Raw genomic sequence first — 43,166 nt, 5'->3', positions numbered from 1 at the left:
CGTGCCCCAGCTCACCGACGAGATCAAGGCCCGCAAGGGCTGAAACCCCTGACCCCTGGTCGTCGTCCCGGTCCGGGGCCGTGCGGTGGTGACACCACCCCACGGCCCCGGACCTTTTCCGATCACCATTGACGCCGGATCGGCGGCCTTATAGCTTCACTATCCGGATTGTTGATTCCGTGACGCGAAAACTTCCTTGGTGTGGAGAGTGTGCGATGGGTCAGCAGGAGCAGGTGGCGACGAGCCTCGCCGGGACGGTCGTTGCGGAGATCGACGTCTCCCTTGCCGCGGTCGATGCCGAACTCGCCCGCCGCTACCCGGGGGACCCTGGGACCCGCCAGCCGGTCCACACCGTCTACGTCCCCGGCGACACGTTCACCTCCCGCACCATCCGTTCCTGGGGGGACCGGGCGCTGAAGGCGCTCGACGAGCACGCGCCCGACGCGGCGTCGTTCGCCGCCGTCCTCGGTATTCCGGACCAACTCGCCGCACCGGTCCACGACCGGGTCCGCGCCAAACTGGAGCGCGAACCCGTCGAGGACCTGCGCATCGACTTCGAGGACGGCTACGGCTCCCGCCCCGACGCCGAGGAGGACGAGGCCGCGGCCCGAGCCGCGCGGCTGGTCGCGGAGGCGTACGCGAACGGCACGGCCGCCCCGTACATGGGCATCCGCATGAAGTGCATGGAAGCCGCCGTACGCGACCGGGGCATCCGCACCACGGACATCTTCCTCACCGGCCTGATACGGGCGGGCGGCCTCCCCGACGGGCTGGTCCTCACCCTCCCCAAGGTGACCTACCCCGAGCAGGTCACCGCCTTCGCGCGGCTCCTCGAAGCGTTCGAGCGGACACACGGACTGCCGGCCGGGCGGCTCGGCTTCGAGATCCAGATCGAGACCAGCCAGTCCATCCTCGCCGCCGACGGCACCGCGGCCGTCGCCCGCATGATCGACGCGGCGCGGGGCCGGGCCACCGGACTGCACTACGGCACCTTCGACTACAGCGCCTGCCTCGGCGTCAGCGCCGCGTACCAGGCGAGCGACCATCCGGCCGCCGACCACGCCAAGGCCGTCATGCAGGTCGCCGCCGCCGGTACCGGCGTACGGGTCTGCGACGGATCCACCAACGTACTGCCCGTCGGCCCCACCCAGCGGGTCCACGCGGCATGGCGGCTCCACCACGGCCTTACCCGCCGCGCGCTGACCCGCGCCTATTACCAGGGCTGGGACATGCACCCGGGGCAACTGCCGACCCGGTACGCGGCCGTGTACACCTTCTACCGCGAGGGCCTGGAGCAGGCCGCCGCGCGGCTCGCCGCGTACGCCGCCAGGACCAGCGGCGACGTCATGGACGAACCCGCCACCGCCAAGGCGCTCGGCGGATACCTCCTGCGCGGCATCGACTGCGGCGCTCTGGACACCGCCGAGGTCGCCCGGCTGACCGGGCTGACACGCGCGGACCTGTACGCGTTCGCCGGGCCGGGCCGGGCCGGGCTCACCGTGGCCGCGCCGTGACGACGACGCCCGGACTCTCCGCGCGGCTCAGGCGGGCGGCAGCTCGCCCGAGCCGCGCGGGACGAGCCTGGTGGGCAGTTCCACGCGTGCGGGGGAGTGGTCCGCGCCGTCGAGGCGCCGGAAGAGGTGTTCGGCGGCGGTGCGGCCGACGGCGGCGGCGTCCTGCGAGACGACGGTGATGCCGAGCAGATCGGCCAGCTCGATGTCGTCGAAGCCGACCAGAGCGGTCGGGCGTTCCCGTTCCGCGAGGACGCGTACCGCCGTCACTGTCACGCGGTTGTTGCCCGTGAACAGCGCGGTGACGGGTTCGGGGCCGGACAGCATCCTCTCGACGGCGGCCCGGACCCGCCCCGGTTCGGTGGACCCGAGGGACACCCAGGAGTCGTCGACCGCCGTCCCGGCGTCCGCCATGGCCGCGTGATAGCCGCGCAGTCGTTCCCCGGCTGTATGGATGCGCGCCTGGTCGCCGATGAAACCGATCCGGCGGTGGCCGTGTGCGATGAGATGGGCGACGCCTTCCCGGGCCCCGCCGAAGCTGTCGGACAGGACCGTGTCGGCGTCGATGCGGCCGGCCGGCCGGTCCACGAAGACGGTGGCGACGCCCGCCTTCATCTCCGGTTCCAGATAGCGGTGGTCGTTCCCGGCCGGGATCACGATCAGACCGTCCACCCGGCGCGCGCACAGCGCGAGCACCAATTCCCGCTCGCGCTCCGGGTCCTCGGCGCTCGACCCATTGATGAGCAGGGCGCCGTGGGCTCGGGCGACCTCCTCGACCGCACGGCTCAGTGGCCCGTAGAACGGGTCGGCGAGGTCTTCGAGGACCAGGCCGATGGAGGCGGTACGGCCTTTGCGCAGCACACGCGCGCTGTCGTTGCGGCGGAAACCGAGCGCCTCGATGGCCGTCCGGACCCGGCGTTCGGTGTCCGGCGTCACCCCGGACTCGCTGTTGACCACGCGGGAGACCGTCTTCAGCCCGACCCCGGCGCGCGCGGCCACATCCTTCATGGTCGGCCGGTTGCCGTAACGGGGCTCGTTGTCGTGACGGGGCTCGGGGTGACGGGCGGCCTCGGCCACGGTGCGCTGTCCTGTCGTCGGGTACCGGCGGTCCGGCAGGGGCCCCGTGAGCGGCGCTGCGGGACCGAATGCTGCGCGCCGAGCATACGGCTCTGGACAACGTTGTCAACCGCATGGAGACTGTATCGACCGTTCGCCGGGCCGGACCGGATCCGATCGAAGGCCACAGGCCCGCCCCTCCCGAGCACACGGAGCCGCACCCGTGCAATCCGACCTCGTCGCCGCGCTGGACATCGGCGGCACCAAGATCGCCGCCGCGCTGGTGGACGGCGGCGGCGGGCTCCTCGTGCGGGCGCAGCGGCCGACGCCCGCCCGGGAGGGTGGCGAGGCGGTCATGCGCGCGGTGACGGAGGTCCTGGCCGAGCTGTCCGGTGCGCCGATGTGGGGGCGGGTGACGGCTGTCGGCATCGGCAGCGCGGGTCCGGTGGACGCCTCGGCCGGCACGGTGAGCCCCGTCAACATCCCCGGCTGGCGTGACTTCCCGTTGGTGGAGCGCGTCGGCAGGGCGGTCGGCGCACTGCCGGTCGAACTGGTCGGCGACGGGGTCGCGATGACGGCGGGGGAACACTGGCTGGGCGCGGCGCGCGATCATGACAACGCCCTGGGCATGGTGGTGTCCACCGGTGTCGGAGGGGGACTCGTCCTCGGTGGAGAACTCCACCCCGGCCCCACGGGCAACGCCGGGCACATCGGTCACGTCAGCGTGGATCTGGACGGCGCCCCGTGCCCCTGCGGCTCGTACGGCTGCGTCGAGCGCATCGCCAGCGGGCCGAACATCGCTCGCCGGGCGGTGGAGACGGGCTGGCGGCCCGGGCCGGACGGCGATGTCTCGGCCGCGGCCGTGGCCGCCGCCGCACGTGCCGGGGACCGGATCGCCCTGGCCTCGTTCGAACGGGCCGCGCAGGCGCTGGCGGCCGGGATCGCCGCCACCGCGGTGCTGGTCGAGATCGACATCGCGGTGATCGGCGGGGGAGTGGCGGGAGCGGGCGACATCCTCTTCGTTCCACTGCGCCGGGCCCTCGACCGGTACGCCACGCTCTCCTTCGTACGGCGGCTCACGGTGGTTCCCGCCGTGATGGGCGCCGACGCGGGGCTGGTCGGTGCGGCGGCCGTGGCGGCGCGGCGGGGTTAGCTCGTTCTTTATCTTCCGACCTCGAACCCTCCCGCCGTCCCGCGCGCCGGCAGAGACGGCGAGCATGTAGTCGGCCGCCGAGGTGAGCAGTAGGTTCTCCGGCAACGAAGGTGCCCCCTGCCCGCAGCGTCAGAGACCAGCCCTGTCCCCGCGCGAACGTGACAGACCCACCGCCGAACCCGTGCAATCGGTGGTCGGGCCCGGCCTCGACAGCTCGGCACAGCAGCCTGTGCACCGCCTCCGCCACCGCGGCGGACCGTGCCAGGTCCCCGGACAGGCCACGGCAGCCGGCCAACGACGGCCGCACGCCCTCGGCCACCAACTGGAGCGGTTCACCCGTTCGTTGAACGCCGCGAACAGGCTGTCACCCGCCGAGGGACCGGAGTCCCTCGGCAACGTGACCTCAGCCATCGTTGCTGCTGCTCGCGACCGGCGGAGACGTCCCAGCCCAAGATGGTCGGCTCCCACGGGCCGAACACGGCGCCGGAGCGGTTCGGAAGGTCCGGGGACTGCGGGACTACCGAAGGAGCCTTCAGGCAACTGCAGGGTGGCACGCGCGACCTCCGTGAAGGGGACGCTTACGCAGCGTCGTAGCTGGCGCCCAGCGGGCCCGGCCGCGTGGTGCCGGTCGAGTTCTTCGTCGAGGGCGGCCACGACCGCGGCTGCCAAAGGCAACGCGGTAACCCAGGCCGTCGAGCGCGCCCACGACGGGGTGGCCCGACCGGCCAGGGGTTTTCCTACCGGTGTGCTTGCTCGTGCGTGTGTCCGAGAGCTCGGTGACCTCCGGCACGTCGCGCTGATGCGCGTCATCCTCCGGGTGTGTGCTCCGCCGTCCGCTGGGTGGTGGGGTGCGGGTCTCACATGGTTGCGATGCCCGGGTCGCTCACGCCGGCTTGACCGTTCTCGACGTGCCCGGCCAGGCGCCGCAGGTATCCGGCGTTGCCCTCGACGACAACCGTCAGGTCGTACCAGCGCTTGGTGGCGCGCAGGTCGATGCCCTGCTCGACGGTGGCGCCGGCGCGGACCGTGTAGATTCGGCGCTCGCCGCCGTACGCGTTGGTCACGGTGAGGTGTGCGTCGACGGACGACGGGTTGGTCAGGGTGAGCTTCAGGTTGCCGGCGTCGTGGCGTGCCGTCACCTCCGGCTCGGCCGCTTTGTTGTTGCCCTTGAAGGTGCGCAGGAAACTATTCGGGCCGTGGACCGTAAGGTCGTAACTGCCGCCCGAGTAGACCGAGTTCCAGCTGTCGGAAACGGGCTTTCCGGCTGCCGCCGTGTACGTCCACGGGCCGTCGGTGCGCTTCTGCGAGCGCACCTGGAAGGCGGCACCCGCCTGACCCCCTGCGCTGAACGTCAGCTTGTACTTGCCGGTCGTGAGGTCTGCGGCCCCGTCGACGTAGGGAGCGTAGGCCAGCGGGCGGCTCGGCCGCGCCCCGGCCTCCTGCCGGGGCAGGGTGCCCTGGGAGGGTGGCCTCGGTACGTAGCTGTTGTGGCGGTCGCGGTCCGGCGGGGCGTAGCCCGCGGTGTCCGGCAGGTCAGGCAGGTCCGTGATCTCGAGGGAGAAGTCGAAGGCGGATGTGAGGTCACCGCAGATGGCGCGCCGCCATGGTGAGATGTTGGTCTCCTGCACTCCGAACCGGGCCTCCATGAAGCGCAGGATCGAGGTGTGGTCGAAGGTCTCGGAGCAGACGTATCCGCCGGTGGACCACGGCGAGACAACGATCATCGGGACGCGCTGTCCGAGGCCGTAGGGGCCTGCGGCGTATCCGATACTGCCCCTGTAGTGGTCGAGTGCGGTGTCGACGGTGGACAGGCCTTGGGCGGCGGAGGCCGGCGGGTAGGGCGGCACGACGTGGTCGAAGTAGCCGTCGTTCTCGTCGTATGTGATGAACAAGGCGGTCCTGCTCCATACCTCGGGATTTGAGGTGAGCGCGTCAAGAACGTGCGAGATGTACCAAGCGCCGTAGTTCGCGGGCCAGTTGGGGTGTTCGGAGAACGCTTCGGGGGCGGCGATCCAGGAGATCTGCGGCAGCCTGGCGGCCTTGACGTCGGCTTTGAGGATGTCGAAGTATCCGTCTCCTGCCTTGGCGTTCGTGCCGGTGCGGGCTTTTTCGTACAGGGGGTCTCCGGGCTTGGCGTTGCGGTAGTTGTTGAAGTACAACAGGGAGTTGTCGCCGTAGTTGCCGCGGTATGCGTCGTTGATCCAGCCCCAGCCGCCGGCCGCGTCGAGGCCGTCGCCGATGTCCTGGTACACCTTCCAGGAGATGCCCGCCTTCTCGAGGCGTTCAGCGTATGTCGTCCAGCCGTAGCCTGCTTCCTGGTTTCCGAGGACCGGGCCGCCGCCGGTGCCGTCGTTGCCGACGTGTCCGGAGAGCATGTAGTAGCGGTTCGGGTCGGTCGCACCGATGAATGAGCAGTGGTAGTCGTCGCAGATGGTGAACTTGTCGGCGAGGGCGTAGTGGAACGGGATGTCGTCCCGTGTCAGGTACGCCATGGTGCCGACGCCTTTGGCGGGGATCCAGTTGTCGTACTTGCCGTTGTTGAACGCGTTGTGGCCGCCGGCCCAGTCGTGGTCGAGGCCCGCGATGAACTGCATGCCCAGGTCGTCGGCGTCCGGGTGGTAGGGCAGGGTTTCCTTGCCGCCGCTTGCCTGGTGCCACACCGGTTTGCCGCTGGGCAGTGTCACCGGGCGGGGGTCTCCGAAGCCCCGGACGCCCTTCATCGACCCGAAGTAATGATCGAAGGAACGGTTCTCCTGCATGAGGACGACGATGTGTTCGATGTCCTGGACGGTTCCGGTGCGGCGCGCCGCGGGGATGGCTGCGGCGCGGTCGATGGAGCCGGACAGGGCGGCGAACCCTGTGGTGGCTCCCGCGATGTGAAGGAAGCGGCGCCGATTGATTTCGGTCATGGCTGTGGGGGTCCTCCTGTTGCTTCGGTGATGTCCGTCCACGAAGAGGGCCAGACGGAGTATTCAAGAGGACCCGGGCTTGAGGAAAGTGGGCTGAGGTGACGGTCGCGCAAAATGTGGGCGGCCGGTGTGCGAGCCGTCGGCGCGTCGCCGCACGTCGCGCCGACAGCCGCCGCTGGCTGTCGTCCAGGTACTCCCGGGCCTTCTGCAGGCGCTCCCGACGTCTCTGCCTAAGGTTGCGGGCGCCTTCGGCGGTCTACTGCCGGATCCTGGACGGGTATGCCGCTATCAGCGGAGGCACGGTCACCGTGGCTCGCTCACCGCCTCGACGCCGCCCACTCCATTCGCCACCGCACACACTCACTCGCCAACTGAAGCGTTCGGCGTCGACATCGAAGGCCTCAGCAACCTCTATCCGTCAGACCGTGGTGATTTTCTGTCACTTTCACTCCATTGTGCTGACAGGGCCAAATCGCCGGGATAGTGAACGCACGCCCTTCGAACTGCTCGCCGTCCGATGTCGATGCAGTCAGGCCGGGCTCTGTGTACACCACCCTCACCAGGAGTAACCATGAGTCGACTCGTCAGACGGTGGACGCGTAACACCTCCAAGGCAGTAGCCGTCGTCACCGCGACTGCCTGTCTCATCCTCGGTGTGCAGGCCGCACCGGCTTCCGCGCAACCGTTCTGCGGACAGGAAGTCGGCGGTGACATCCTGGCCAAGTACATTGACCTGGGCGATACGTCGTCACCCCTTGGCTGTCCCGTCACTGGTGAACTCTCGAACCCTGATGGTGTCGGCAAGCGTCAGCAGTTCGTGGGCGGCACCATCTACTGGCACCCTGTAACCAGGGCTCACCCCGTCTGGGGCACCATCGGCGACAAGTGGGGGCAGCTCGGATGGGAAGCTGGTGTCCTCGGCTATCCGCTCAGCGATGAACTCACCAACCCCGATAACGTCGGCAAGCGTCAGCAGTTCCAGGGCGGCACCATCTACTGGCACCCGACGCTCTCGAATGGCGCGCACGCGGTACGCAAGTCGATCGGCGGGCTGTGGGGAGAGCTCGACTGGGAAGCTGGCGCCTTCGGCTATCCGACGAGCGACGAACAGTGGGACTCCGAGCTGCAGCAGACCTACCAGACGTTCTCCGGGAAACCTGGGGCGAAAATCTGGTACACCACCGACTCCGCTGCCGACGTGGAGGGGTGCCCGGAGCATGGCTACTGCGCGGGATACCGAGCGGACACTTCTGCAAACTGGGTTAGCAGGGTGGGCGTCGTACTGAATCAGGAGACTGGGGTACTGACCATCTCGGCTTTCCCGACGGAAACTGGGTACGACGACGCAGACACGAACTATGACGAGTTGTGGCGGCAGATCTGGGACACCGTCCCCTACCCGTCGTCACGCCTCACCGCGGACCAAGGTTCATCCGTGTACGAGCAGATGGCTTGCCACGCCCGCTACTCGTACAACATCTTCGGCCACTATCTCGGCGGCGTGAGCTGGGACTTCGAGTCAGACCGCCCGAACCTCTCCTGGGACGAGGCGATGAACCCGGTGGCCGTCGCTATCCACGGATGCAACTGGGACTAGTGCCGTGACCGGCAAGGTTTGCCCGGAAGGAGCGGCGTCCGGTGCGTGCGATCGCAAGGCGGCCGAATGCCCTCGTAGCGGGCTACGTGGGCTTTCGGCCAACGCCGCGAGCGTGCGTGCCGGGCGGTGCGACGGGGCAAACGTTGCCTGATGCGGCACTTAGCTGGCGCTCACCGCTGCCCGTGGGGCCCGGGCCACTTTGGCGATGCTGTTGGTTAATTCGGGCCTGTGCGTGACGTCGGCCTTCAAGACCCGGTTGTGGTCTTGAAGGCCGACGTTGTCGTATGGGGACGGTGCGGATGTCGACGCAGCCGAAGGGGTCTGGGGAGATCCCGGCGGAGACGGTGCGGGTGGCGCGGGCCGCGTTCCCGAAGGGGAGCCTGGCGATCCGGGTGCGGGACGAGCTGGGGCCGTTGTTCAGCGACGAGCAGTTCGCTGGTCTGTTTCCGGCGCGGGGGGGGGGGGGGAAGCCTGCCTGGTCACCGCCTCCGGCCTGCTCGCCTACGACGCCCCGCGCCGGGTGGGAGCCAGGGCTGCTGCGGGCACTGGACCGGGCCGCGTCGCGGGGCTCCTACGCTGCCTAGCGGTCAAGAGGAGCACTGCCTGGTCGGGTGCGGTGCAGGGCTAGGTGCAATACCGGTAACTTAGTACTCCAGTCTGACTTGGCGATCTTGTCGTGGACCCGGCTGGGAACGGGTACGGCCACCGCGTGATCACCGGGTTGTGCGGACTTGAAGATCGTGCGGTGGCCGCAGGCCAGAGCCGAGAAGCGGGGCTCCGGGCCGCGGTACGCGTGGTGGCCGCGTCCCGCGATGCCGGCGGTCTCGGAGATGGCCGGGCAGGACATCTACCGGCTGCGGCACTGGCACAAGGCGAAGCTGGACGAGCCGGGTGACATTCCACGCGTGGCGGTGGAGGCCCCAATGGGGCATGAGCTTCCGGGTGTGGAGGGTGTGTACAGCGAGGTAACGGTCGCGATGGAGGAGAGAATCGGGGAGTACCTTCAGCGCGTATGGGAGAAAGAAGTAGTGGGCGCGGGGTTGTGGACGCCTCCTTTTTCCATGCCGCTCCCAGATGACCTGCACGATACTGCTCCGCCCCTGTTCAGCGGCCTACCAGTTCTGGAGTATCAATGATCGTCTGGATCAACGGTGCGTTCGGCGCGGGGAAGACGAGCGCCGCGCGCGAGCTGGTCGATCTGATCCCGAACAGCACCTTCTACGACCCCGGGCTGATCGGCGCGGGGTTGCGGTACCTGTTGCCCCAGAAGAGGCTCGCGGAGGTGACGGACCTCCAGGACCTGCCGATGTGGCGGCGGTTGGTCGTGGACACCGCCGCGGCTCTGCTGGCCGAGGTGTCCGGCGTGCTGGTGGTGCCGATGACACTGTTGCGGCAGGAATACCGCGACGAGATCTTCGGCGGGCTCGCCTCCCGGCGCATACCGGTGCGCCATGTGCTGCTCTCGCCAGAGGAAACGATCCTGCGTAAACGCATCGCCGACCGGGTGGAGTACGCCGACGACCCCGAGCACAGCGAACGGGTCCAGCAATGGGCCTACGAACACATCGGCCCCTACCGGGCGGCGCTCGACTGGCTCACCCGTGACGCCCACACGATCGACACCAGCGCACTCACCCCCTACGAGACGGCCGAGCGCATAGCCGAGGCGGTGCGCACCGGAGCGGCCACCGCCTGCGAGATCGTGCAGACCCCCGCCCCGACCGGGGAGACCGTCGCGGCCGGGGTGCTGCTCTTCGACGAGCACGACCGCGTCCTGCTCGTCGATCCGACGTACAAGCCGGGTTGGGAGTTCCCCGGCGGAGTGGTCGAGGCGGGCGAGGCACCGGCACAGGCCGGGATCCGCGAGGTGGCCGAGGAGATAGGGATCCACCTCGACCGGGTGCCCAAGCTCCTGGTCATCGACTGGGAGGCGCCCCACCCGCCCGGTTACGGAGGTCTCAGGATGCTCTTCGACGGCGGACTGCTGCCAGGCGCGGACGTGCAGCGGTTGCTGCTGCCGGACTCGGAGCTGCGCGGCTGGCGGTTCGTCACCGAGGAGGAGGCCGCCACCCTGCTTCCTCCCACCCGTTACGAGCGGCTGCGCTGGGCATTGCGCGCCCGGGAACGGCAGACCGTGCTCAACCTGGAGGCCGGGATCCCGGTCGGCTGAGGCGGACGGTTCCGCGCCGGCCCGCTTCGGTGCCGATGACGGCGGGTCGCCGGGTCGGGTGCGGCATCAGGGTGAGCGGCCCCGCCGGGCAGGCGCCGCGAGAGCCCGTACGGCCGACAGCACGCGCGGCGCGTACGGCACGGCAGTACGACCGCCCGCGGCCAGGTACCACGAAGGCGCGCACGGCCGACGCCGTCGGGGGCGGGCAGGGCCGGGGCGTGGAAAGGCCCGCACTGCTCGCCCCCTGAGCCCTGATCGAGGCCGTATCGCCCCGCGAGCCCTGGTACGAGCCCGGATCGCCCCGCGAGCCCGGGACTCGCGGGGCACCCCTCCCGATGTAGCGTCAGACCTGCTTGGACTCGGCGTAGTTGCGCAGGAACAAAGCCTCGGCGACCGACAGACGCTCCAGTTCCTCGGGCGACACGCTCTCGTTCACGGCGTGGATCTGTGCCTCCGGCTCGCTCAGGCCGATCAGCAGGATCTCGGCCTCCGGGTAGAGCGCGGCCAGGGTGTTGCAGAGCGGGATCGAGCCGCCCATCCCGGACGTCTGCATCGTCTCTCCGGGGTACGCGGCCTCCATCGCCCGTGCCATCGACGTGTACGCGGGGCTGGAGGTGTCCGCGCGGAACGGCTGGCCCTGGCCGACCTGTTCCACCGACACCCTGGCTCCCCACGGCGAGTGCGCCACGAGGTGCGCTGTCAGCAGCTCCGTCGCCGCGGCGGCGTCCTGGCCCGGCGGTACCCGCAGGCTGATCTGGGCCCGTGCGCTCGCCTGGAGCGAGGGGGTGGCGCCGACCACCGGCGGGCAGTCGATACCGATGACGGTCACGGCGGGGCGGGCCCAGATCCGGTCGGCCACCGTACCCGTGCCGATCAGCCCGACGCCGTCGAGGACCTTCGCGTCCTTACGGAACTCGGCCTCCGGGTACTGGAGTCCGTCCCACCCGGTGTCCGAGGTGAGGCCGTCGACGGTGGTGCTGCCGTCCTCGGCGCGCAGAGACGCCAGCAGCTGGATCATCGCGGCCAGCGCGTCCGGGGCGGCGCCGCCGAACTGCCCGGAGTGCAGGTTCCCTTCGAGGGTGTCGAGGGTGACCCGCAGCATCGTCATGCCGCGCAGCGTGGCGGTGACCGTCGGCAGGCCGACGCGGAAGTTGCCGGTGTCGCCGATGACGATCGTGTCGGCCGCGAGCAGTTCGGGGTGCGCCTCGGCGTACCGCTCCAGACCGCCGGTGCCCTGCTCCTCGGAGCCCTCCGCGATCACCTTGACCGAGACCGGGACGCCGCCGTCGGCCTTCAGGGCGCGCAGCGCCAGGAGGTGCATGATGAAGCCGCCCTTGCAGTCGGCCGCGCCCCGGCCGTACCAGCGGCCGTCCCGCTCGGTCAGCTCGAACGGCGGGGAGAGCCAGGCGGACTCGTCGAGCGGCGGCTGCACGTCGTAGTGCGCATAGAGCAGTACGGTCGGGGCACCGGCCGGCCCCGGAAGGAAGCCGTACACCGACTGTGTTCCGTCGGGGGTGTCGAGCAGGGCGACGTCCTGGAAGCCCTCGGCGCGGAGTGCGTCGGCGACCCAGTTCGCGGCGGCCTCGCACTCGCTCCTCGGGAACTGCGCGGGATCCGCCACCGACTGGAAGGCCACCAGCTCGGCCAGCTCCGCCTTGGCACGGGGCATCAGCGAGGCGATGGTCTCGGAGATCGGATGGGCGGTCATGGGCACGCTCCTCGTGGGTGCGACGTTATGGGTTATGGATCCGGGTGCGCGCACCGATGGTGCGGCGCGCGTGCAGGGTGAACGTACGGCCGATCCTCCCACAGGGGGTGTCCGGCCGGGCGCGCCGTAGGATGCCGTGAGCAGCATGGGCCATTGGTGGGATCGGGAGCAGAAGCACATCGTGAGCAGCGAGAACGCAGACGCCGTGCATGAGCGCGAAGAGTCGACCGTGTGGGACGTCGTCGTGGTCGGTGGTGGGCCGGCCGGAGCATCCGCGGCGTACGCTGCGGCGGTCGCGGGCCGACGGGTACTGCTCCTCGAAAGGGCCGAGCTGCCGCGCTACAAGACGTGCGGCGGCGGGATCATCGGGTTCTCGCGGGACGCGCTGCCGCCCGGATTCGAGTTGCCGCTGCGGGACCGGGTCCACGCGGTGACGTTCTCGCTCAACGGCAGGCTGGCGCGCACCCGCCGCTCCAAACGGATGCTCTTCGGCCTCGTCAACCGTCCCGAGTTCGACGCGGGGTTGGTCGAGGAGGCGCAGAAGGCGGGTGCCGAACTCCGTACCGGTGTCACCGTGACGAGGGTCGAGCAGCACGGTGCCGCGGTGCCGGACCGGCGGACGGTCGCCGTGGTGCTGGCCGGCGGCGAGACCGTTCTGGCCCGCGCGGTCGTCGGCGCCGACGGCAGCGCCGGACGGATAGGCGCCCACGTCGGGGTGAAGCTGGACCAGGTGGACCTCGGTCTGGAGGCGGAGATCCCGGTTCCGCGGACTGTCGCGGAGGACTGGGCGGGGCGGGTGCTGATCGACTGGGGCCCCATGCCCGGCAGTTACGGCTGGGTGTTCCCCAAGGGCGACACCCTCACCGTCGGTGTCATCTCGGCACGCGGCGACGGCGCGGGCACCAAGCGATACCTGGAGGACTTCATCGCCCGGCTGGGGCTCGCCGGGTTCGAGCCGGAGATCTCCTCCGGGCATCTGACGCGCTGTCGCAGCGACGACTCGCCGCTGTCACGCGGGCGGGTGCTGGTGTGCGGCGACGCGGCGGGGCTGCTGGAACCGTGGACCCGTGAGGGCATCTCCTTCGCGCTGCGGTCGGGGCGCCTCGCCGGTGAGTGGGCGGTGAGGATCGCGGAGTCGCACGACGCGGTGGACGCCCGGCGCCAGGCGCTCAACTATGCCTTCGCCATCAAGGCCGGACTCGGCGTCGAGATGAGCGTCGGCCGCCGCATGCTGAAGCTGTTCGAGCGGCGCCCGGGTGTGCTGCACGCGGTGCTCACGGGGTTCCGCCCGGCCTGGAACGCGTTCGCCGGGGTGACGCGGGGGACGACGTCGCTGGCCGAACTGGTCCGGACCCATCCGTTGGCACAGCGGGCGCTGTCGATGATGGACCGGTAGGACCGGTAGGACCGGTAGGACCGGTAGGACCGGTAGGACCGGTAGGACCGGTAGGACCGGTAGGACCGGTAGGACCGGTAGGACCGGTAGGGCCGATCGGACCGAGCGGCACGCCACGGATCGGTCCCGAGCCGGTGGCTGGCGCGGTGTTTGCGACGGGGTTCCGGGCAAGGCCGTTCGCAATTTGTGCAGTTGTGGCATGAACTCGGGACAGGGTCGCCGGGACAACGTGTGCAAGACGGCCGCCCGGGACGTGTGGGCGCCGCCGGGGCGTCGTAGAACGTGCGGATCATGGGAGACTCGCCCCCATGAACGGAAAGGTGACCACCGCCCGGACGAAGCTGGAGAGGGGCCGCAGTGCGCTCGGGCCCGCGCTGGAACTGGTCCACACCGGACGCGCGCCCACCCGCGCCGTCCTCACCTCCGAACTCGGGGTCACCCGGGCGACGGCCGGTGCGGTCGCCTCTGAGCTGGAGGCGCTCGGCCTGATCCAGGTCGATTCCCGGCCCGGCTCCGCCGCCGGTTCCCAAGGCCGCCCCTCGCACCGGCTGTCCGTACGGGAGTCGGGCCCCATCGCGGTAGCCGCGCAGGTGCACGCGGACGGGTACCGGGTCGCGCTCGTCGGGCTCGGCGGGCGGATCGTCGCCACCGCACCCGGATGCGTCACCGTCACGGCCGATCCGGCGCAGATCATCGGAGCGGTCGTCGACGACTGCGCCCGCCTGCTGCGGGACAGCGGACGGCGCTGTATCGGCGCGGGAATCGCGGTGCCGTCCGCGGTCGCCGAACCCGAGGGGACCGCGCTCAACCCCCTGCACATCGCCTGGCCCGCGGGTGCCCCTGTGCGCGAGATCTTCGCCGCCCACGTGGCGGCGGCGGGCATCCCAGGACCCGCGTTCGCCGGGAACGACGTGAACCTTGCCGCGCTCGCCGAACACCGACACGGCGCAGGCTGCGGCGCCCGGCACCTGCTCTGCGTGGCCACCGGACACCGCGGGGTGGGCGGTGCGCTGGTTCTCGACGGCCGTCTGCACACCGGGAGTTCGGGGCTCGCGCTGGAGGTCGGGCACCTCACGGTGAACCCCGACGGACGCCCGTGCCACTGCGGAGGCCGTGGCTGCCTGGACGTAGAGACCGACCCGCTGGCCTTCCTGCTCGCGGCCCGCCGCGAACCGGGTCCGGAGGAGTCGTTGCTCAAGCAGGCCGGGGATCTGCTGCGCACGGAGTACGACGACCCGGCGGTGCGGGGTGCCGCCGAGGAGCTGATCGACCGGCTCGGCCTCGGGCTCGCCGGGCTGGTCAACATCCTCGACCCGGACCGCATCATCCTCGGCGGACTGCACCGCGCCCTGCTCGACGCGGACCCCGAGCGGCTGCGCGCCGTGGTGGCCGACCGCAGTCTGTGGGGGCGCAGCGGCAGTGTGCCGATCCTGCCGTGCACGCTCGACCACAACAGCCTGGTGGGCGCGGCCGAGCTGGCCTGGCAGCCGGTGCTCGACGACCCGCTGGCCGCTCTCGCCTGAGACACGGCGCCGCAGACCGCGCCTGCCGAGGCGTCCGACCGGGGCGGTGGTGCTCATGGCCGGCCCGGCCGTCGGGGCGGGGCGCGGGTGTCCGCGCCGCCGTGAACCGCCGGGCCGGGCTCCGGTGGTCCCCGGCCGTCGGCCGGCTCCGTCGTCGGCCTGTCGACCGCGGCGCGGGCGGTGCTCGGGTGCATGCCCGTGCCCTCGGCCACGAGCCGGCGGCACGGCCGCCGTCGCGCCCGTTCCCGCTACCCGACCACCACCGACCGGGCGACGGACGGGGCCCGGCCCGCCGGGTACGCGGCGGCGTCCGGCTCGAACGGTCCGTCCGTGGTCGCCCCGTACACGGGGTGGGACGGCCGCACGGCGAACCGAGCGGGCGCCGGGAGCGTGAACCAGACGACCTTCCCGGTCGCGCCCCTCGGGCGGGCTCCCCAGCTCTCGCTGACGGCCGCGATCAGCGCGAGACCACGCCCCGACGTGCTGGACGCACCGGCCTCCCGCACCGTCGGCAGCCGCGGGTCGTGGTCGTGGACGGACACCGTCAGCCGTTCGAGCAGCAACTCGATCTCGACGGTGCACGACTTGTCCGGCTGGGCGTGCCGGTGGACGTTGGTCAGCAGTTCGGTGACGCCGAGTGCCGCATGGTCGATCAAGGGATCGAGATGCCAGTAGCGGAGCTGCGCCGAAATGATTCTGCGGACCTGACCGATCCGCGACGGCAGGGCTTGGAGCTCCACCGTGCAGTGCCTGCTTGGCTCGCTGATCACGGCTGCGACTCCCCGAAATAGGTCCGGAAGAAGACGGAGGAACGGATCCGGCAGGCGGCCTGCCGGGTCCCTGCCCGGCGGAGAGGTCACAGTGTCACCGCCGGTGAACCATGAGTGACGTGTGACCAATGTCGCCCAGGGGACGCGGCCCCGCAACTCGCGAGGTGCCGGCGGTGCAATCCGCTCAGGTCATCCGGCCGCCCGCGCTGCGCAGCGTCTCCAGGAACCTGCGGGCCGGGCCCGTCCGGTCCGGCCCGTGGCCGCGCTGTCCCATCGTCAGCCGGTAGCGCGTCCCGTTGAGGCGCGCCACGGTCGCACCGGCCCCGGCGAACCACGGCCTGCCCGCGCTCACCGCCCGCACCGGGGCGCTGTCGATCTCCCGTCCGTAGCTGGTCAGCAGGGCCACCCTGCCGTCCTTGACGACCACCTGCCCGGCCCTGGTGAGCGACCGGGCCCACCGTTCGATCCGAACCCCCGTCGCACTGAACTCCGTTTCCTGCATGGCTGTTTCGCCCCCTTCGTAATGTTCTGATGGGCAGTCTGCACAAGCCGGGACCGTCGCGCCAGGTCGCGTCCCGGCGCATGGGCGCGCCCGTACCGCGCGCCGGGGCCAAGCCAAGGCTATGGCCCATCAAAGGAAACGTTTGTGCAGGTGAGGGGAATATCGTGGGCGGCGTGGAGTTCCGGTGACACGAGGAGGAGCGCGCCCATGAGCACGGTTCAGCAGGGACACGACGACCCGGTCACGTCGACCGTCGACGTCGACCGTTCCGACCCCGGATACCGGGCCTGGCTCAAGGAAGCCGTCCGCAAGGTCCAGGCGGACGCCAACCGCTCCGCCGACACCCACCTGCTGCGCTTCCCGCTGCCCGAGGCATGGGGCATCGACCTCTACCTCAAGGACGAGTCGACGCACCCCACCGGCAGCCTCAAGCACCGGCTGGCGCGCTCGCTCTTCCTCTACGGGCTCTGCAACGGCTGGATCCGGCCGGGCAAGCCGGTGATCGAGGCGTCCAGCGGCTCCACGGCCGTCTCGGAGGCGTACTTCGCCAAGCTGATCGGCGTTCCGTTCATCGCCGTCATGCCCCGCACCACCAGCCCCGAGAAGTGCCGACTGATCGAATTCCACGGAGGCCGGTGCCACTTCGTCGACGACTCCCGCACGATGTACGAGGAATCCGCCGCGCTCGCCGCCGACACCGGCGGCCACTACATGGACCAGTTCACCTACGCCGAACGGGCCACCGACTGGCGCGGCAACAACAACATCGCCGAGTCCGTCTACCAGCAGCTCAGACTGGAGCGCTACCCGGAGCCGGCATGGATCGTCGCCACGGCAGGGACGGGCGGCACCTCGGCGACCATCGCGCGCTATGTGCACTACATGCAGTACGACACCCGGATCTGCGTGCCCGACCCGGAGAACTCCTGTTTCTTCGACGGCTGGACCCGGAACGACCCGCTGGCCACCAGCGACTGCGGTTCCCGCATCGAGGGCATCGGCCGGCCCCGGATGGAGCCGAGCTTCCTCCCCGGGGCGATCGACCGGATGATGAAGGTGCCGGACGCGGCCAGCGTCGCCGCCGTCCGCGCCCTGGAGAAGGCCATCGGCCGCAAGGCGGGCGGCTCCACCGGCACCGGCCTGTGGAGCGCGTTCAAACTGGTCGCCGAGATGGTGGAGCGGGGCAGCACGGGCAGTGTCGTCACGCTGATCTGCGACCCCGGCGACCGCTACCTCGACAAGTACTACTCCGACGACTGGGTCGCCGGGCAGGGCCTGGACATCGCCCCGTACGCGAAGACCATCGACGCCTTCCTGGGCGGAGAGGGCTGGTCGGGGTAGCAGGGGCGGCCGGGGCGTGGATCCCCTCCCGGACACGGCCCGGCGCCGGGCCCGTCCCGCGGCGGGCCCGCGGACCGGCTCACGCCCGGGGACCGGCCAGCCGCCCGTCGAGCGTGCGCACCGCGTCCCGGAACGCCCGGCCCAACCCGGAGCGGCCCAGCCGCAGGACGAACCGGAAGGGCCCGGGACCGTCCGCGGCGAACGTCCACCGCACCCGCGTGCCGGCCCCGTCCGGCGTGAGCAGCCACTCCTCCACCAGGGCCCGGACTCCGGGGGCGCCCGCCTCGTCGACCCGGTAGGCGTACCGCTCGCCGGGATCCGCCGCCAGGATCGTCTCGCGCAGCACCGCGCCGCCCTTGAGCCGGACCTCCCGCCCCGTCCCCGTGCCCGTGGGCCGGGCCGCCGTGACCGAGGTGAACCAGTGAGGCCAGTCCGCCACCTCGTCGGCGAGGGCGCGGTAGACCCTCTCGGGAGGCGCGGACATCCCGGCGGCGAACACCAGGCGCACGGGAGCGGAATCGACGAAGTCGATCCCCACGGAACGCAGTCGGCGGGACACGGGCGCACCTCCGTGCGGTCGGCGGCGGCGTACGGGACCGCGCACACGATAGCTGATGCTCCGTCAGATGTCTTCGCCTGCAACGCCATCAGCCCCGGGGCGTCGCGGGGCCGAGTGCGCGGCGGCGGCGATATTACGGGCCATGCCGCCGAACACCACCGCGTGGAACGGCCACACGCTCCACCAGTAGGCATGGCCGAGCAGCCCGCGCGGGTGGAACAGTGCGCGCTGCCGGTAGACCGTGCGCCCGCGCCCGTCACGCACCACCGACAGTTCGAGCCACGCCGGACCGGGCAGCCGCATCTCCGCGCGCAGCCGCAGCAGCTCACCGGGGACGATCTCCTCCACACGCCAGAAGTCCAGCGAGTCGCCCACCCGCAGCCGCTGCCGGTCCCGCCGCCCGCGCCGCAGCCCGACACCCCCGAAGATCCGGTCGAGCCACCCCCGCAAGGCCCAGGCGAGCGGGAACGAGTACCAGCCGTTCTCGCCGCCGACGCCCTCGATCACCCGCCACAGCGCCTCCGGCGCTGCCGACACCGTCAGCTCCCGTTCGTCGAGGTAGAGCGTGCCGCCCGACCAGTCCGGGTCCGTGGGCAGGGGATCACTGGGCGCGCCGGGGACCGAGGCGGAGGACCAACGGGTGTCCACCCGTGCCTCCTTGACCCGCTGGAGTGCCAGCCGCAGCGCCTGGTCGAAGCCGAGGGCACCGCCCGGCGGATCGGGCACGTACCGGGCGATGTCGTGCTCGCGGCAGACCACCTCGTGCCGCAGCGACTCCGCCAGCGGCCGGGCGATCGAGGGCGGCACCGGGGTCACCAGCCCGATCCACAGGCCGGAGAGCCCTGGGGTGAGCACCGGGACCGACAGGATCAACCGGCGCGGCAGCCCGGCGACCTCCGCGTACCGGCGCATCATGTCCCGGTACGTCATGACGTCCGGGCCACCGATGTCGAAAGCGCGGTTCACCTCGGCGGGCAGCCCGGCGCAGCCGACGAGATACCGGATCACGTCCCGCACCGCGATCGGCTGGATCGACGTGCGCACCCAGCTCGGGGTGACCATCACCGGCAGCCGCTCCGTGAGGTGGCGCAGGATCTCGAAGGAGGCCGAGCCCGACCCGATGACGACCGCGGCCCGCAGCACGGCCGTCGGCACCCCGGAACCGAGCAGTACCCGCCCCACCTCGGCCCGCGACCGCAGATGCGGGGACAGCTCCCGCTCGGGCACCCCGTATGGGGTGAGCGCGCCGAGGTACACGATCCGCCCGACCCCCGCGGCCCGCGCCTGCTCGCCGAAGATCCGGGCCGCCTCGCGGTCCCGCTCCTCGAAGCCCGCCCCGGAGCCGAGCGCGTGCACCAGGTAGTACGCCACGTCCACGTCCCGCATCGCGGCCCGCAGGGACCCGGCGTCCCGGACGTCGGCCGCCACCACCTCGACCCGGTCCGCCCACGGATGGTCGCGCAGCCTCCGGGGATCCCGTGCCGTCGCACGCACGCGGTGACCGGCGTCGAGCAATGCCGGCACCAGGCGCCCGCCGATGTACCCGGTGGCCCCCGTCACCAGACAGCGCAGCCGTGTATCGTCCGAGGATTCGTTCACCCCCCGAGTCTTCCACCGGACCGGCGCACGGGGACCGGTGAACGGCTCCGAACGGCGGCACGGGCCACCCGTACCGGCCATCCGCGCCGCCGCCGTCCGGGGCCCGGCCGGGTCGGCGCCCACGCGTCGCACGCGAACCCGGCCCTCGTCCGCGGGGCCGCGAGCCGACCCGGGACCTCGGGCGTCGTCCAGGACCTCAGACGTCGTCCGGGGCCGGCTCGGCCACCAGGAGGCCCGGCAGGTGCTCCTCGATCTCCTCGCGGGCCGCCGCCGACAGCCCCGCGTCCGTCACGAAGGTGTCCACCTGATCCAGTCCGGCGAACGAACTCAGGCCCACCGTGCCCCACTTGGTGTGGTCCGCGACCACCACCACACGCCGCGCGGACTGGACGAAACGGCGGTTGGTCTCGGCCTCCGCCAGATTCGGTGTCGACAGACCGGCCTCCACCGAGATCCCGTGCACCCCGAGGAACAGCACGTCGAAGTGGAGCGAGGCGATCGCCTGGTCGGCGACCGGACCGACCAGCGAGTCGGACGGGGTCCGCACCCCGCCCGTGAGCACCACCGTGGCGGCTTTGGAGCGCGCCCCGCCCGCCGCGTTCGCACGCTGCGCGGAGTGGAACACGTCGGCGACGCGCACCGAGTTGGTCACCACCGTCAGATCCGGTACGTCCACCAGCCGCCGGGCCAGCGCGTACGTCGTCGTGCCGCCGGAGAGCGCGACGGCACTGCCGGGCACCACCATCGCCGCCGCCACCCGCGCGATGTCCTCCTTGGCGGTCGGCTCCAGGGCGGACTTGGCCTCGAAACCGGGTTCGTGGGTGCTGGGCTCGACCACCGGGACGGCGCCGCCGTGCACCTTCTCGATCACACCCCGGCGGGCCAGCGCGTCCAGATCCCGGCGCACGGTCATGTCGGAGACGTTCAGTCTGCGGGTCAGCTCGTTCACCCGGACCCCGCCCCGCCTGCGCACCTCGTCGAGGATCAGGGCACGCCGCTGCTCCGCGAGCAGGTTCTGATTCTCGCTCAACGCCGGTCCTTTCCTTCCCGCCGACCGCCAGCCCTCCGGAACGGGATCATCCTGCCACGCGGTGTCGTCGGCCGACGCAGTGGGGAGATTCCGATGAGAGCGGCGTGGGCCCCGCCGGTCCGCGACAATCCTGGTGACTGTCCATCAGGCCCCCCACGAGCAAGAGAGCGAGTCACCTCAGTGCCACCTGCCACCCAGGCCCCGTCGCCGGGGCCAGCGCTGGAGCTGCTGGTCCACGGCGTGGGCGGCGCCACCCCCCAGGAGATGCTCGACGACCCCCGCGTGGTCCGGATCACCGGCGACGCGACCGCCGCCGTCTACCGGCGCCCCGGGGACACGGACGCCGAGCAGCACCCGGAGCGGTACCGCGACCGGCCCATCGAAGAGGCCTACTGCTGGTCCAACCTCACCTCCGGCAACGGCTCCCGGGCGCTGTGGCTGCTGCTGCTCCCGTTCATGGTCGTCAACCTCGCCCACTGGATGCGCCCCACGGCCCGGGCCCGCACCCGCGCGGTGCGCCTGTACGGCGTCCTCGTCCGACTCGTCGCGCTCAGCCTCACGATCCTGCTGACCGCGGCGGCGTGCGAGGTCGCGCTGGACCTGACGGCCTGGCAGTGCGCGGGCGTCCCGGACTGCTCGGACCGGCGGTCCTGGCTCGGCTTCCTGTCGTCGGCGCGGGGCGGCTGGTGGTCCCAGCCGGGGCGGCGGCTGGCCGTCGCGGCGCTGGTGCCCACGGCCCTGGTGGCACTGCTGTGGCTCCTGTCCAACCGGACGTGGAGCGCGTACGAGTCGCAGCGCCCGCTCACCGCCTTCGGACCGGACGACCCCGACCCGGGCACCGGAGACGGGCCCGGCGCCCCCGGGGTCTCGGCCGAGGGCCGCCCGGCCCTCGGCAGGCCCGGCTTCTGGTACGGCCGCCGGCTGGTCGCCCGGCTGCGCGCCGCCCACACCGCCGCCGGGTTCCTCACCGTCGCGGCGTTCGTCGCGGGCGCCGCCGCCCGCCACGACCGCGCCGCCCCCAGCCCCGTTCCCGTCGTCTTCGGCCGCTTCGTCGAGGCGGCCCTCGTGGCGGGCGCGCTGGTCGTGCTCTGGGTCGTCTGCCGCCGCGGGCGCAGCGAACGGCGCCTGGACAACCGGCTCGACCGCGCCCTCGTCACCTCCCTCCCGGGCGCCGCACTGGCCCTGCTCGTCCTCGCCGGCGGGTACGCCGCCTGGTCGCGCCCCGGCTGGGTCTCCACGGGCGCCCTGCCCGGGCACCTCGCCTTCGGCGTCCTCACGCTCGCCCAGGTGGTGCTCGTGCTCCTGCTCGCCGGGGTGGCCCTCGGTCTCCACCGCAGGACACCCGAACCCCGCACCGTCCTGCTCGGACTGGGCGGACCGGTGGTGGCCATGCTCGCCTGCGCGCTCGGCGGCGTCATGACCGGAGGGGTCGCCCAGCGCGTCGCCGACTGGCTCGACGGCCCCGGCACACCGGGCACGGCCGGTGCCGTCATCCAGGGACCGCCGGTGCTGCTGAGCTGGCAGGCCGCGGTCATCCCGGTGCTGCTGGCGCTTCTCGTCGTCCCCGGCCTCCTGCTCCTCGTCCGTACCTGGCTCACCGCCCGCGCGCTGGAGCCCGGGATCGAGAGGGAGTACGGCCAGGAGCGGCCGGACCCCGCCCGGACGCGGCAGATCGCCCGGATCCGGGCCGCGGCGGCCCTCACCGACTCCGCCCCCGCGATCGCCGGGCCGATCGCGGGGGCCACGCTGCTGCTGGGCGCGGTGGCGGTCTGGGGCGCCTGGGCGAGCGGCGAGGTTCCCGGGGTCGCGCTGAAGGGGAACGGCGCGTTCGCCGAGGCCGTGGCCGAGGCGGCCCAGTCCACCGGATCCTGGCTGATCGGGTTCGGCTTCATACTGTTCGTCACCTCGGGGCGACGCGCCTACCGCGACGCCTCCGCGCGGCGCACGATCGGCATCCTTTGGGACGTCGGCACGTTCTGGCCGCGCGCCGCCCACCCCTTCGCGCCGCCCTGCTACGCCGAGCGAGCCGTCCCCGACCTGGTGTCGCGGATGTCCGGCTGGACCGGGCTCACCGGTGGCCGACTCGTCATCTCCGGCCATTCCCAGGGCAGCGTCCTCGCCGCGTCGGCGGTGTGGCAGCTGCCCGCGGCGACCCGGGGCCGGGTCGCCCTGCTCACCTACGGTTCGCCGATCGAGCGCCTGTACGGGCGCTGGTTCCCGGCCTACTTCGGCGCCGTACCGCTGCACGCCCTGCACCGCACCGTGAACTGCTGGCGCAATCTCTGGCGGGCCACCGACCCGATCGGCGGCCGGGTCGGGCTCGACGAGGCGCCGGGACCCGCGGTGGACCGGGGGCCGCTGAAGGACCCCCTGGTCTACGGACGCACGCCCGAACACCCGCTGCCCGAGCCCGTGCTGGGGCACTTCGACTACCAGGCCGACCCGGTCTTCGCCGAGGAGCGGACCGCGCTGCTCGACCGCCTCGGCCCCCTCCTGCCCCGTCAGGCGGCGGCGGACGCGTCACCGAAGTCGCCGCGTTCTCAAGGGAGTTCCGGAAGGTCCTCCGGGTAGAGCAGGCTGAGGTCGTCCGTGCTCGGCGCGGAGAGCTGGGCGACCCGGCCCGCGTGCCGCTCCACCATCGACTCGAACGTCCCGCGCGCGGTGCGGCCGTTGCCGAAGGCCGGGCCCTTGGGCAGTTCGGTGAAGTACTTCAGCAGTGCCTCACCGGTGCCGGGGGCCAGGCTGTACTCGTGCTCGTCGGCCTGCTGCTCGACGATCCGGAGCAGTTCGGAGGGCTCGTAGTCGCCGAAGGTGATGGTGCGTGAGAAGCGGGACGCCACGCCCGGGTTGATGGTCAGGAACCGTTCCATCTCGTGGGTGTACCCGGCGACGATCACGACCACCGCGTCCCGGTGGTCCTCCATCAGCTTCACGAGCGTGTCGATCGCCTCGCGGCCGAAGTCGCGGCCGGAGTCCTCGGGCGACAGGGCGTACGCCTCGTCGATGAACAGCACCCCGCCGCGCGCCCGGTCGAACGCCTCCTGGGTGCGGATGGCGGTCGACCCGATGTGCTCACCCACCAGATCGACACGGGACACCTCGACCAGATGTCCCCGTTCCAGCACCCCGAGCGAGGCGAGGATCTCGCCGTACAGCCGGGCCACCGTGGTCTTACCGGTGCCTGGGGAGCCGGTGAAGACGAGGTGGCGCCGTACCGACGCCGCCTTGAGGCCCGCCTCCTGGCGCCGCCGTCCGACCTCGATCATGTCGGTGAGGGCGCGCACCTCCCGCTTGACGCTGTCCAGGCCCACCAGGGCGTCCAGTTCGCCGAGGACGGTGTCCGGGTCGCGCGCCGGGCGGGCGGGCGGCTGCGCCGATGCCGGATCGGCGGCGCGCGGACCGGGAACCGCCCCCAGCAGCCCGGGGGAGGCCGGCTGGGTGGCGGTCAGCACGGCGGGCGCCGCGGGGGCGGGGGAGCGCAACGCGCTCTCGTCGCTCGTGCAGTCCTCCACGACGGGCCCGGTGCCCTGGCCGTCGCCGCCGTCGGCGAACTCGTAACCGCCGCGGGCGCACCGCTCGGTGCGGCACCGGGTCAGCGTCGTGCGGCAGCCGTCCATCACGTGGAAGCCGTAGCCCTCGCTGCCGGTGACCCGGCAGTCGTGGAAAGTGCCGCGGCCTTCGGCGGAGACGTAGAAACCGGCCTCGGTGGGCGAGGTGACCGTGCAGCGCTCGATCGTCGGGTCGGCGCCCTTGGTGACGATCACTCCGGTCTGTGCCGTGTCGATGGTGCAGTTGTTCAGCGTGCCGCCGCTGCCGTGGTCGCGGAACCAGGCGCCGGTGGACGTCTCGCGGATGCGGCAGTCGTCGAGCTGGGCCGTCGCCCCGTCGCTCACGGACACCGCGGTGTTGCGGATCTGCGAGAGGTCGCTGTCGACGACGTCGGCGCGCGACCCCCGGTCGAGCACGAACAGGGCGTCCGGCACGTCGTGGAGCCGGCAGGAGTCCAGGATCACCGTCGCCCCGTCGCTGACCCAGACCGCGGGGTAGTCGCCCGTACTGTCGTGGATCTCGCACTGATTGGCGTCGACGCGGGTGCCCGGATCCCAGACCGAGAGCCCGTTGCGGCCGAACCGGCGCACGGTGGAACGGGTCAGGGTCAGGACCGAACGGGACCGCAGATCCACCGCGTTCTCGGGGACGTCGTGGATGTCGCAGTCGGCCAGGGTCAGCACGGCGTCGGTGTCGAGCGTGACCCCGTCCGCCGAAGTGCGGTGCACCGTGCAGTCGGTGAGATGGGCCGCCGCACGGGCCGACACCTGTATCCCGCTGCCCTTGATCTCGTAGACCTCGCAGCCGACGGCCTCCAGACCGCTGCCCTCGCCGGTGACGCTCAGCCCCGAGCCCGAGGCGTGATGGATCCGGCAGCGCTCCAGCCGCGGATGCGCGCCGTCCCGTACCGAGACACCGGACTGGCCGGCCGAGACGACCTCGCACTGCTCGAACACCCCGCCCGCGCCGTCGAGTACGGCGATGCCGGCCCCGGCGGGGTTGTCGACCGTGCACCGGCGCACCGTGGGCCGGCCCGCCCCGCGCACCTCGATCCCGGCGGCCGAACGCGTGACGATGCGCAGATCCGCGAGCTCCGGCGCCCCGTCCTCGACGAGCAGCGCCGGGGCCGTCGAGTCCTGGCCCTCCACATGTACATCGGTGACGACGGCGGAGGAACGGACGGTCAGCGGGACACCGTCCACCGGCGCGATCCGCACCGAGCCGACCGAGCCCTCGGCCCCGCGCAGTGTCACCGCGCGGTGCAGGACCAGATTCTCCCGGTAGGTGCCCGGAGCGACGGTGAGGACGTCGCCGTCCGCGGCGGCCTCCAGGGCCGCGGTGAGGGTGGGGTATTCGCCTGTGCGGCGCCGCCACCGCGATGTGCCGGTGTGTGTCACCTGGACCGTGCCCTGTGCCATGGCGCTGTTGTGCCCCCACCTCGTGCGTGTGTGATGCCCGTGTCACCGGCCTCCGGGCAGCGGCGCCCACGGGTCCGCCCGCCGACGAAGCGGGCGGGCCGGTCCACCGTAGCGCGCGCGGCGGGCGGGAGTTGACCGGAGCGGCCGCCGATCAGGTGCCCGTCCCCGTCCTGCCCCAGTCCGGACCGGTCTCGGCCCAGGCGCGGTCGATACCGGCGTGGCGTGAGCGGATCATGTGCCGGACGATCAGACGACGGAGGCACTCGATCAGCCCGGCGGCGAGCATCGCCGCGCCGAGTCCGGCCAGCACCGCGTGCGCACGGGCCGTCGGCGCGTCCATGGGGCGCGGTACGGCGTGGCCCGCGCGGTCCGTCCAGATCCTCACCCCGGTCCCCGGGGCGGTCCTCCCGGACGGCGCGGTCACCGTACCGCGGCGTTCCGTGCCGTCCGGGGCCCGCCATCGCGCCACCACCGACGCCCGCGCGGCGCGCTCCGACGTCCCCTCGGGATCGGCGGCGTGACCGGGCGCCGCCGGGCCCAGCACGACCGCGGTCGTGGCGCGCCGCTGCGCCCGCTCGGCGCGCGCCGAGCGCTGGAGGGCGTCGTCCGTGAGAGCTCCGCACACCCCGCCCAGGGCCGGTGCCACCAGCGTCATGAGAAGCAGCGCGACCAGGGCCACCCACGCCTCGCGCCGGTCGGTGGCGCGGCGCAGGGGATTGTGCCGCCACCGCCATACTCCCGCGGCCGCTCGCACGCTCCCGCACTCCTTTCCCTGTCCGTCGCGGCCCGATACGGCACGCCTCGCACCTCGATGCGGTGAGGGGCGAGCGACGTCACCCGCCCCCGTGGCCAACGCACCGGCCACGCGCGCGGGTTCCCGGGGAGCGGGGCGACGGCCCGTCGGGAGCGGACGCGCGGGCCGTGAACCGCATCCGCCCGGCCGGAGAACGAGGAGGCCGCCGACGAGTCCCATGGCTCGACGACGACCTCGGTGCGACCGCGCGACTCCCGCTCGGTACGGTCAGGGCCCTTCTAGTGCCGTGAGGGGCAAGGTTTGCCCGTCAAGGAGCACGTCCGGTGCGTGCTCTCGGTGTGCCGGCCGGAAGCCCTCGTACTGGATGTACTTGGGTTTTCGGCCGGTGCGGCGAGAGGGCGTGCCGGGCGTCGCGACGGGGCGAACGTTGCCTGATGCGGCACTAGTACCCCCGGCTCGGGTGGGGGCGGTTGTACGGGTCCTCGTAGTGAGGAGCGGGCGCCGGAGCGGGGCGCGGTGACGCCGGGCGCATCGCCTCGTACCCGGTGGCGGGCGCGGGCCGCTGCTGCTGCGGTGCATAGGGCGCCGGGTACCCGCCACGGACCGCGCCCGGCTGCTGCGGGATGTACGGCGTCGGGGCGTTCTGCAGCTGCGGGGGCTGCGTCGGCGCGTACCCCTGCTGGGGCGGCTGCTGGTATCCGTACGGCGGCGCGGGCTGGGAGGGCGCCGCCGGGAGTGCGGGCAGCGCCGCCGGGAGGGCCGGCAGATGGCTGCCGCCGGTGTCATAGGCGGCAGGCACTCGAATCGGAGCGATCTGAGGGGCGCCCCGCTCCGCGACCAGGGAGTCGTAGATCGGAGTGTCGGGGAACGACGACGCAGCGTAGTAGCCGCTGCCGTAGGTGGAGCGGGGGGACGTCATGCCACCTAAGTTAAGCCCACGATGAGCTGGTTGGGGAGTCTGACAAGAGGGTTGTTTTGCGTGTTGTGGGGGAACCTCGTTCCCCAATCCGAGCGAACTTGGGAAAAAGGGGCACCAAAGTGTGTTGGAATCGTGTAAAGGCGTGAGTTCCTGACGGATGAACGGCTGATCGCCGGACTCCTCCCGCACCGATGTGCCCGCGGCCGACGGGGCATTAGGTTGCGGAGAATGGCCTTCGGCCGACCGGGCTCGAGATGGGGGCGATCATGACCATGCAAAAAGGCGCCAATGTTCCGGTGGCGGCCCGATCCGTACGGGTCGAATTGGGGTGGCGCACCTCGCCGGGGACACCGGACGTGGACGGATCGGCACTCCTGCTCGTATCGGGAAAGGTGCGCGACGACGCCGACTTCGTCTTTTACAACCAGCCCGCCCACGCCTCGGGCGCCGTACGCCACGAGGGCAGGCGGACCACCGCTGACGGGGCGACGGACAACCTCGCCGTCGACCTGGCACGCGTCGAGCCGGTCATCGAGCGCGTGGTCCTGGCGGCCTCGGCGGATGGCGGCACCTTCGGCCGGGTGACGGGGCTGTACATACGGATCACGGACGCGGCGGACGGCTCGCAGATCGCCCGCTTCGACAGCGCGGACGCGACGGTCGAGACCGCGTTCATCCTCGGCGAACTATACCGACGCCAGGGCAACTGGAAATTCCGCGCCGTCGGCCAGGGATACGCCACCGGCCTGGAGGGCCTGGCGACGGACTTCGGAATTTCGGTCGATGAACCACAGCGCCCCCAGACGTATCCCCAACCTCAATCGCCTCAACAGGCAACACGGGTGGACCGGGTGCCCCCGACCCCGCCGGCAACGCCTCCGGCCGCTGCCGCTCCCGCCCCCGTCCGGCTGTCGAAGGTCACGCTCACCAAACACGCGCCGTCGGTCTCCCTCGCCAAACAGGGCGGCACTTCCGGACTGCTCCGGGTCAATCTCAACTGGGAAGTCCGTAAACAGTTCACGGGCTGGGGGCGCAAACTCGGCAGAGCGGTCGCCCACCACGCGGATCTCGACCTCGATCTCTGCGCCCTCTACGAACTCACCGACGGCCGCAAGGGAGTCGTGCAGGCGCTCGGGAACGCGTTCGGAGCGCTCCGGCAGCCCCCGTACATCCACCTCGACGGCGACGACCGCACCGGCGCCGTCACCACCGGCGAGAACCTCACCGTCAACCTCGATCAGAAGGACAGGTTCCGCCGGGTCCTGATCTTCGTCACCATCTACGAGGGCGCTCGGAGCTTCGCCGACCTCCACGCGACGGTCACCCTCCAGCCCCAGCACGGCGCGCCGATCGACTTCTCCCTCGACGAGTGCACCGTCCCGTCCACCGTCTGCGCCCTCGCCCTCCTCACCAACGACGGGGGAGATCTCACCGTGCAGCGCGAGGCCCGCTACCTCGTGCCCCAGCGCGGAGTCAGCCCGCAGCGCACCATCGACTACGCCTACGGGTGGGGAATGAACTGGACGCCCGGCCGCAAATGACCCCCGGACGTCCGGACGGCACCGGCGTCATCGGCCCACGGCCGGCTCCGTTCACCGGTCCGGCGCGGCCTCGGGACGGGCGTACGTACGCCCCTTCCAGGCCGCGCCCCGCCCCCGGTGGTGCCGCACCGCCGAATCGACCGTCATCAGCAGGTACAGCAGGGCGGTGAACGGCAGCAGCGGAGCGGACCACGGCGACTGCCGGTAGTAGCGCAGCATCGGCAGATACGTTCCGGCCATCACCGCCCACGCCGCACCGCCCGCCCATGCCGCCACCGGGTCGCCGCCCAGCAGCCCGGCGACGAGCGTGACCGGCGGCGCCTGATACACCAGCGCGAGCCCCAGCACCGTCCCGACGAGCAGCACCGGACTGTGCCGCAGCTGGGCGTACGCGCTGCGCGACACCATCCGCCACAGATCGGCCAGCCGCGGGTACGGCCGCACGCTGTCCACCCGCTCCGCGAGCCCCAGCCAGATCCGCCCGCCGCCGCGCCGCACCGCCCGTGCCAGCGACACGTCGTCGATCACCGCCTGCCGGATCGACTCCGGCAGCCGGGCCCGGTCCGCGGCCTTTGCCCGCAGCAGCACGCATCCGCCCGCCGCCGCTGCCGTGCGCGCCCCCGCCCGGTTCACCCACCGGAACGGATAGAGCTGCGAGAAGAAGTACACGAAGGCGGGCACGACCAGACGTTCCCAGAAGCTCGACACCCGCAGCCGGGCCATCTGCGAGACCAGGTCGAAGCCGCCCGACACGGCGGCGGAGACCAGCTCCCGCAGGCTGTCCGGCTCATGCGCGATGTCGGCGTCCGTCAGCAGCAGGTACTCCGGACGCCGCGCCCGGGCCAGCGCGATCCCGTGCCGCACGGCCCAGAGCTTGCCCGTCCAGCCCGGCTCCGGCTCGCCCGGCGACGCCACCGTCACCGGCAGCCCGCCGTACCGCACGGACAGCGCGCGGGCGACGTCCCCGGTCCCGTCCTCGCTGCAGTCGTCGACGAGGAAGACCTCCGCGACACCCGGATAGTCCTGTGCCAGCAGCGACGGCAGACTCACGGGTAACATGTCTGCTTCGTCACGTGCGGGCACGACGATCGCGACCGATGGCCAGCGCTCCAGGGCCCGGCGGACGGGCATCCGCTGATCGGTGCGCCAGAAGAACCCCTGTCCCAGCAGCAACCACACCCACGCGGCCAGCGAACCCGCGGCGATCCAGGCAACGGCACTCATTCGCCGCAGTCTGCCCCACTGCGGAGGAATCGCAAGGGCGGTCGACTATGGTGACCGGGTGAAGATCGCGCTCATGGACTCCGGAATCGGCCTCCTCGCGGCAGCCGGGGCGGTGCGCAGGCTGAGACCCGACGCCGATCTCGTGCTCTCCTCCGACCCCTGCGGCATGCCCTGGGGGCCGCGCACGCCCGAGGACCTCACCGCCCGTGCGCTGGACGTGGCCCGCGCCGCCGCCGCCCAGCGGCCGGACGCGCTGATCGTCGCCTGCAACACGGCCACCGTGCACGCGCTGCCGACCCTCCGCGCCGAGCTGGAACCCACACTGCCGGTCATCGGAACCGTCCCCGCCATCAAGCCGTCCGCCGCGGGCGGCGGCCCCATCGCGATCTGGGCCACCCCCGCCACCACCGGCAGCCTCTACCAGCGCGGACTCATCCGGGAATTCGCCGGCTCCGTCGACGTCACCGAGATCCCGTGCCCGGGGCTCGCCGACGCCGTGGAGCACGCGGACGAAGCGGCCGTCGACCGCGCCGTCGCCGCGGCCGCCGCGCTCACCCCGCGCGACGCCCGGGCCGTGGTCCTCGGCTGCACCCACTACGAACTGGTCGCCGAACGCATCCGCGCCGCCCTGCGGGAGCGCGGCCTGCCCCCCGTCGCGCTGCACGGGTCCGCCGGTGCCGTCGCCGCCCAGGCGCTGCGCCGCATCGGGGTGGCCCCCGCTCCGTCGGCCCAACCGGCCGGTGGTCTCACCGTCCTTCTCGGCGGACACCCCGGCGACCTGCCGCAGGCCGCTCTGGCCTACACCGAGGGGCAGCTCCTCGGGGCCGTCGCCCCCGCCCGCTGACCCGGATCCGGGCCCTCGGAGCGTTCCCCGGCGTGCGGCCCCGTGAGTACGCTGCTTGACATGAGGGACCATCCCCGAGAACCGAGGCGCACCGGGGCCGAGCCCGAAGCCGACGTCTGGATCGGCCGGGCCACCAACCGGATCCAGTGGGTGCTGGCCGCCGCGGGCGCCGCCTGTCTGGCACTGGGCGTCCAGCTGGCCGTCACCTCCGACTGGGCATCCGGGACCGCCCCGCTGCTGATGTCCGTGATCGGCTGCGTGACCGCCGGACTGCTCATGCTCTTCGGCACCCTGGCCTTCGTGAACGTGGCGGTCAAGGTCGACGGCGACGCACTGGAGGTGCGCTGCGGCCACATGGGCCTGCCGCGCCGCCGGATCCTGCTGACCCATGTGGTGGGCGCGGAATACGCCCCCCGGGTCACCCCCCGGCAGTGGGGCGGCTGGGGCTACCGCTGGCGTCCCGAGCAGGGCACCGCCGTGGTGGTCCGCAGGGGCGAGGGCCTGGTGCTCCGGCTCGGCGACGGCCGGACGTTCACCATCACCGTCGACGACGCGGAGGCGGGCGTGCGGTTCATCCGCGAACGGCTGCGCCTGCCGAGGACGGGCGCGGCGGCCGGGACCTGAGCGGCACGAGGCGGGCGACGGAGGAGCCGACGCCACCCGTACCGGCGTCAGCGGGCGGGAGTGCCGGGACGGGAGTGCCGGGACGGGAGTGCCGGACGCACAACCGATGACCGTAGACTCCGCCGGGTGAGCGCCACCATCACGTCGGTCGACGACCCGCAGCAGCCCCGACCCGCCCCCGCGCCCGCGCGCGGACGGCTGATCCCCGGCCTCGTACGGTCCGCGGCGGCCGTCGGCTCGGGCCTGCTGCTGTACCTGAGCTTCCCGCCCCGGCCCCTGTGGTGGCTGGTCCTGCCGGGCTTCGCCCTGCTCGGCTGGGTGCTCCACGGACGCCGGCCGCGCGCCGGCTTCGGTCTCGGCCTGCTCGCCGGACTCGGCTTCATGCTGCCGCTGCTGCACTGGACCGGTGAGGAGGTCGGCCCGGTGCCGTGGCTGGCACTCGCCGCGGCCGAGGCGCTGTTCATCGCCGTCGGCTGCCTCGGGATCACCGCCGTCTCGCGCCTCGCGTGCTGGCCGGTGTGGGCGGCCGCGGTCTGGGCCCTGGACGAGGGAGTCCGGGCCCGGGTACCGTTCGGCGGCTTCCCCTGGGGGAAGATCGCCTTCGGACAGGCGGACGGCGTGTTCCTGCCGCTCGCGGCGGTGGGCGGCACGCCGCTGCTCTCCTTCGCCGTGGTGCTGTGCGGCTTCGGCCTCTACGAGGCGGTGCGCCAATTCCGTACGTACCGGAGCACGCGTGAGGTCCCCCGGGGCACCGTCGCCGCCACGGCCGCCTGCGTCCTCGCTCCCGTCGCCGCCGCGTTCGCCGCCCTGCCGCTCGTGGACGACTCGGCCGAGGACGGCACCGCGACCGTCGCCGCCATCCAGGGCAATGTGCCGAGGCTCGGACTCGACTTCAACGCCCAGCGCCGCGCCGTGCTCGACAACCACGCGCGCCGCACCGAACAGCTCGCCCGGGACGTGAAGGCGGGCAAGGCGCCCAAGCCCGACTTCGTGCTGTGGCCGGAGAACTCCTCCGACCTCGACCCCTACCGCAACGCCGACGCCCGCATCGTCATCGACGAAGCGGTGAAGGCGATCGGTGTGCCCACCGTGATCGGGGCGGTCGTCGCGCCCGACACGGGCAACCTGCGCAACACCCTCATCCGGTGGGAACCGGGGAAGGGACCCGTCGAAACCTACGACAAGCGCCACATCCAGCCGTTCGGCGAGTACATCCCGATGCGCTCGGTCGCCCGCTTCTTCAGCTCCGACGTGGACCGGGTGCAAAGGGACTTCGGCCCTGGGAAGAAGGTCGGCGTCTTCGACCTGTCCGGCACCCGCACCGGGCTCGTGACCTGTTACGAGGCCGCGTTCGACGACGCGGTACGGGACACCGTCGACCACGGGGCCCAGCTGATCGCCGTGCCCAGCAACAACGCCACCTTCGGGCGCAGCGAGATGACCTACCAGCAGCTCGCCATGTCCCGGGTCCGCGCGGTCGAGCACAGCAGGTCCGTCGTCGTCCCCGTCACCAGCGGGGTCAGCGCGATCATCCGGCCCGACGGCACCGTCGTCCAGCAGACGAGGCTGTTCACCCCGGACGCGCTCGTCGACGAGGTGCCCCTGCGGTCCTCGCAGACGCCCGCCACCCGCCTCGGCGTACTTCCCGAGGCGGTCCTCGCGCTGATCGCCGCTGCGGGGCTCGGTCTGACCGCCGTCCGCGCGGTACGGATCCGGCGCGGCCGGTGAAGCACGGACCGCTCGGGACGTCCCCGTGCACCCGCCTGCACCTGTGCCGAAACCGCGTCTCGGGGACGGGGCGGGACCGCGCTCGCGCGCTGCCCGGCGGCACCGATGGCCCGGCGGCACCGGTGGAGCACCCGCCCCGCGCCCCCTACCGCCGCCGCGCTGATCGAACGGGGAGGGACAGCGGCTGAGGGATGTCGCGCTGCTCCCCGGCGGGTGTGCGACGACAGGTGCGGCACCTCGACGCGTTGTCGGTACATCCGGACGCATCCGACGCCGCGCGCTGATCCATCACGGATCACGGGACAGCCCCTTATAGGGTCGGGCCCATGGCCACTCCTGAGTTCATCCGCCGTATCCGCGCCACCGCGGGCCACCAGTTGCTCCTGCTGCCGGGGGTGACCGCCGTGGTCTTCGACGACGAGGGCAGAGTGCTCCTCGGTCGGCGCTCCGACACCGGCAAGTGGGCGCTCATCGGGGGCATCTGCGAGCCGGGCGAACAGCCCGCGGCCACGGCCGAACGCGAGGTGTACGAGGAGACCGCCGTGCACTGCGTGGCGGAGCGGGTGGTGCTCACGCAGGCCCTCGAACCGGTCGAGTACGCCAACGGGGACCGCTGCCAGTACCTCGACGTCACGTTCCGCTGCCGGGCGACGGGCGGCGAGGCACGGGTCAACGACGACGAGTCGCTGGACGTCGGCTGGTACCCGGTGGACGCGCTGCCGCCGCTGAACGAGTTCTCGCGGTTCAGGATCAAGCAGGCCCTGACCGACGAACCCACCTGGTTCGCACCCACCGCCCGGCCCTGACTCCGGCACCCGCCGGGCCGCCGCACCCTCGTGTCCGACCCGCCGACCGGGTGTGCCGCGCGGCGGGTCGGTTGGTTCCGGGCATCCGCGTGGTGATCATCCGCAGATGGACCACAGCGCGCGAGACAAGGCCCGGGGCGGACGCCGCCCCGTCCGCCGCACACTGGCGGCGGCCGCGGCGCTCTGCGCCCTGCTGGGTCCCGCCTCGGCCTCCGTGCCCGTCGCGTCCCCCGGCCCCGGCACGGCGGCCGAGGCGCAGGCGGAGCCGGTGCGGTGCCGTCGCACCCTGGTGGGCGTGGCGCACCCCGACGACGACCTGTTCTTCCTGAACCCGGAGATCGCGCGGACGATCCGGGCGAGATGCCCGGTCCACACCGTGTACCTGACCGCCGGGGACGACGCCGTGCGCGACCGCACGCAGGCGCTGGAGTACGTGGACCGCAGGCAGTACGGGGTACGGGCGGCCTACGCGTCCATGGCCGGGGCCGCCGACGGCTGGAAGCGGTCCGACGTACGGGCCGGCGGCATCCGCGTCCGGTCGTTCCTGCTGGCCGGCCGGCCACCCGGAACCGCGATCCGGCTCACCTTCCTCGATCTCCACGACGGGCTTCCGCACGGCCAGGAGGCCGAGAGCGTGCTCAGACTCTTCGACGGGAGCAGGCGGAGCGTCCGCGGGTTCCCGGACGGCCCGGGCTTCACCGAGGAACGGCTGGTCACCACGCTCCGCACGCTGGCTCGGACGACTCGCGCGGAACGGATCCTGACCATGGATCACGACAACGCGTCCTTCGCGTTCGGTCTCGGCGGCGGCGTCGACCACAGCGACCACGGCGTCGCCGCCCGCTACTTCAGGCGAGTGGGCTACGCCCTCGGGGTTCCCGTGACGTCGTACCTCGGCTACCGGATGTCGGCGCTGGGCGCGAACCTCACGCCCGCGCAGGCCGCCGGAAAGGAGCGGGTGGTGCGCTGGTACGTCGCCCGGCGCCGGTGCCATGCCACCGGCCGGTGCGCGCAGGTGCCGCCCTACCGCGGGCCGCTCCAGGAGGACTGGAACCTGTGGATCCGTCGGCAGTACCCACAGGTGCACCGGTCTCCGGGGCCCGGTGAGGTCCTCGGGGACATCGGACGGACCACGTACGCCGCCGGTCCGGACCCGGCCCGGTGCCTCGACGCGGCGGGCAGCCGCGCCGGGGCCCGGGCGGTCCGCATCCGCGCGTGCGACGGATCCCCGGCCCAGCGGTGGCGGATGCGGAGCGACGGCACCATCGGCCTGTGGGGCGAGACGCACTCCTGCCTCACGGCCGTCGGCGCGGGAGCCGCGCTCGAACCCTGCCGCGACGGCGCCGTGAACCAGGAATGGACCCGTGTGCCGTGGCGGAGCGCTCCATGGAAGCGCATGGCGTGGCGGATCGAGAGCGCCGCCGACCACCGCTGCCTGTACCAGGACGACCGTGAACTGCCCGCCCACTGGGACAGCCGGGACCGTTCCGGCCCCCGGCTGGTCCGCACCGATTGCACCGGCCCGGCCCGGCCCGAACAGTACTGGCGGTGGGGCGGGTGACGACCGGATCGCGCCGGTAGCGGCACACGCGGCGCCGAACGATGGCACACTGCCACCGACCGATCCGCCGACGCATCCTGGTCCGGCGAGCCCCGGACGTCCCGGCGGGCCGCCGGGATCATCGATCACCGTGGTGCGCGCCGTCTTCGAGGGGGCCCAGTTGCCATCTCCCGTGTCAGGGAAGCGCACCGTCGCGGCCGTGCACGCCGCGCCCGTGTTCATGGACACCGAGGCGACCGTCGACAAGGCCGTCGGCTTTGTCGAACAGGCCGGCCGGCAGGGCATCGACCTGCTGGTGTTCCCCGAGACGTTCGTGCCCGGCTACCCGTACTGGATCGAGGCGTACGCCCCGCTGGACCAGCAGGGCGCCGACGCAGCCTACGCCGAGGCGTCCGTAGAGGTGCCCGGACCACAGATCGCCCGGGTCCGGTCCGCCTGCCGCCGTGCCGGGACCGGCGTGGTCCTCGGCGTCAGCGAACGGCTCGCGGGCACCCGCACCTGTTTCAACAGCCAGGTCTTCATCGACCCCGACGGCTCCCTCCTCGGAGTGCACCGCAAGCTCCAGCCCACCTATGCCGAACGGATGGTGTGGGCCCAGGGAGGCGGTTCGACGCTCGGCGTGTTCGACAGTGCCCTGGGCCGGATCGGCGGCCTGGCCTGCTGGGAGCACACCATGAACCTGGCCCGGCAGGCCCTGATCGTCCAGGGCCAGGAGATCCACGCGGCGGCCTGGCCCGGTCTGTCCACCATGGCCGGCTTCGAGGCCGTCGCCGACGTCCAGATCGACGCCATGATGAAGACGCACGCGCTCACCGCCCAGGTCTTCGTGATCGCCGCGGGCAACCCGGTCGACGAGACGTGCCTGCGGTGGATGACGGACACCCTCGGACCGCAGAAGCACATCACCGGGGGCGGCGGCTGGTCGGCCGTGATCCACCCCTTCAACCAGTACCTGGCGGGCCCGCACACCGGCCCGGAGGAGAAGCTCGTCGCCGCCGGGATCGACCTCGCCGACATCGCCGCCGTCAAGGTCTGGGTCGACTCGCGCGGTCATTACGCGCGACCGGAGATCCTCGGCCTGCGCGTCGACCGGCGACCGCTCTGGCCCGACGAGGGACGCCGGGAGTGGCCCGCTGCCCCCGACGAGGACACCGCCGCGCCGACGAGCGACGCGGACTGAGGCGGGATCAGGCGGGCAACCGCGGCACGCTCCGGACGAGCCGGCGGGTGTACGGGTGGACCGGAGTGCCCAGCACCTGCGCCGTCCTGCTCGACCAGGCCACCGACCCGCCCCTGGGAGCCCGTCCCACCACGTCCCGCGCCCTCAGTCCGCCGTTCCCTGCACCTCGGGCACCACGCTCGTGCCCTACACCGACGGACTCATCGAACGCCGCGGCGAGGGCATCGACGCCGGCCTCCACCGGCTCACCGCCGTCTTCGCCGCCAACCCGCGCCTCAGCCCTGAACACCTCGCCGATACCCTGCTGTCCCGCCTCGCTGTCCCGCCTCGGCCTCAGCAGCGGCGGAGACGACGACATCGCGCTGATCGTCGCACGCTTGCAACCCCTCCGCGCCCCGGTGCCCACGCCCTTCTGCCCAGGGTGATCTCCTGCCCCGTACCTCTCCCATCGTGCACCACCGGACGTTCCCGACGCCTGGCATCAGAAACCGGCAATCAGGAGGCGCGGGACTGCCGGTGGCGCCGTTCCAGTGGGAGCCCTGCGATGACGGCTCCCCGGTGCAGTACGTCGCGGAGCATGGCGGGGGTGAGGGTCCGGGTGGACATGTTGCGCCGGCTGGGGTGGTATCCGCCGACCAGGTGCACGTGCCGTTCACTGCTTGCGTCAGTGAGGACGGCCTCGGCACCGTGCCCGAAGGCCGGGCGGGGGCGGGGCAGCTGCCAGCCCGCGTCCGTCAGCACCGGCAGCAGCGCCTGCCAGGCGAAGCCGCCGAGCACCACGATGGCCCGCAGGGTCGGGCGCAGAATCTCCAGTTCGCGGGCGAGCCACGGGCGGCAGGTGTCGCGCTCACCGGTTGTGGGCCGGTTGCCGGGCGGTGCGCAGTGCACCGGCACCGTGATCCGCACCCCGTACAGCTCCAGCCCGTCGCCCCGGTGGGTTGCGGTGGGCTGGGAAACCAGCCCGATGTCGTACAGGGCGGCGTACAGGGCGTCGCCGGACGGGTCGCCGGTGAAGATGCGCCCGGTGCGGTTGCCACCGTGCGCGGCCGGGGCCAGCCCGACGATGCCCAGCGCCGCGTCCGTGGGGCCGAAGCCGGGCACGGGTCTGCCCCAGTACTCCCAGTCCCGAAACCCCCTGCGCTTGACCCTGGCGGCCTCCTCGCGCCAGGCCACCAGGCGCGGGCACGCCCGGCAGGTGGCCACCGCCGCGTCCAGTTCGCTCACCGAGCTCACCTGGGGGGCCGTCCGTGCGGGAAAATCAGGTGACTCGGGCGGGGGACGTCTGCTGGGCACATCGTGCTCCTCGTCAATACGCCGTACGGGACGCCGTCGCTCAGCACCCGGGTGCCGGTGGGCTGACCCGTCAGGATCCTGACGGGTTCGCACGAGCCAGCCCCGATAAAATGGGCGAGTCGGGACCATCCGCTTCGCAGCAGGGCACAGGGCTGTCCACCCCACTCAACGCGGGGGGTGGCCAGTCGATCTGGAAGGGCACCATCATGGCCGAACAGATCACCTATCGCAGAATTTACGAGGAGACTGCGCCGAAGGGCGCCAAGCGCGTGCTGGTCGACCGGGTGTGGCCCCGGGGCATGCGCAAGGAGGACGCACATCTGGACGAGTGGCTGCGCGATGTCGCCCCCTCCAGTGAGCTGCGCAAGTGGTACAGCCATGAGCCCAGCCGCTTCACCGAATTCCGACGCCGCTATCTGGCGGAGCTACGCGACGCCGGGCACCGCGAGGCGGCCGAACATCTGCGTGGCCTTGCGGCGCACGACAGACTCATGCTGCTGACCGCCACCAAGGACGTGGACCACAGCCAGGCCGCTGTTCTCGCCGAGTGGCTGACCAAAAGCCGTTGACCGGCAGTGAGGCGCTGGCGGGGTGGCGGTCACGGGTTCAGGTGAACTTGCGCTTCCCAGGTCGCGGCAGAGGCTGGCGATCTTCTGCGCAATCGTGCCAGGCACCCTGCGCCGTCCGTGAATGACGAAGAGGGATGGCAATGCGAACGAACATCATCCGGCACGAGAGCGTGATGGCCAGCTACGACGTGGTCAACGGCTGGACCGTTGTCGAGGCCGACGGTGAGGTGGACGCCCACACCGCCCCCATGATCCGGGAAGGAGTGATCAAACTCCTCGATGAGGGACACCGCCACTTCGTCCTGGATCTGGGCTTCGTCACCTTCATGGACTCGATGGGGCTGGGCGTGATCGTGGCGATCACCAAACGCATCCGTGAACGCGACGGCTCGCTGCGCATCGCTTCCGTCTCCGGCCGAATGCTGAAGATCTTCGACCTGAGCGGCATGCGCGAGAGCTACGAGATCTACCCATCGACAGCGGAAGCAACGGGGTCAGCTCCCTCGCCCGGCAGCCTCGCGCACTGGCCCCATCGCTCCGACTGAGAAACGCTGCCGCTTCGCCGAGTTTGTACTCCGGGCACGAGGTGACGGCGCCAGCGTGGTCGGAGGTGAGCGCGTTCACGCCGCTGGCGGGAAAGTGGAAGGAGCAGAAGACCTGGCCGGGTGACGTCTGCGCGGTGATGTGGATGGTGAGGCGGGCCTGCCGAGTGCACCGAACCCGGGCTCCGGGCGGGGATCACCTGTTCAGTCGATGACTGCGGTGGCTTCGACCTCGACCAGGATGTCGGGCCCGGCCAGCGCGGCGACGCCCACCCCTGTGAGCGGCGGGGCCGGGCTGATCCCGAGCTTCGCGGCCGCGCGAGCGATCCCCTCCGTCAGCAGGGGCATCTTGTCGGGGGTCCAGTCGACGAGGTAGACGGTCAGTTTTGCCACGTCGTCGAAGGAGGCGCCGACCTCTGCCAGGGCCGTGCCGACGTTGAGGTAGCACTGCTCGACCTGAGCGGCGAGGTCACCTTCGCCGACCGTGACCCCGTCGGTATCGCAGGCGACCTGCCCGGCGATGAAGACCAGCTTCGACCCGGTCGCTACCGACACCTGCCGGTAGAGGTCGGTCTTCATCAGTCCTTCGGGGTTTGCCAGGGTGATGGCCATACTGACTCCTTGCCATGAGGCCTCGTGGGCTCGCTTCCACCGAGCCAGGACACGTGGTCTCTTGTGGTTACTGAGGAACCGTAGGAGAGTTCCGCCTGGCAGGGAAGAACGCACTTTTCAGTGACTGGGGAACCTCATGGTGACCAAGCAGCTCAACGGCTCACCCGACGAAGCAGACCTGACGCGCCGGACTCTCTGGCGCGGGAGATCTTCTCGGACGTCGCCAACAAGTGGGCGCTCTTGATCATCGAGTCCCTCGGTGAAGGCACCATGCGCTTCAGTGAATTGCGGGACAAGGTCGAGGGCATCAGCCGCAAGATGCTCACCCAGAACCTGCGCATGCTGGAGCGCAACGGCCTGGTCGACCGAAACGTGCACCCCACCGTGCCGCCCCGGGTCGAGTACGCCCTCGCAGAGGCGGGCCAAGCCCTCCGGGCGACCGTCGATGGAATGTGTGACTGGACCCACCGCTACCTCGGTCACATCGAGGCATCCCGCCACCGCTTCGACGCCCCCGCGACGCCGCCCCCCATTGGTCGGTCGGTCTGAGCTCAGGGGTCTGTGACCGCGGAGAACGGGAAGGGCTGTGCAGACGCACAGCCCTTCCCCGGCCCGAGTGCCACCTCCGGCCGCAGCCCACGCTCGCGCGTCACGTCCCGCTTGTCGAGCCTGCCCGCGTTCCCGGGTCGCAGCAGGGGGTGGGCCGCCACCCCGCCCAGTTGGCTTACCGCGCGGCCCCGAGTCGGCAAGCAGGTTTGACGTGTTTCCAGCGGACACCCAGTTGCTCAATGCGTGTTGGGCATATCGACAGCGAGTTAGCCGATCCCTCACCCTTGTCCGCGATGGTGCACGCCTCCGCGGCCCTTCCCCCTATGGGCACGTTGTAGCCTTTATCCCGCAGATACTCCTGACAATCCAGGCAGTGACCGTGTGGTCTTCCCGCTGGAAGAGGCGGTGCAGGTAGCCAGTGGAGATGTGGTGCGCGGCGGCTATGGTGCTCGGGGCCAATTGCGGCTCGTGCAGGTGCTGTTGGACGAAGGCTCGGATGCGTAGGACGAGGGCCTGTCGGTGGGTTTCCGGAGGGGTGTCTGCGTCGAGGGCGTGGGCGAACAGTGCAGAGAGGAGGTCGACCACCACGGTCCCCAGACGGGGGCCGTCGTCGGGTCGGTAGGAGCTGGAGTCTCGGGCCACTTGGGTGAGGAACTGGGCGATCAGTGTCCCGACGCCCTCACGCCCTGACAGTCGTCGCATGAGCAGTCCGTCAATGGCGTTCTCCGGCAGTGGCAGCAGTTTTCGGGGGACGAAGAGCCCTGTACCCAGGATGGTGCCCTCGCCGTGGCTGGTGATCGCCCGCATGAGGTGGGGGCATGAGGTGTCGTGGAGCACCAGGTCGTACGGTTCGTAATGCGCCTCGTGATCGGGGCTGGTGAGTCTCATGGTCCCGCGTAGGGGGAGTGAGAGGTGGTACAACTCGGGGTCAGACCGCCGAATCAGCTTCCGTGTCCGCCGCAGGGTCATTGGTGGGTGCTCCATCGTCCACAGCTGTACGGCCCCCAGTGCCAGGATGCGCTGCGATGCCGCGAAGTCCGCCGCGTGATCGCTGTCGACCTCGGCCGGCACGTACGTCTGGGAGACATACTCACGCCAGCAGTCGAATCGGCCCGACGCGAGCACGTCCTGTGTACGGAAAGCCTTCTCGGTCAGCATTCCCCCTCCTCGGCTCCTTGTGAATCCCTGACCGCTTGCCTCTTGCCTTCTCCGTGATGAAGGCCGGGAAGGATTACCGGGACTCTTGCGGAAAGCCCCGGCCTTCACGCCGGGGATGAATGCATCTCCAGACTGCTCTGACGTGCACGTTAGAGCGGACGTTTTTGCTGCTCGATGTACTGGCGGACGATCGCCAACGGTGCTCCGCCGCACGATGCGGAGAAATACGAGGGCGACCACAGGTGGCCGTGCATGATGGCGCGGTTGATCCGGCCGGTGAACTCCTGCCGTATCCGGCGAGCGGAGACGCCCTTGAGGCCAGGGCTTCGGCGTAGTCGCGTGATGCCCGGTTCATGATGATCTGCCAGTTCGGCAGTGCCCCGGAACGTGACAGGCACGGCTTCCAAGATCATGGAGTTCTCGACGCCCCGTGATCCGAGTGGAAGACCGTGCCTGCCGACGCATCATCGCTGATCCCGCCTGCCCTTGACCAGCTCCGCGAGCATCCCGGGGTCGTATCCGCCGAGGTCCCGCGCCTGCTGGAGCGGCTGGCCGAGGTGCCCGACCCACGAGACCCACGCGGCGTACGGCACGCTCTGGTTGCCGTGCTCGCGCTGACCGCGTGCGCGGTTCTGGCGGGGGCGACCTCTGTGCTGGCAGTCAGCGAGTGGATCGCCGACGCCCCGCCGCACATCCTTCAACGCCTCGGCCTACGCCTCGACCCACTGTTCCCGAAGCGGTTCCTGCCTGCAGAAACGACGGTCCGGCGGCTGCTGGCCCGCATCGACGGCGACGCATTGGACCGGGCCGTCGGGAGCTGGCTCGCGGACCGTCGGCCGAAGAGGGCCGAGGCCGCCGGGCTGCGCGGCCTGACCGTGGACGGCAAGAGCCTGCGAGGTGCGGCCAAGGCGAAAGGCCGGAAGATCCATCTGCTCGCCGCGCTGGAACACACCACAGGCCTGGTCCTGGCCCAACTGGACGTCGGCGAGAAGACGAACGAGATCACCTGCTTCCAGCCACTGCTGGACACCGTCGCCGACCTGGCAGGAACCGTCGTCACCAGCGACGCGATGCACACCCAGCGCGAGCACGCCGACTACCTCCTCGGCCGGGGCGCCCACTACATCGTGATCGTCAAGGGCAACCAGAAGAAGCTCCGCCGACAGCTCAAGTCCCTTCCCTGGAAAGGCATCCCGCTTCAGGGCCGCACCAAGGGTGTCGGCCACGGCCGCTCGGAGATCCGCCGGATCAAGGCCGCCACCGTGAACAGCCTCCTCTTCCCCGGAGCCCGCCAGGCCGTCCAGATCAAGCGCCGCCGCACCGACCGCAAGACCGGCAGGACCAAACCGGGCATCACGCGACTTCGCCGAGGCCCTGCCCTTGAGGCTGTTGACCAGCTTCGAGACGGCGACCTTGGGCGGGTAGTGCACCAGGAGGTGGACGTGATCGCGTTCTCCGTTGAACTCCTTCA

The 43,166-nt window shown here is 71.6% G+C and carries 33 protein-coding genes and 6 pseudogenes; 22 read left to right on the top strand and 17 right to left on the bottom strand.

Going from position 1 to position 43,166, the window contains the following annotated elements; translation table 11 throughout:
* Window positions 1-215: 215 nt before the first annotated feature.
* Complete coding sequence (locus tag ACGF2V_RS29455; protein WP_362627199.1) at window positions 216-1,514, top strand: DUF6986 family protein; 1,299 nt, start codon at window positions 216-218, stop codon at window positions 1,512-1,514.
* A 27-nt stretch (window positions 1,515-1,541) separates the two neighbouring features.
* Here ACGF2V_RS29455 and ACGF2V_RS29450 read toward each other — a convergent pair whose 3' ends face one another.
* Window positions 1,542-2,588 carry a LacI family DNA-binding transcriptional regulator gene (locus ACGF2V_RS29450; protein ID WP_392913643.1) on the bottom strand — a complete coding sequence of 349 codons (1,047 nt, stop codon included), beginning with the start codon at window positions 2,586-2,588 and terminating at the stop codon, window positions 1,542-1,544.
* A gap of 202 nt (window positions 2,589-2,790) precedes the next feature.
* Here ACGF2V_RS29450 and ACGF2V_RS29445 point away from each other — a divergent pair, with 202 nt between their 5' ends.
* Window positions 2,791-3,720: an ROK family protein gene (locus ACGF2V_RS29445; RefSeq protein ID WP_362627202.1), complete on the top strand. Its 930-nt coding sequence runs from the start codon at window positions 2,791-2,793 to the stop codon at window positions 3,718-3,720.
* Between the two features lie 857 nt (window positions 3,721-4,577).
* Here ACGF2V_RS29445 and ACGF2V_RS29440 read toward each other — a convergent pair.
* The gene (locus tag ACGF2V_RS29440; RefSeq protein ID WP_362710639.1) at window positions 4,578-6,629 is read right to left on the bottom strand and encodes a phosphocholine-specific phospholipase C; all 2,052 of its coding nucleotides are present in this window, start codon (window positions 6,627-6,629) and stop codon (window positions 4,578-4,580) included.
* 571 nt (window positions 6,630-7,200) lie between these two features.
* On the opposite strand from ACGF2V_RS29440, the gene ACGF2V_RS29435 reads away from it, so the two are divergent.
* From ACGF2V_RS29435 to ACGF2V_RS29420, 4 genes and pseudogenes are all read left to right on the top strand, one after another.
* Entirely contained in the window at window positions 7,201-8,226 is a 1,026-nt protein-coding gene (locus tag ACGF2V_RS29435) for a hypothetical protein (RefSeq protein WP_362710636.1), read from the top strand.
* 299 nt (window positions 8,227-8,525) lie between these two features.
* Window positions 8,526-8,711: pseudogene (locus tag ACGF2V_RS29430) on the top strand (IS5/IS1182 family transposase); the annotation flags it as partial.
* A gap of 345 nt (window positions 8,712-9,056) precedes the next feature.
* Window positions 9,057-9,362 carry a hypothetical protein gene (locus ACGF2V_RS29425; RefSeq protein ID WP_362627208.1) on the top strand — a complete coding sequence of 102 codons (306 nt, stop codon included), beginning with the start codon at window positions 9,057-9,059 and terminating at the stop codon, window positions 9,360-9,362.
* On the top strand, window positions 9,359-10,396 hold the full coding sequence (locus tag ACGF2V_RS29420; RefSeq protein WP_362627211.1) for an NUDIX domain-containing protein: 1,038 nt from the start codon (window positions 9,359-9,361) through the stop codon (window positions 10,394-10,396). Before ACGF2V_RS29425 ends, ACGF2V_RS29420 begins: the two co-directional genes overlap by 4 nt.
* A 343-nt stretch (window positions 10,397-10,739) precedes the next feature.
* On the opposite strand, the gene ACGF2V_RS29415 is transcribed toward ACGF2V_RS29420, so the two are convergent.
* Entirely contained in the window at window positions 10,740-12,104 is a 1,365-nt protein-coding gene (locus ACGF2V_RS29415) for a dipeptidase (protein WP_362710633.1), read from the bottom strand.
* A 181-nt stretch (window positions 12,105-12,285) separates the two neighbouring features.
* Between ACGF2V_RS29415 and ACGF2V_RS29410 the strand changes: the two genes are divergently transcribed.
* Both ACGF2V_RS29410 and ACGF2V_RS29405 read left to right on the top strand, forming a co-directional pair.
* Window positions 12,286-13,500 (top strand): geranylgeranyl reductase family protein, encoded by a 1,215-nt coding sequence (locus ACGF2V_RS29410; protein WP_362627217.1) that lies wholly within the window; start codon window positions 12,286-12,288, stop codon window positions 13,498-13,500.
* A gap of 308 nt (window positions 13,501-13,808) precedes the next feature.
* On the top strand, window positions 13,809-15,023 hold the full coding sequence (locus ACGF2V_RS29405) for an ROK family protein (RefSeq protein ID WP_362710630.1): 1,215 nt from the start codon (window positions 13,809-13,811) through the stop codon (window positions 15,021-15,023).
* Window positions 15,024-15,271: 248 nt separating this feature from the next.
* On the opposite strand, the gene ACGF2V_RS29400 is transcribed toward ACGF2V_RS29405, so the two are convergent.
* Entirely contained in the window at window positions 15,272-15,793 is a 522-nt protein-coding gene (locus tag ACGF2V_RS29400) for an ATP-binding protein (protein WP_362627223.1), read from the bottom strand.
* 184 nt (window positions 15,794-15,977) lie between these two features.
* Window positions 15,978-16,295, bottom strand: coding sequence for a hypothetical protein (locus ACGF2V_RS29395; protein WP_362627226.1), 318 nt, complete (start codon window positions 16,293-16,295; stop codon window positions 15,978-15,980).
* 207 nt (window positions 16,296-16,502) lie between these two features.
* On the opposite strand from ACGF2V_RS29395, the gene ACGF2V_RS29390 reads away from it, so the two are divergent.
* Window positions 16,503-17,636 (top strand): PLP-dependent cysteine synthase family protein, encoded by a 1,134-nt coding sequence (locus ACGF2V_RS29390; protein WP_362627229.1) that lies wholly within the window; start codon window positions 16,503-16,505, stop codon window positions 17,634-17,636.
* Between the two features lie 79 nt (window positions 17,637-17,715).
* Here ACGF2V_RS29390 and ACGF2V_RS29385 read toward each other — a convergent pair whose 3' ends face one another.
* The 3 genes from ACGF2V_RS29385 to ACGF2V_RS29375 form a co-directional block, all read right to left on the bottom strand.
* A complete protein-coding gene (locus tag ACGF2V_RS29385; RefSeq protein ID WP_362710625.1) occupies window positions 17,716-18,195 on the bottom strand; it encodes an SRPBCC family protein in 480 nt (159 codons plus the stop codon).
* A 63-nt stretch (window positions 18,196-18,258) separates the two neighbouring features.
* The gene (locus ACGF2V_RS29380; protein WP_362627236.1) at window positions 18,259-19,794 is read right to left on the bottom strand and encodes an SDR family oxidoreductase; all 1,536 of its coding nucleotides are present in this window, start codon (window positions 19,792-19,794) and stop codon (window positions 18,259-18,261) included.
* Window positions 19,795-19,990: 196 nt separating this feature from the next.
* Window positions 19,991-20,824 carry a DeoR/GlpR family DNA-binding transcription regulator gene (locus ACGF2V_RS29375; protein WP_362627238.1) on the bottom strand — a complete coding sequence of 278 codons (834 nt, stop codon included), beginning with the start codon at window positions 20,822-20,824 and terminating at the stop codon, window positions 19,991-19,993.
* A gap of 93 nt (window positions 20,825-20,917) precedes the next feature.
* On the opposite strand from ACGF2V_RS29375, the gene ACGF2V_RS29370 reads away from it, so the two are divergent.
* The gene (locus tag ACGF2V_RS29370; RefSeq protein ID WP_392913637.1) at window positions 20,918-23,395 is read left to right on the top strand and encodes a hypothetical protein; all 2,478 of its coding nucleotides are present in this window, start codon (window positions 20,918-20,920) and stop codon (window positions 23,393-23,395) included.
* On the opposite strand, the gene ACGF2V_RS29365 is transcribed toward ACGF2V_RS29370, so the two are convergent.
* The 3 genes from ACGF2V_RS29365 to ACGF2V_RS29355 form a co-directional block, all read right to left on the bottom strand.
* Entirely contained in the window at window positions 23,365-25,791 is a 2,427-nt protein-coding gene (locus ACGF2V_RS29365) for a right-handed parallel beta-helix repeat-containing protein (protein ID WP_362627241.1), read from the bottom strand. The genes ACGF2V_RS29370 and ACGF2V_RS29365 overlap by 31 nt on opposite strands.
* Window positions 25,792-25,942: 151 nt before the next feature.
* Window positions 25,943-26,545, bottom strand: a complete 603-nt coding sequence (locus tag ACGF2V_RS29360; RefSeq protein ID WP_362627244.1) for a hypothetical protein — start codon at window positions 26,543-26,545, stop codon at window positions 25,943-25,945.
* A gap of 442 nt (window positions 26,546-26,987) precedes the next feature.
* A complete protein-coding gene (locus ACGF2V_RS29355; RefSeq protein ID WP_362627247.1) occupies window positions 26,988-27,464 on the bottom strand; it encodes a DUF6643 family protein in 477 nt (158 codons plus the stop codon).
* Between the two features lie 254 nt (window positions 27,465-27,718).
* Between ACGF2V_RS29355 and ACGF2V_RS29350 the strand changes: the two genes are divergently transcribed.
* Window positions 27,719-29,005 (top strand): TerD family protein, encoded by a 1,287-nt coding sequence (locus ACGF2V_RS29350; protein WP_362627250.1) that lies wholly within the window; start codon window positions 27,719-27,721, stop codon window positions 29,003-29,005.
* Window positions 29,006-29,056: 51 nt separating this feature from the next.
* Here ACGF2V_RS29350 and ACGF2V_RS29345 read toward each other — a convergent pair whose 3' ends face one another.
* A complete protein-coding gene (locus ACGF2V_RS29345; RefSeq protein WP_362627253.1) occupies window positions 29,057-30,229 on the bottom strand; it encodes a glycosyltransferase in 1,173 nt (390 codons plus the stop codon).
* 58 nt (window positions 30,230-30,287) lie between these two features.
* Between ACGF2V_RS29345 and ACGF2V_RS29340 the strand changes: the two genes are divergently transcribed.
* The 7 genes and pseudogenes from ACGF2V_RS29340 to ACGF2V_RS29310 all read left to right on the top strand — a co-directional run.
* On the top strand, window positions 30,288-31,073 hold the full coding sequence (locus ACGF2V_RS29340; protein ID WP_362627256.1) for an aspartate/glutamate racemase family protein: 786 nt from the start codon (window positions 30,288-30,290) through the stop codon (window positions 31,071-31,073).
* A gap of 60 nt (window positions 31,074-31,133) precedes the next feature.
* On the top strand, window positions 31,134-31,697 hold the full coding sequence (locus ACGF2V_RS29335; RefSeq protein ID WP_362710621.1) for a hypothetical protein: 564 nt from the start codon (window positions 31,134-31,136) through the stop codon (window positions 31,695-31,697).
* Window positions 31,698-31,823: 126 nt separating this feature from the next.
* The gene (gene lnt / locus ACGF2V_RS29330) at window positions 31,824-33,425 is read left to right on the top strand and encodes an apolipoprotein N-acyltransferase (protein WP_362710618.1); all 1,602 of its coding nucleotides are present in this window, start codon (window positions 31,824-31,826) and stop codon (window positions 33,423-33,425) included.
* A gap of 326 nt (window positions 33,426-33,751) precedes the next feature.
* The gene (locus ACGF2V_RS29325) at window positions 33,752-34,231 is read left to right on the top strand and encodes an NUDIX domain-containing protein (protein ID WP_362627265.1); all 480 of its coding nucleotides are present in this window, start codon (window positions 33,752-33,754) and stop codon (window positions 34,229-34,231) included.
* Window positions 34,232-34,337: 106 nt separating this feature from the next.
* Window positions 34,338-35,792 carry a ricin-type beta-trefoil lectin domain protein gene (locus ACGF2V_RS29320; protein WP_362710615.1) on the top strand — a complete coding sequence of 485 codons (1,455 nt, stop codon included), beginning with the start codon at window positions 34,338-34,340 and terminating at the stop codon, window positions 35,790-35,792.
* A 130-nt stretch (window positions 35,793-35,922) separates the two neighbouring features.
* On the top strand, window positions 35,923-36,972 hold the full coding sequence (locus ACGF2V_RS29315) for a carbon-nitrogen hydrolase family protein (RefSeq protein ID WP_362627271.1): 1,050 nt from the start codon (window positions 35,923-35,925) through the stop codon (window positions 36,970-36,972).
* A gap of 86 nt (window positions 36,973-37,058) precedes the next feature.
* Window positions 37,059-37,397 (top strand): annotated as a pseudogene (locus ACGF2V_RS29310) (SpoIIE family protein phosphatase); the annotation flags it as partial.
* 70 nt (window positions 37,398-37,467) lie between these two features.
* On the opposite strand, the gene ACGF2V_RS29305 reads toward ACGF2V_RS29310, so the two are convergent.
* Window positions 37,468-38,265 carry a uracil-DNA glycosylase gene (locus ACGF2V_RS29305; protein WP_362710612.1) on the bottom strand — a complete coding sequence of 266 codons (798 nt, stop codon included), beginning with the start codon at window positions 38,263-38,265 and terminating at the stop codon, window positions 37,468-37,470.
* Window positions 38,266-38,471: 206 nt separating this feature from the next.
* On the opposite strand from ACGF2V_RS29305, the gene ACGF2V_RS29300 reads away from it, so the two are divergent.
* Together ACGF2V_RS29300 and ACGF2V_RS29295 are read left to right on the top strand one after the other, a co-directional pair.
* Window positions 38,472-38,834, top strand: coding sequence for a DUF488 family protein (locus ACGF2V_RS29300; RefSeq protein WP_362710609.1), 363 nt, complete (start codon window positions 38,472-38,474; stop codon window positions 38,832-38,834).
* A gap of 140 nt (window positions 38,835-38,974) precedes the next feature.
* On the top strand, window positions 38,975-39,379 hold the full coding sequence (locus ACGF2V_RS29295; protein ID WP_362627280.1) for an STAS domain-containing protein: 405 nt from the start codon (window positions 38,975-38,977) through the stop codon (window positions 39,377-39,379).
* A gap of 201 nt (window positions 39,380-39,580) precedes the next feature.
* Here the strand turns inward: ACGF2V_RS29295 and ACGF2V_RS29290 are convergent, their stop codons facing one another.
* Window positions 39,581-39,988 (bottom strand): RidA family protein, encoded by a 408-nt coding sequence (locus ACGF2V_RS29290; protein WP_362710606.1) that lies wholly within the window; start codon window positions 39,986-39,988, stop codon window positions 39,581-39,583.
* A 136-nt stretch (window positions 39,989-40,124) separates the two neighbouring features.
* Here ACGF2V_RS29290 and ACGF2V_RS29285 point away from each other — a divergent pair.
* A pseudogene (locus ACGF2V_RS29285) lies at window positions 40,125-40,537 on the top strand (winged helix-turn-helix transcriptional regulator).
* A 321-nt stretch (window positions 40,538-40,858) separates the two neighbouring features.
* On the opposite strand, the gene ACGF2V_RS29280 reads toward ACGF2V_RS29285, so the two are convergent.
* Both ACGF2V_RS29280 and ACGF2V_RS29275 read right to left on the bottom strand, forming a co-directional pair.
* The gene (locus ACGF2V_RS29280; protein WP_362710604.1) at window positions 40,859-41,695 is read right to left on the bottom strand and encodes an AraC family transcriptional regulator; all 837 of its coding nucleotides are present in this window, start codon (window positions 41,693-41,695) and stop codon (window positions 40,859-40,861) included.
* Window positions 41,696-41,844: 149 nt separating this feature from the next.
* Window positions 41,845-42,012 (bottom strand): annotated as a pseudogene (locus ACGF2V_RS29275) (transposase); the annotation flags it as partial.
* Between the two features lie 132 nt (window positions 42,013-42,144).
* On the opposite strand from ACGF2V_RS29275, the pseudogene ACGF2V_RS29270 reads away from it, so the two are divergent.
* Window positions 42,145-42,963 (top strand): annotated as a pseudogene (locus ACGF2V_RS29270) (ISAs1 family transposase); the annotation flags it as partial.
* An 87-nt stretch (window positions 42,964-43,050) separates the two neighbouring features.
* On the opposite strand, the pseudogene ACGF2V_RS29265 reads toward ACGF2V_RS29270, so the two are convergent.
* Window positions 43,051-43,166 (bottom strand): annotated as a pseudogene (locus ACGF2V_RS29265) (transposase); the annotation flags it as partial.

Origin of the sequence: Streptomyces sp. NPDC047982, from assembly GCF_043204165.1 — a bacterium.
Classification (GTDB): Bacteria; Actinomycetota; Actinomycetes; order Streptomycetales; family Streptomycetaceae; genus Streptomyces.
The sequence above is the reverse complement of the archived record's forward strand: the minus strand, read 5'-3'. Positions and strand labels throughout refer to the sequence as shown.

What these genes read in the sequence shown, in the direction of transcription:
- ACGF2V_RS29295 (WP_362627280.1), top strand. Translation starts at nt 38,975, where the DNA reads ATGCGAACGAACATCATCCGGCACGAGAGCGTGATGGCCAGCTACGAC.
- ACGF2V_RS29405 (WP_362710630.1), top strand. Translation starts at nt 13,809, where the DNA reads ATGAACGGAAAGGTGACCACCGCCCGGACGAAGCTGGAGAGGGGCCGC.
- ACGF2V_RS29280 (WP_362710604.1), bottom strand. Translation starts at nt 41,695, where the DNA reads ATGCTGACCGAGAAGGCTTTCCGTACACAGGACGTGCTCGCGTCGGGC.
- ACGF2V_RS29365 (WP_362627241.1), bottom strand. Translation starts at nt 25,791, where the DNA reads ATGGCACAGGGCACGGTCCAGGTGACACACACCGGCACATCGCGGTGG.
- ACGF2V_RS29420 (WP_362627211.1), top strand. Translation starts at nt 9,359, where the DNA reads ATGATCGTCTGGATCAACGGTGCGTTCGGCGCGGGGAAGACGAGCGCC.
- ACGF2V_RS29345 (WP_362627253.1), bottom strand. Translation starts at nt 30,229, where the DNA reads ATGAGTGCCGTTGCCTGGATCGCCGCGGGTTCGCTGGCCGCGTGGGTG.
- ACGF2V_RS29440 (WP_362710639.1), bottom strand. Translation starts at nt 6,629, where the DNA reads ATGACCGAAATCAATCGGCGCCGCTTCCTTCACATCGCGGGAGCCACC.
- ACGF2V_RS29390 (WP_362627229.1), top strand. Translation starts at nt 16,503, where the DNA reads ATGAGCACGGTTCAGCAGGGACACGACGACCCGGTCACGTCGACCGTC.
- ACGF2V_RS29320 (WP_362710615.1), top strand. Translation starts at nt 34,338, where the DNA reads ATGGACCACAGCGCGCGAGACAAGGCCCGGGGCGGACGCCGCCCCGTC.
- ACGF2V_RS29455 (WP_362627199.1), top strand. Translation starts at nt 216, where the DNA reads ATGGGTCAGCAGGAGCAGGTGGCGACGAGCCTCGCCGGGACGGTCGTT.
- ACGF2V_RS29300 (WP_362710609.1), top strand. Translation starts at nt 38,472, where the DNA reads ATGGCCGAACAGATCACCTATCGCAGAATTTACGAGGAGACTGCGCCG.
- ACGF2V_RS29395 (WP_362627226.1), bottom strand. Translation starts at nt 16,295, where the DNA reads ATGCAGGAAACGGAGTTCAGTGCGACGGGGGTTCGGATCGAACGGTGG.
- ACGF2V_RS29350 (WP_362627250.1), top strand. Translation starts at nt 27,719, where the DNA reads ATGGGGGCGATCATGACCATGCAAAAAGGCGCCAATGTTCCGGTGGCG.
- ACGF2V_RS29370 (WP_392913637.1), top strand. Translation starts at nt 20,918, where the DNA reads ATGAGAGCGGCGTGGGCCCCGCCGGTCCGCGACAATCCTGGTGACTGT.
- ACGF2V_RS29355 (WP_362627247.1), bottom strand. Translation starts at nt 27,464, where the DNA reads ATGACGTCCCCCCGCTCCACCTACGGCAGCGGCTACTACGCTGCGTCG.
- ACGF2V_RS29425 (WP_362627208.1), top strand. Translation starts at nt 9,057, where the DNA reads ATGGCCGGGCAGGACATCTACCGGCTGCGGCACTGGCACAAGGCGAAG.
- ACGF2V_RS29325 (WP_362627265.1), top strand. Translation starts at nt 33,752, where the DNA reads ATGGCCACTCCTGAGTTCATCCGCCGTATCCGCGCCACCGCGGGCCAC.
- ACGF2V_RS29290 (WP_362710606.1), bottom strand. Translation starts at nt 39,988, where the DNA reads ATGGCCATCACCCTGGCAAACCCCGAAGGACTGATGAAGACCGACCTC.
- ACGF2V_RS29415 (WP_362710633.1), bottom strand. Translation starts at nt 12,104, where the DNA reads ATGACCGCCCATCCGATCTCCGAGACCATCGCCTCGCTGATGCCCCGT.
- ACGF2V_RS29435 (WP_362710636.1), top strand. Translation starts at nt 7,201, where the DNA reads ATGAGTCGACTCGTCAGACGGTGGACGCGTAACACCTCCAAGGCAGTA.
- ACGF2V_RS29335 (WP_362710621.1), top strand. Translation starts at nt 31,134, where the DNA reads ATGAGGGACCATCCCCGAGAACCGAGGCGCACCGGGGCCGAGCCCGAA.